Here is a 56,529-nt window from a genome sequence, read left to right as displayed (position 1 = left end):
TCCTCGTGCAGGACGCCGACCGCTTCGACGGCTTCGACCAGTCCACGTGGACGCTGGTGTCCGGCGAACCCGCCGACGAGCAGACCCTGGCCGACCTGGCGTTCGCGTGGAAGGCGTGCCGCGCGGTGAAGTCGAACGCGATCCTGCTGGCGAACGCCGGCGCGAGCGTCGGTGTCGGCATGGGCCAGGTCAACCGCGTCGACTCGTGCCACCTGGCCGTCGACCGGGCCGGGGACCGCGCTGCCGGATCGGTCGCCGCGTCGGACGCGTTCTTCCCGTTCGCGGACGGCCTGCAGGTCCTGCTCGACGCCGGGGTCCGGGCGGTCGCCCAGCCCGGCGGGAGCATGCGCGACGACGAGGTCATCGCCGCGGCGAAGGCCGCCGGGGTCACGATGTACCTGACGGGTGAGCGCCACTTCTTCCACTGAGTCGAACAACCGGCAACTCCGGAAAACGCTTGCGCTCCATGATCGACTGTGAATAGTCTGTAAGGCTCCGCGACAGGCAGCCGACGACCCCCAGCAGGAGACTGTGCGGGACCGGCGGCGCGGCGGACACAACGGTGACGAAGACGACGACTGGAGTGACGATGCACACGACGACCCGGACCACGGCCATGGCAGCCCGTGCGGACCTCGTGCGCACCGTGGGGACCGCTCCCGACGCACGACCGCGCATCGCACCCGCGGCCGTCGCGCCGTACCCGTTCGCGGGTACGCCCGTCGGCACGGCACCGCTGTCCGCGTAGGGCTGCTCCCACAGCCAGCGACGAGCCGCCGGGACCCCGGCGACGACGAGCACGCGACGAGCCGCCGGGACACCACCGGCGACGACGAGCACGGGCGCACGCGAGCCCACGCCTGCACCCGGGGACGACCACGTCGCCCCCGGCGCACTCCGACCGACCCGACGCCGCACGACCAGCGGCGGTGGGCGGCCCCGACGCGGCACACCGGACCCACCGACCAGGTGGGGGCGGCCCGCGACCCGGCCACCCGCTCGGCCGACGACCACCACGCAACGGACACCGGGCCTCCAGGCCGGCAGCTGCGACCGCAGCGACCGCCCGGGGACCGGCACGACGCACGAGGACGCAACGCATGTCCAAGACGCCAGACCAGGCGCGCCCGTCCACCGACCGACCCTCGACCGTCCGCGCGATCGCGCGGATCCTCCCCTACGTGCGGCCCTACCAGGGGCGGCTCATCGGCGGCATGTTCGCCGCCATGGGCGCCTCGCTGGTGGCGCTCGCCATCCCCTACGTCCTGCAGTGGCTCGTCGACGGCCCGCTGTCCTCGAAGGACGCCGCACAGATCTGGCCGGCGGGCCTGGGCGTCCTGGCGCTCGGCGCGCTCGAGGCGTTCTTCATCGCCTCCCGTCGCCGGCTCGTGATGCGCCCGTCGACGCGCATCGAGACGAGCATGCGCAACGCCCTGTACGCGAAGCTGCAGGACCTGCCCGTCGCGTTCCACGACCGCTGGGAGTCCGGCCAGCTGCTGTCCCGCTCGGTGTCCGACCTGTCGCTCATCCGCCGGTGGCTGGCGTTCGGCGTCGTCCTGCTCGTGGTGAACATCGTCACGATCATCGTCGGCTTCGTCGTGCTGTTCACCTTCGGGTGGCTGCTCGGGCTGGTGTTCCTCGTCGCATCGATCCCGCTCTGGGTCAACGGCCTGCTGTTCGAGCGGAAGTACTCGGTCGTCGCACGGCGCAGCCAGGACCAGGTCGGTGACCTCGCCACGAGCGTCGAGCAGTCCGTGCACGGCATCCGCGTGCTCAAGGCGTTCGGCCGCGGCCGCTCGAAGCTCGACGAGTTCAGCGAGCAGGCGGAGGCGCTGCGCGGCACCGAGATCGAGAAGGCGAAGGCGATCGCGGGCATCTGGCTCTGGCTGCTGCTCGTGCCGGACGTCGCGTTCGCGCTCTGCCTGCTGGCGGGCATCTACCTGGCGAGCCAGGGCCAGCTCACAGTGGGTCAGCTCTTCGCGTTCTTCGCGACGGCGACGGTGCTGCGGTTCCCGATCGAGTCGATCGGCTTCCTGCTCTCGATGACGTTCGACACCCGTACGGCGGTCGACCGGTTCTTCGAGGTCATGGACTCCGAGAACACCATCCAGGACCCGCAGGAGCCGGAGACCATCGCCGAGCCGCACGGTGCGCTGTCCTTCAACGCGGTGCACTTCCGCTACCAGGACTCGCCCGCGCAGTACCCGGACCTGCTGAACGGCGTCGAGCTGCAGCTCCGGCCGGGCGAGACGATGGCACTCGTCGGGCTCACCGGCTGCGGCAAGACCACCCTGCTGTCGCTCGTGCCGCGGCTCTACGACGTGACCGGCGGATCGGTGACGATCGACGGGGTGGACATCCGCGACCTCACCCGGCAGGAGCTCCGGCGCCACGTCGGCGTCGCGTTCGAGGACGCCACGCTCTTCTCGACGTCGGTACGCGACAACGTGCTGCTCGGCCGGCCCGACCTGTCCGGTGACGAGGCCGACCGCGTGATGCGCGAGGCGCTCGAGATCGCGCAGGCGTCGTTCGTGGACGACCTGCCCGACGGCGTCGACACCCGCGTCGGCGAGGAGGGCCTGTCGCTCTCCGGCGGGCAGCGTCAGCGGCTGGCGCTCGCCCGGGCGATCGCCGCGCGGCCGTCGGTGCTCGTCCTCGACGACCCGCTGTCCGCGCTCGACGTCGACACCGAGGCCCGGGTCGAGGCCGGACTGCGCCGCGTCCTCGCCGAGACGACCTCGCTGATCGTCGCCCACCGCCCGTCCACCGTGACGCTCGCCGACCGCGTGGCGCTCATGGAGAACGGCCGGATCACCGCCGTCGGCACCCACTCGGAGCTGATGGCCACCAACGAGCACTACCGCTACGTCATCTCGTCGCTCGACGAGGACGACACCACCGCACGGAAGGCGGCGATGGCATGAGCCAGCAGGAACAGCAGCTGCCTGTCGAGACGTCCGGGCAGCCGGGAGGCGCGGCGTCCGTCCCGCAGGACGCCCCGGAAGCGCAGGCTTCCGCACCGATCACCGCGTCGATCACCACCCTCGGTGTGCGCGGGGAGGAGCGCGACGACTTCACGAAGGCCGAGAGCAAGCGCCTGCGGCGCCGGTCCCTCGCCCTGCTCGGGTCGCTCGCGGCTCCGCTCAAGGCGCGGCTCGTGCTGCTCGGGATCGTCGTCGTGGTCTCCACCGCGGGCACGGTCGCGGGTCCGGCGCTCATCGCGTGGGGCATCGACAACGCCCTGCCGGCGGTGCTCGACCGGAACGACTGGGTGCCGGCGTTCGGGGTCGTCGCGACGTACATCGTCGTGGCGATCGCGGGTGCGGTCCTCACCGCCTGGTACACGGTCCTGGCGGCGCGGATCAGCCAGGCGATCCTGTTCGACCTCCGCAAACGGGTGTTCCTGCACACGCAGCGGCTCTCGCTCGAGTTCCACGAGACCTACACGTCCGGGCGGATCATCTCGCGCCAGACGAGCGACCTCGACTCCATCCGCGAGCTGCTCGACTCCGGGCTGAACCAGCTCATCCAGGGCGTGCTGTACATGGTGTTCACCGCGATCGCCCTCGTCGCGCTCGACCCGACGTCCGGACTCGTGCTCGCGGTGTCCCTCGTGCCGCTGTGGTTCCTGATCCGCTGGTTCCAGTCGAACTCGCAGACGCTGTTCCGGGCCACCCGCGTCACCTCGGCGCGGGTGATCGTGCACTTCGTCGAGACGATGACGGGGATCCGGGCCGTCCAGGCGTTCCGCAAGGAGTCCCGCAACCGGGACGAGTACGGCGGGTACGTCGAGGACTACCGGGTGGCGAACACGAAGGTGTTCAACCTGTTCGGGACCTTCGACCCGGTGCTCGTGCTCATCGGGAACGTCACGCTCGCCGCGGTCGTGGTCGTCGGCGGCTTCCGGATCGTCGGCGGGTCGCTCGAGGTCGGTGCGCTGCTCGCGGTCGCGCTGTACGCCAAGCGCTTCTTCGACCCGGCGCAGGAGCTCGCGATGTTCTACAACGGGTACCAGTCGGCCTCGGCCGCGATGGAGAAGATCTCCGGGGTGCTCGAGGAGCGGCCGAGCGTCCCGGACCCCGTGAAGCCCGTGCACCTGCCGGACGCGTCCGGGCGGATGGACTTCGACGACGTCGAGTTCGCGTACAACGCGGACAAGGTCGTGCTGCCGGAGTTCGACCTGCACATCCCGGCCGGCCAGACGATCGCCCTCGTCGGGTCGACCGGTGCGGGGAAGTCGACGCTCGCCAAGCTCATGGCGCGCTTCTACGACCCGTCGCGGGGGTCCGTGCGGCTCGACGGTGTGGACCTGCGGGACCTCGACCCGAAGGACATGCGCCGCGCCATCGTCATGGTCACGCAGGAGGCGTACCTGTTCTCCGGGTCCGTCGCCGACAACATCGCGCTCGGGAAGCCCGGGGCATCGCGCGAGGAGGTCGAACGGGCGGCCCGGGCGGTCGGTGCGCACGAGTTCATCATGGCGCTGCCGGACGGGTACGACACCGACGTGAACAAGCGCGGCGGCCGGGTGAGTGCTGGGCAGCGTCAGCTGCTCTCCTTCGCACGGGCGTTCCTCGCCGACCCGAAGGTGCTCATCCTCGACGAGGCGACGGCGTCGCTCGACATCCCGTCGGAGCGGCTCGTGCAGGAGGGCCTCGAGACCCTGCTCGCCGACCGCACCGCGGTGATCATCGCGCACCGGTTGTCGACCGTGGCGATCGCCCACCGGGTGCTCGTGATGGAGCACGGACGGATCGTCGAGGACGGCACCCCGGCGGACCTCATCGCCGGCACCGGACGGTTCGCCCAGCTCCACGCGGCCTGGCGCGACTCGCTCGTGTGAGGGGCGGCCGGGTTGTACGTCGTGGTTGGCTTGCAGGATGAGCGACGACAGCGTGCAGCCCGGCGGCATCGCCCTGCGCGACCCCTTCCCGGGCGCACCGTTCCCCGAGGCGGTCCGACGGTTCTGGCGGAAGTACACGGTGTTCACCGGCCGTGCCTCGCGGTCCGAGTTCTGGTGGTGGTGGCTGACCTCGTTCGCGATCGGGCTCGTGCTGCAGCTCGTCCCGCAGGTCTTCACGCCCGACGCCCCGCTGTTCGAGAACCCGGTCGGCGCGTACCTGTTCATGATCTGGACGCTCGGTACACTCGTCGGCTCGCTCGCCCTCGGTGCGCGGCGGTTGCACGACGCGAACCTGTCCGGCTTCTGGCAGTTCCTGCACCTCGCGTTCGGCATCGGGTCGCTCGTGCTCTTCGTCCTGTTCCTGCTGCCGTCGCACCCGAAGGGCGTGCGGTTCGACGTCTGAGCACCGCCGGCGTCGTCGGCGTCCGAGTGTGCGCTCCCACAGAGAGTGGTGAAGCCGCAAGAGTGCGCCCCACGCGTTCCGCGGCGAACCCGACCGGCTCTACGATCCGGGCGTGACCCCACCCAGCAGCGGTACGGCGGCCCGGCTCGGCGAGGACCTCGCGACCGGCACGGAACACGTCCTGTTCAGCACCCTCCTCGGTTCCGCACTCGTCCCCCGCGTGCTCCGGCGCGCGGTGCTCAACGCGGCCGGCGCGCGCGTCGGGTCCGGTCCCGGAACCGGGTTCTCGCTGACCGGGTCGCCGCGGAACCTGACGATCGGCCACGGCGTGTTCTGCAACAAGCACGTCTCGATCGAGGCCGTCGCCCCCGTGTCGATCGGGGACGGTACGGCGATCGGCATGCAGACGCTCATCGTCACGAGTCACCACGGGATCGACGACGCGGGCGACTGGGAACGCGAGGCCGGCGGGCGCCCGGTGGCCATCGGGGCCGGCGTCTGGATCGGAGCGCGCACCACGGTGCTGCCCGGCGCCGTCGTCGAGGACGGGGTCATCGTCGCGGCCGGGGCGGTCGTCGCCGGTCGGCTCGCCTCCGGCGGCCTGTACGGCGGGGTGCCCGCGCGTCGGCTCCGCGACCTCGGCGGTCGGGTCCCGGATCAGAACGGGTCGCGCGGGAACCCGGGGTCGGTGGGGTCGTAGCCGTCGGCGTCGCCGACGTCGCCCGCTGTCGGACGGGAGGCGCGACCCGCCTCCGCCACGCCCGTCGCGTCGGCCTGCCGGTCGCCCGTCGCGTCGGCCTGCCGGTCACCCGGTACCTCGCCCTGCCGGTCGCCCGGCGGGGGCGACCAGCGCGCCCGACGCAAGTCGAGCCTCCAGGCCGACGCGCCCTGCACGAGCGGCGTGCCCTCCGCGCGGTAGTGCTCCAGCGCCCGTGCCTCGTGGCGGATCGGAGGGTGCCCGCCGGACCGGACCACGCGCCACCACGGCAGGTCGGCGCCCTCGTGCGCCATCACCTTGCCGACGGCGCGCGACGCGCGGGAACCGAGCGCCGCGGCGACGTCGCCGTAGGTCATCACGTGCCCCGGCGGGATCGACCGCACCACGTCGGCGACGGCTGCCCCGAAGTCGAACGGCGGGGACGGCTCCGCGGTCACCCGAGGTTCAGGACGGCGAAGTGGTCGCCGTACTGCGTCTCCCGCAGGACCTCGAACCCGATCGCGCGGAAGAACGCCTCCGGGCTGTCGTCGCCGCCGGGCTCGTAGACGACCGTGAGGCGCTCGAACCCGCGGTTCCTGGCTTCCTCGGCGAGACCGTGCACGGCGAAGCGGCCGACGCCGCGGCCCTGGGCGCTCGCCGCGACGTTCACCCGCCAGATGGCGCTGCGGAGCTCCTCCTCCGAGTTGTCGGCGTCGAACGTCCCGATGATCATGCCGACGACCTCGTCGCCGTCGAGGACCACGCGGGTCCAGGCCGAGCTCGGCTTGACGTCCGACTCCGCCTGCGCGTACGTGGACGGCTGCACGAACTGTTCCTGCCCCGGCTTCAGGGTCAGGGAGTTCGCCGCAGCGGCGGTCGTCGCGGAGAGCTCTTCGAGTCGCAGATCGGCCATGCTGCTCAGGGTATCCGTGCTCCCCGTGCGGGGGCCAGCGCGTGCGGGAGACCGATACCGCACCGTTGTCGCCCGGTGCGCCTTGGCGACGGACGGCATCGTCGGCGTGCCGGGCGGGCGGCGTGCGGTGTGGTCGCCGTGCCGGGCGGGCGGCGTGCGGTGTGGTCACCGTGCCGGGCGGGCGGCGTGCGGTGTGGTCACCGTGCCGGGCGGGCGATCCGCGCACGGTATGGTCACCGCATGGCAGAGCACCGGCGTGGAGCGAACCTCCCGTCGATCGGGGGGTTCAACCGTACGGTGGTGCTCGACGCCGTCCGCCGCTCGCCGGAGGGCCTCAGCCGGGTCGAGCTCGCCGGACGGACCGGCCTGAGCGCCCAGACCGTGTCGAACGTCACGCGGTTCCTGATCGAGGCCGGCATGATCGTCGAGTCGGGCACCGTGGTGTCGGGACGCGGCAAGCCCCGGACGATCCTGCGGCTCGAGCCGGGCAGCCGGTACGCCGTGGGGGTGCACGTCGACCCCGCCGTGGTCACGTACGTGCTGCTCGACCTCGCCGGCACCGTCGTCGCCCAGAGCACGACGTCGACCCCCACCGCCGACGACCCCGACCAGGTGGTGCGCACGATCGCGGGGGCGGTGGACGCCCTCGTCACCGGTGCCGGCATCGACGACACCACGGTGCTCGGCGTCGGCATCGCGACCCCCGGACCGATCGACGCCGACGCCGGGGTCGTGCTCGACCCGCCGTTCCTGCCGCGCTGGCGGGACGTGCCGCTCCGTGACGCGGTCGCCGAGGCCACCGGCTCCCCGGTGCTGCTCGAGAAGGACGTCACGGCCGCCGCCGTCGGCGAGATGTTCCTCGCGGGGGAGTCCTCCGCCCGGAACTTCGCGTTCGTGTACTTCGGCACCGGCTTCGGCGTCGGACTCGTCCTCGACCACGAGCCCGTCCGAGGTGTGGGCGCCAACGCCGGCGACGCCGGGCACATCATGGTCGACCAGGGGCCGCTCGCGGGGACCCCGGACGGCGCCGGTTCGCGGGGAGAGGTCGGCGCCGCCGTCGCACCGGACCGCCTGGTGCGGGTGGCGCAGGAGCGCGGTCTGCAGCTCGGCGAGGTGCACGACGCCGCCGCGGTCGACCGGGCCTGGGACGCGCTGGCGGCCGCGATCGACGCCGGTGACCCCGACGCGCACGCCCTCGCGGCGGACGCCGGACGGGTCATGGGCAACGCCGCGGTGCTCATCGTGAACCTGCTCGACCTTGACCGGGTGGTGTTCGGTGGGCCGTTCTGGTCGCGGATCGCGGCGGCGGCGCTGCCCGCGGCGCGCACCGCCATCGTCGACTCGCCGATCCTCGTGCCGAAGCACCCGATCGCCGTCGTGGAGAGCGACCGCGGTGCCGAGGTGGCCGCGGTGGGAGCGGCGTGCCTGGTGCTCGACGCCGCGCTGTCGCCGCGGGCGAGCACGTTGCTGATCCGGCACTGACGGGCCGCCCCGTGGCGCAGAGCGTCCGGCGGTAGCGTCGTGGGGTGACCTCCGAGATCCTCCGGTACACCGCGTTCGCCGACGGGCCGGGTGGGGGCAACCCCGCCGGGATCGTGCTCGACGCCGCGTCGATGACCGGTGACGAGATGCTCGCCACAGCCCGCCGGGTCGGCTACCCCGAGACGGTGTTCGTCGTCGGCGGGACCACCGACCGCCCCCGGGTGCGGTACTTCTCGCCCGGCGCCGAGGTGCCGTTCTGCGGACACGCGACGATCGCGCTCGGGGTGGTCCTCGCCGAGCGGCACGGGGTGGCCGACCGGGTGTTCGAGACGGCCGTCGGCCCGGTGGCGGTCCGCGCCTCGACGGACGACCACGGCGCGGTGGTGGTCGCGATGACGAGTGTCGAGCCCTCGACGGGCGAGGTCGACCGGGAGCACCTCGAGCGGCTCTACGCCGTCACCGGACTCCGGCCGTCGGACATCGCCGAGGGGTACCCCGTGCTCGAGGCCGCGGCCGGCAACCGGCACCCCGTCCTCGTCCTGCACGACGCCGAGGTGTTCCACCAGTTCCGGTTCGACCCTGCGACGCTCCTCGCCCTGAAGCAGGAGGCCGGGTGGGAGGGCACCGTGGTCGTGCTGCACCGCACCGGTGCCCTCGAGTACGAGGCGCGGAACCTGTTCCCTGCGGGGCGCATCACCGAGGACCCGGCGACGGGATCGGCAGCGGCGGCCACGGGGGCGTACCTCCGCGCGGTCGGGAAGGTGTCCGCCGGGGACCGCGTCGTGATCCGGCAGGGGCGGCACGTGGGTCGGCCGAGTGTCCTGCTCGTCGACGTCCCGGCGTCCGGGGGCATCACGGTGTCGGGCGGGGCCACCCCGATCTGAGGTCGTGCCTTCCCATCGCGTCCGACCTGGGAAGCCGGATCGCTCGTCGGGTGCCGGAAGTTCCGGGCTCCTACGAGCGATCTGGTCACCGACGAGCGATCCGGCCTCCTACGAGCGATTCCGCTCCCCACGAGCGATTCCGCCGCCTACGAGCGATCCGGCACCTGCCCCCGCGACCGTTCCGGAGCGGTACCGGAATACCCCTTGACATGGATAAGTAAATACGGTGGAGTAATCCCACGCGGGTGACGGCACCCGCGACATCCCGTGCAAAGGAGCACCGATGAAACGCCGCACCCGAATCATCGCCGGTCTCGCCGCAGCAGCAGTCGCCGCGGTCGGTCTGGCGGGTTGTTCCACCTCCGGATCCGCTTCGAGCGACACGATCAAGATCGCGTACCAGAAGTTCGGCGCCTTCCAGCAGCTCGACGCTCAGATGAAGGAAGTCAAGAAGGAGTACGAGAAGGAGTACCCCGGCCGGAAGGTCACCCTCGTGCCGATCCAGGCGCAGGGCAACGACTACTACACGAAGCTCGCGCTCATGAACAAGGCGGCCGCCACCGCGCCGGACGTCATGTACGAGGACACCTTCCTCATCAAGGCCGACGCCCAGGCCGGCTACCTCCTGCCGCTGGACAAGTACACGGCGAAGTGGAAGGACTGGGACCAGTTCTACGACAACGCCAAGCAGGCCGGTGAGGGCGTCGACGGCAAGACCTACGGCGTCTCGATGGGCACCGACACCCGGGCCCTCTGGTACAACAAGGACATCTTCAAGAAGGTCGGCCTGCCCGTCCCGTGGGAGCCGAAGACGTGGGACGACGTCCTCGCGGCGGCGAAGACCATCAAGGAGAAGGACTCCGGCGTCATCCCGTTCAACATCTACTCGGGCAAGGCGCAGGGCGAGGCCTCGACCATGCAGGGCTTCGAGATGCTCCTCTACGGCGCGGACGGCTCCGGCAACACCCTCTACAAGGACAAGAAGTGGGTCACCGGCTCGAAGCAGTTCGAGGACTCGCTGAAGTTCGTCAAGGAGGTCTACCAGGGCGGCCTCGGCCCGACCCCGCAGCAGGCGCTCGACACCAACGTCGGCACCACGATCGCCCAGACGTGGCTGCCGCAGGGCAAGCTCGCGATCGACCTCGACGGCTCGTGGCAGTCCGGCACCTGGCTGAAGTCGGGCACCGCGCCGTGGAGCGACTGGTCGTCCGTGATGGGCCAGGCGCCGTTCCCGACGCAGAACGGCCAGGAGCCCGGCTACAACTCGATGTCCGGTGGCTGGACGCTCGCGGTCGGCAAGAACTCGAAGGCCCCGCAGGCCGCGTTCGACTTCATCGCGAAGTTCCTCGACAAGGACGGCTCGCTGAAGTACGACACCGAGAACAGCCAGATCGCCGTGCGCAAGGACGTGGCCGAGGACAGCGCCTACACGGACGCCAACCCGACCTTCAAGTTCTTCTCGTCGCTGGTGGAGCACACCAACTTCCGCCCGGCGACGAGTGACTACTCGCAGGTGTCCAACGCCATCCAGGTCGCGATGGAGTCGGTGATGACCGGCCAGCAGACGCCCAAGCAGGCGGCGGCCGCGTACGACTCCGCGGTCGAGCAGGCCGTCGGCAAGGACAACACCGTCTCCGCCGGCTGACGGTCGTCACCACCTGACGGACTGGAGGCGCGGCTCGCGTCGCGCACCGCGCCTCCCGTCCGTCCCCTCCCCACCTTCGGAACCCTCTCCGCACCCGGAAGGCAACCAACCGTGTCCAGCACCCCCCTCGCGCCGACCCTGTCGGCGCCCGGTGCGCCGAAGCGCACCGACGGACCGACGCAGCGCAGGCGGAAGCCGCTCCGCAGCGTCGGCCGCGCCGTCCCGCTCCTGCCCGCCGTCGTCCTCCTCGTCATCTTCCTGCTCGGCCCCGTCATCTCGTCGTTCTCCGGCTCGTTCACGAACTCCGCGCTCACCGGCGCCGGAGCCGCGGACCAGCAGTTCGTCGGGCTGAAGAACTACGTCGAGCTGTTCCAGGACCCGGACTTCCCGAAGTCCGTCGTCCTGACCATCGTGTTCCTGCTCGCGTCCGCCGTCGTCGGGCAGAACGTCCTCGGACTCGCGCTCGCCTTCCTCATGCGGAACGCGAACAAGGTGGTCCGCGCGATCGTCGGCACCTTCGTCGTCGCCGCGTGGGTCCTGCCCGAGATCGTCGCCTCGTTCGCCGCCTACGCGTTCTTCAACGACCAGGGCACGCTCAACGAGTTCCTGAAGACCATCGGGATCACCGGGCCGAACTGGCTCTACACGTACCCGATGCTGTCCGTGATCCTGGCGAACATCTGGCGCGGCACCGCGTTCTCGATGCTCGTCTACTCCGCCGCCGTGCAGGAGGTGCCGGAGGAGATCGTCGAGTCCGCCGAGGTCGACGGCGCCACCGGCTGGCAGCGCCTGGTCTACATCACGCTGCCGGTGATCCGTCGCTCGATCTCCACCAACCTGATGCTCACCACGCTGCAGACCCTGTCGGTGTTCACCCTCATCTTCGTGATGACCGGCGGCGGCCCCGGCACGAACTCGTCGACGCTGCCGATCCTGGCGTACCAGGAGGCGTTCAAGTTCTCGCAGCTCGGATTCGGCACCGCCATCGCGACGATCCTGCTCGTGGTCGGCGCCGTCTTCTCGATCATCTACATCAAGGCACTGAAGCCGGAGGTGGACTGACATGGCGATCACCGCCGCTCGTCCCGACACGACCACCACCCGGGCCGTCACCGCCCCCGGCGCGCTGCACATGACCTCGCCGCGCGGCCGCACGATGCGCTGGGTCTCGAACGTCGTCCTGCTCGCCATCGCCGTCTGCTTCGCGGTGCCGCTGCTCTGGCTCGTGCTCGCGTCGCTCGACACCCAGGCGTCGCTCTCCGTGAAGGTGCCGTCGCAGTTCACGCTCGACAACTTCGCGAAGGTGCTCACGCCCGACCTGTCGTTCATCCCGCTCGCGAACAGCCTGCTGCTCTCCGGCGGCACCGCGGTGGTCACGGTCGTCGTCGCGATCCTCGCCGCGTACCCGCTGTCGCGCTACCGGATGCGGATCAACAAGCCGTTCCTGTACAGCATCCTGTTCGGCACCGGTCTGCCCATCACGGCCATGATGGTGCCCGTCTACGCGTTGTTCGTGTCGCTCAACCTGATCGACAACGTGTGGGGCTGCATCTTCTTCCTCGCCGCGACCAGCCTGCCGATGGCCATCTGGATGTCGAAGAACTTCATGGACTCGGTGCCGATCGTCCTCGAGGAGGCGGCGTGGACCGACGGCGCCTCGATGCTGACGACGCTCTGGCGGGTCGTGATCCCGCTCATGCGCCCGGGGATCGCGGTCGTCTTCATCTTCGTGTTCATCCAGGCGTGGGGGAACTTCTTCGTCCCCTTCGTGCTGCTCCTGTCGCCCGACAAGCAGCCCGCTGCCGTGAGCATCTTCAACTTCTTCGGGCAGAACGGCGCCGTCGCCTACGGGCAGCTCGCCGCGTTCTCCATCGTCTACTCCGTGCCCGTCATCGCCCTCTACGTGATCGTGTCCAGGGGCCTCGGCGGCGGCAGCGCCCTCGCCGGCGGCATCAAGGGCTGATCGGGCCCACGGAAGAACCAGGAAAGGCACTCCCATGCACCACGACGAACCCCTCGTCGAAGCCCGGATCGCCCGGCTCGTCCGCGACCGCATCGACCCGGCGGTCCTGCGCCGCTCGGCACCGGTCGAGATCGCCGCGTGGACGGTCCCCGACGAACCCGTCCCGTTCGCGGTCGCCGCGGCCGCCGAGTACGCCCCGTTCGCGGTCGGCGACGAGTGGGGCGACCGGCCCTGGGGCACCACCTGGTTCCGGGTCCGCGGGACCGTCCCCGCCGACTTCGGCACCGCGCCCGGCACCACCGCGGAGCTGCGGGTCGACCTCGGCTTCTCGAAGCGCCAGCCCGGGTTCCAGGCCGAGGGGCTCGCCTGGCGCCCGGACGGCACCACCATCAAGGGCATCGAGCCGCTCAACGACACGATCCCGCTCGAGGTCGGACCCGGGGAGTCGTTCGAGGTCTACGTCGAGGCCGCGGCCAACCCGGACATCGGCGGCGACTCGTTCCAGGGCGCCACCCCGCTCGGGTCCCGCTCCACCGCCGGCACCGAACCGATCTACCGCCTGCGCGCCCTCGAGCTCGTCGAACGCGACGACACCGTCTGGGAACTGCAGCAGGACGTCTGGGTGCTCCGCGGCCTGATGGCGGAGTTGCCCACCGACGGCACCCGCGGCGCCGACATCCTCCGTGGCCTCGAGCGTGCCGCCGACGCCCTCGACCCCGACGACGTCGCCGGCACCGCAGCCGACGCCCGCGCGGTCCTCGCGCCGCTCCTCGCCGTCGGGGCCGCCGGGTCCGCGCAGCGCGCCGTCGCCGTCGGGCACGCCCACATCGACTCCGCCTGGCTCTGGCCCGTCCGCGAGACGATCCGGAAGTGCGCCCGCACCTTCTCGAACGTCCTCGACCTGATGGACCGCGACCCCGAGTTCACCTTCGCCTGCTCGTCCGCCCAGCAGTACGCCTGGATCCGCGACGGCTACCCGTCCATCTGGGAACGCATCAAGCAGCGGGTCGCCGAGGGGCGCTGGATCCCCGTCGGCGGCATGTGGGTCGAGTCCGACACGAACCTGCCCGGCGGCGAGGCGCTCGCCCGGCAGTTCGTCGCGGGCAAGCGGCTGTTCCTCGAGGAGTTCGGCATCGACACCCCGGAGGCCTGGCTGCCGGACTCGTTCGGCTACTCGGGTGCGCTCCCGCAGATCGTCCGCGCCGCGGGCTCGAAGTGGTTCGTCACGCAGAAGCCCTCGTGGAACGAGACGAACGTCATCCCGCACACCTCCTTCCACTGGGAGGGCATCGACGGCTCCCGGGTCCTCACGCACCTGCCCCCGGCCGACACCTACAACTCGGACGTCTCCGCCGCCGACCTGCACCGCGGGGAACGGCAGAACAAGGAGCGCGGCGTCGCCAACACCGCGATGCTCCTGTACGGCTTCGGCGACGGCGGCGGCGGACCCACCCGCGAGATGGTCGCCGCCGCACGACGCCAGCACGACCTCGACGGTTCGCCGCGCGTCACGCTCGGCACCCCGGCCGACGTGTTCGAGGAGCTCGAGCGCGTGCTGCCCGAACCCGCCGTGTGGTCGGGGGAGATGTACCTCGAGTTCCACCGCGGCACGTACACGTCGCAGATCCGCACCAAGCAGGGCAACCGCCGCTCGGAGCACCTGCTCCGCGAGGCCGAGCTCTGGGCGGCGACGGCGGCCGTCCGGCTCGGTGCCGAGTACCCGTACGACGCGCTCGAGGAGGCCTGGCACACCGTCCTCCTGCAGCAGTTCCACGACATCCTGCCGGGCTCCTCGATCGCCTGGGTCTACGAGGTCGCCGAGGAGAACTACGCCCGCGTCGCCGCGGTCCTCGAGGAGCTCATCGGCACCGCCACGACCGCGCTCGCGAACGGCGGCGCTGAGGCCCTCGCCGGGGTCGGTGCGAGGACCGCCGCGCACGGGGATGCCCGCGGCAGCGGAGTGGTCGACGCCCCCGCGACCGAGGGGACGCCGTCCGGCGGAGCCGGGCGTGCCGGCGGCGACGGCGGGACGGTGCGCTTCAACGCCTCGCCCGTCGCCGTCGGATCGGTGACCGCCCTGGGTGGTTCCCCTGACGACGCGCCGCGAGCCGTGCCTCCCGTCCGGGACGGCGACCACCTGGTGTTCGACACCGGCGTCGTGACCGCGACCATCGACGGCGAGGGGCACGTCGTGTCCCTCGTCGAGCACGCGACCGGCCGCGACGCCGTCGCGCCGGACGGGGCCGCCGCGCAGTACACCGTGTTCCGGGACACCCCGAACCAGTGGGAGGCGTGGGACATCGACCGCGCGTACCAGCGCAACGGCACCGTGCTGACGGCGACCTCGGTGGACGTCGACGGCGACGAGGTCGTCGTGACCCGTGCCTTCGGGTCGTCGACCGTCACGACGCGGTTCTCCGCCGTCGCCGGCAGCGCCGAGCTCCTCGTCGAGACCGCGGTCGACTGGCACGAGCGGCAGAAGCTCCTCAAGCTCGCGTTCCCGCTCGACGTCCGGGCGTCGGTCGCCTCCAGCGAGATCCAGTTCGGCCACATCGACCGACCCACGCACCAGAACACCTCGTGGGACTCGGCGCGGTTCGAGACCTCCGCCCACCGCTGGGTGCACGTCGCGGAGCCGGGCTTCGGCGCCGCCGTCGCGAACGACTCCACCTACGGACACGACATCACCCGGTGGACCCGTCCGGACGGTGGGACGACGACGCTCGTGCGGGAGTCGCTGCTGCGGGCGCCGACGTTCCCCGACCCGTCCGCCGACCAGGGGCACCACGTGTTCCGGACGGTGCTGCGCGTGGGCGCCTCGGTGCTCGACGCCGCTGACTCCGGCTACCGGCTCAACCTGCCGGTGCGTTCGGTGCCGGGTTCCGCGTCGGTCGAGCCGCTCGTGACGGTGTCGTCGCCGCAGGTGTTCGTCGAGGCCGTCAAGCTCGCCGAGGACCGCACCGGGGACGTCGTCGTGCGGCTGTACGAGGCGTCGGGTGGTCGGGCGACCGACGTCGGGGTGTCGTTCGGGTTCGACGTGTCGTCCGTCACCGCGGTCGACCTGCTCGAACGGCCCGTCGAGTCGTCGTCGTGGGGTGCCGGGGAGCCGGTCGTGCTCACCCTGCGCCCGTTCGAGATCGTCACGCTGCGGGTACAGCGGGCGTAGCGGGGGCTCGCCGGGTCCGAGGCAGCGGACCCGGCGGAGAGGCTGCGGCGTCGGGGGAGCTCGGGTGCGTTCCCCCGGCGCCGCTTGCCGTTCCGCTCGTGGGCTGCCGTTCCGCTCGTAGGTTGCTGGTTGCGGTTTCGCTCGTGGTTGGCCGTTCCGCTCGTGGGTGCTGGTTGCGGTTTCGCTCGTGGTTGGCCGTTCCGCTCGTGGGTTGCCGTACCGCTCGTAGGAGGTCGGAACTTCCGACCACCTACGAGCGGAACGGCTTTCCATTGCGGGCGTGATGGGTCGTTTGCTCATTCCTCCACAGGCGCTGCAGCCGGGAGGCTCATCAACAGTTCTCCGTCGAGGTCGCGACCGCGCATGGTCGGTTGGGCACCCTTGCCGGCATGGAACTCCCACTCGACATCTACCGCGCGAGCACGCTGCGGGAAGCCGGTCGCACCGGGGCATCGCTCCGCCGGCTCGCGGCCTCGGAAGGACCGGACCGCCTCGTGCGGGTGGCGCCGAACGCCTTCGTCCGCGGGACGGACTGGGACGCCGCTGGGCCGAGACAGCGGTACGTCACCCGGGTGTTCGGACGACTCGGTCGACGGAGCGTCGCGGCGGTCGGCTCGCACGCATCGGCGGCCGCCGTCCACGGGCTGCCGTGGCTCGGTGGATGGCCGGAGCCCGTCCACGCGACGGTCCCGAAGAGGCAGTACCGCTCGAGTTCCGACAGTCTCGTGCTCCACACGAGGCCGATCCGGGCGGAGCACGTCGTGTCGCACGGCGGACTCCGGTTCACGACCATCGCGAGGACCGTGGCCGACGTCGCGCTCGCCGGGGACGTGCGGCAGGCGGTCGTCCTCGCCGACGCCGCCCTGCGGCTGGGTGTCCGACACGGGTCGATGACGGAGGCGCTCGACGGGTTGCCGCACCACCGTGGCCGTGCGCAGGCGCTGATCGCCCTCGAACTCGCCGACCGCAGGTCCGGGTCGGTCGCGGAGTCGCTGGCGCGGGTCGTCTTCCGGGAACTCGGGCTCCCCGCGCCCGTGCTCCAGCAGCCGTTCGTGGTGGGCGGCCACCGGTTCGACGTCGACTTCTGGTTCCCCGAGCAGGGAGTCGTGATCGAGATCGACGGACGGGCGAAGTACACGCAGGACCGCTACCTCGCTGGCCGCGCACCCCACGAGGTGTTCGTCCACGAGAAGCGGAGACACGAGTCGCTCCTGACGGTGCCCGCGGTCCGCACCATCATCCGCCTCGAGTGGCGCGACCTGTGGGACCTGCCCGCGCTCGCGCACCGGCTCCGACTCGCGGGGCTCCCGTGCCTCCTCCGACCGCTCCGCAGCGCACGGGGCGTCGTCCGGTGAGGTGACCCAGCCACGCATCGTTAGCGTGGCGCCATGGCTGTCAGGGAGATCTGGCTCGTCCGCCACGGGGAGTCGGAAGCGAACGTCGCTGCCGCCCGCGCCGAGGCCGACGGAGCGGACGTCATCGACGCCGGGCACCGGGACGCGGACGTCCCGCTGAGTCCGCTCGGTGAGGAGCAATCGCGGGCACTCGGACGAGAGCTCGCCCGACGCCGGGTCGACGCCGTCCCGGTCGAGCTCTGGGAATCGCCGTACCTCCGCGCCCAGCAGACGATCCGGATCGCCCTGGACCGAGCGGGCTCGGAGGAGCCGCCTCGCCGGATCGACGAGCGGCTCCGGGACCGCGAACTCGGAGTCCTCGACCTCCTCACCCGGCAGGGCGTGCGCAACCGGTACCCGGACGAGGAACGCCGTCGGCAGTGGCTCGGGAAGTACTACCACCGGCCCGCGGGCGGAGAATCGTGGGTGGACGTCATGCTCCGGCTCCGGTCGGTGCTCGCCGACGTCGACCGCCTCCACGGCCCCGAACGCCTGGTCGTCGCCGCCCACGACGCGGTCGTCATGCTGACGGTGGCCGTCTGCCTCGACCTCGACGAGCGGGCGCTCATGGAGTTCGCCGAGACGCACACGGTCGCGAACGCGTCGCTCACCCGCCTCCGCCGCGACGGGATCGGCGAGCCGTGGTCGCTGGAGGAGTTCTCGGCCGTCGAGCACCTCGACGACCGCCAGGTGACCGAACACAGCGGTCGGAAGGACGACGCCCGTGTCCGCTGAACCCGTCACCCCGAACTTCCTCCGCGACTGGCAGCTCCCGGAACCAGGGGCCGGCAAGTACGGCCGCGGGCAGGTGCTCGTCGTCGGCGGAGCGGCACGCACCCCCGGAGCCGCGATGCTCTCCGCCCTCGCGGCACTGCGCGTCGGGGCCGGTCGGCTGACCCTGGCGGTCACACGCAGCATCGCACCGCACATCTCGGTGGCCGTTCCCGAATCCGGTGTCGAGCCGCTCGACGAGGACGCCGATGGGCACGTGGCCGTCGGTGCGGTCGAGGGCATCGCCGCCGAACTCGAGCTCGCGGACGCCGTGCTCGTCGGACCGGGACTCGACGAACCCGACGGCACCAGGGACCTCGTGGCGAACCTCGCGCGCACGGTCGGGCCGGAGACCGTGGTCGTGCTCGACGCGTTCGCCCTCGGTGTCGCGGCGGACGTCCGCGACCAGCTCGGACCGCTGCGGAACCGGCTCGTGATGACGCCGAACAGCGGCGAGGCCGAGCGCCTGCTCGGACGGGAGTGCGGTGACGACGACGTGGCCGACGCGGTCGCGATCGCCGAGCGCTTCGGGGCGGTGGTCGCACTCGGGGACGCCATCGCCACGCCCCGGGGACGCACGTGGCGCAAGGGCACCGGCTCCGGCGGCCTCGGCACGAGCGGCAGCGGCGACGTGCTGTCGGGAGCGGTCGTCGGGTTGCTCGCCCGTGGGGCCGACCCGGCGCAGGCGGTGGCGTGGGCCTCGTACGTGCACGCCGCAGCGGGGGACCGGCTCGCCGTGCAGGTGGGTCCGCTCGGGTACCTGGCGAGCGAGTTGGTCGGGGAGATCCCGCGCGTGCTGGTCGAACTCGGGGCCTGAGGTCGGTCGAGCCCGTGCGTTCCAGCCCATCACACGTGCAATAGGAAGCTGAATCGCTCGTGGTCAGTCGGAAGATCGGGCCTCCTACGAGCGATTCGGCAACCCACGAGCGATTCGGCCACCTACGAGCGATTCGGCAACCGGGCAACCAGCGCCCGCCGAACCCCGCGCCGGCACCCGGCACCCGCGCCGGCACCCGGCACCCGCGCCGGCACCCGGCACCCGCGCCGGCACCCGGCAACCCGCGCCGCTACGCGCGGAGCGACTCCACGGCCTTCTCGACACGCCGCGCCCGCGTCTCGGGGGCCTTGGCGGCGAGCACCGGGTCGACGAGCGCCCGCTGCCGCGACGCCGAGAGCGCCTCGAACGCGGCCCGCACCCCGGCGGCGGCGTCGAGCGCGGCACCGAGATCGTCCGGCACGTCGACGGTTCGGGGCTCCGCGTCCACCTCGAGCGTGACCTCGACCGTGTCACCCGCGCTGATCCCGGACGCCTCCCGGTGCGCGGCCGACAACGGGACGAGCGACTGCGCTCCCATGACGCCGACGGTGGACCGGTAGCGGTACCCGTCGTTCAGCGTGACGACCACCGCGGGACGCTTCCCGGCACCGAGCGCCTCGATGACCTCCGGCGGCACCGGCAACCCGGTGGCTGTCTTCCTCGCCTGCAGGACCGTCGTCGTGAACCGCATGCGTGCCTCCAGTCCGTTCGGGCGCCGCAGCGCCCCGGTGCGGTGAGCAAAGCACGTCCGACCGCCGCGCCACAAGACCCGGCCACCTGAACGACCGACCGGGAACTGTTCGATCCCCGTTCACCCTGCCGCTGTGGGCCGGATACCGATCGCGACCATCCTCGTGACCGACCGAGTCGCACAGTCGTGCGGGACGGATCCGTCATCCCGAAAGGCACCCCCTTGCACCAGCGCAGCACCCACCAGCGCAGCACCCACCAGCGCAGCACCCACCAGCGCAGCACTCTCCAGCGCAGCACCCAGCAGCGCGCGCTCGCGGGCCTCGCCCTCGCCGCCGCGGCGATCGTCACCCTCGCCGGCTGCTCCGCCACGAGCAGCGCCTCCACCACCGACGACGCCGCCTGGAAGACCGCCACCAGCGCCCAGTCCGCCGGCGGCATGGACGCCCTCGTGAAGGCCGCCAAGGCCGAGGGACAGCTCAACGTCATCGCGCTGCCGCCGTCGTGGGCCAACTACGGCAAGATCATCGACGGCTTCTCGAAGAAGTACGGCATCAAGGTCAACTCCGCCAACCCGAACGGCTCCTCCGCCGACGAGGTCGCCGCGGTGAAGTCGCAGAAGGGCCAGTCGACGGCACCGGACGTGCTGGACCTCGGCAACGCGGTCCTGCAGCAGAACCTCGGGCTGCTCACCGACTACAAGGTCGCGAACTGGTCCGACATCCCGGAGACCCTCAAGGACGCCGACGGCAAGTGGACGCGTGACTACACCGGCCTGATGTCGATCGGCTACGACTCCTCGAAGATCGCGGACGCGCCGAAGGACCTCAACGACCTCCTCGGCTCCGAGTACAAGGGCAAGGTCTCGATCGCGGGCGACCCGACGCAGGCGAACCAGGCCGCGAGCGCGGTGTACCTGGCCGCCCTCGAGAACGGCGGTTCGGCCGACGACATCACCAAGGGCGTCGAGTACTTCGGCAAGCTCAAGCAGGCCGGCAACTTCCAGAACGTGCTGCCCACCCAGGCCACCGTCGCCTCGGGCGAGACCCCCGTGGTCATCCAGTGGTCGTACAACAACCTCGCCTGGGGTCCCGCCGCCGGATCCAGCGGGAACAAGAACTGGAAGACCGTCGTCCCCGAGGGGCAGGCGCTCGGCTCGTACTACTCGCAGGCCATCAACAAGGACGCCCCGCACCCCGCCGCGGCGCGCCTCTGGCAGGAGTACATCGCGAGCCCGACCGTGCAGAACCTGTACCTGCAGGCCGGAGCGTTCCCGTCGACCCTCGCCGCGCTGGAGCAGTCGGGCAAGGTCGACAAGGACGCCCTCGAGGCCGCCGGCGGCATGCCGAAGGACTACGTCGAGCTCACGGACGACCAGGCCACGGCGGCTGCGAAGGTCCTGTCGGCCAAGTGGGCCTCCACGATGGGCTCCTGACCCGCATGAGCACCACACCGGCATCCGGGACGGCCCGCACAGCCGCCGTGACCGCAGGCCCCGCGGCCACGAGCGCGGCGGTGACGCCCGCGCCGACCACGGTCGCCGCCCCGGCCGCCACCACCCGACCCGGCGCCGGACCCCGTGTCCGGCGCCGGGTCGGCGTCGCCTGGCTCGGCCTCACCCCGTTCGCCGCCTACGTCCTGCTGTTCCTCGCCGTCCCGGCGGTCATCGCCGTCGGCAGCGGCTTCTTCGACGGTTCCGGCGCGTTCACCGTCGCGAACCTCGCGGCGTTCGCCGACCCGTCCGTCCTCCGCGCCTTCGCCGGTTCCTTCGGCGTCTCCGCGGTCTCGGCCGTGGTCGGTTCGGTACTCGGCGCCGTCGTCTGCTGGGCGCTCGCCGCGCTCCGTCCGGACGGACTCGTCCGTTCGATGGTCGACGCCGCCTCGAGTGTGCTGGCGCAGTTCGGCGGCGTCATGCTCGCGTTCGCCTTCATCGCCACGATCGGCGTGCAAGGGCTGGTGACGAGCTGGCTCGTCGCCGCCTTCCACGTCGACCTCAACGCCGGTGGCACGTTCCTCTACACCGTGCCCGGCCTCGTGCTCCCGTACGTCTACTTCCAGGTGCCCCTCATGGTCCTCACGTTCATGCCCGCCGTCGAGGGCGTGAAGGCCCAGTGGGGCGAGGCGGCCGCCACCCTCGGCGCCTCGCGTGCGACCTACTGGCGTCGCATCGCACTCCCCGTCCTCGCGCCGGCGTTCTGGGGGTCGCTGCTGCTCCTCTTCGCGAACGCGTTCTCGTCGTTCGCCACGGCCGCCGCACTCATCTCGCAGGGCGGCATCGTCCCGCTGACGATCCGTGCGCAGCTCACGAGCGAGACGATCATCGGCCTGCAGAACGTCGCCGGGGTCCTCGCCTTCGGCATGGTCGTCGTCATGGCGGTCGTGATGGGCGCCTACTCGCTCCTGCAGCGTCGAGCAGCGCGGTGGCAGCGATGAGCGCGATCAGCGGGAAGGCAGCCGTCGACGCGGCGGTCACCGCCCGACGGCGAACGGCCGGCACACTGCCGGGAGGCACGGCTCACCCCCGCGGGTTCGGCCCGGCCCCGTCTCGGGTCACCGCCGCGATCGTGCTGGGCGTGGTCGGCCTCGTGTTCGCCGTCCCCCTCCTCGCGCTCCTGCAGTTCACGTTCCGGCAGGGGACCGACGGGGCGCTGACCCTGGACCACTACACGGCCCTCGCCGACCCGGTGAACGCCGCGACGTACCAGCCGGTGTTCGACGGCCTGGGCGCCTCGCTCGTCATCGCCGTGATCACGGTGGGCATCGTGCTCCTGGTGCTCCTGCCCGCGCAGATCATCACCGCCCTGCGCTACCCGAGGCTGCAGCGGGTCCTCGAGTTCGTGTGCCTCGTGCCGATCACCGTCCCCGTGGTGGTCCTCGTCGTCGGGTTCATCCCCGTGTACCAGGTCGTGGCGCAGGTCTTCGGCTCGGGCGCGTGGACGCTCGCGTTCGCCATCGGCATCGTGTCGCTGCCGTTCGCGTTCCGCCCGATCACCGCCGCCATCACGGCGGTGGACCTGACGGTGCTGTCCGAGGCGGCCCGTTCCCTCGGCGCCTCGTGGTGGACCGTCACGTGGCGGATCCTCCTGCCGAACCTCCGACGCGGCATCGTCGCCGCGTGCTTCCTGACGATCACGGTCGTCCTCGGCGAGTACACGCTCGCCTCGTTCCTGTCCCGCACCACGTTCCAGACCGCACTCGTGCTCGTGCAGCAGACGGACCCCTACGTCGCGGCGATCTTCTCGCTCGCCGCGCTCCTGTTCGGGTTCCTGCTGCTCGTCGTCATCGGCCGGGTCGGCGTCCGCCGCCGGCGCAGCCCCGAGGAGTCCGCATGACCACCACCGCCCCCGCCGCCCCGGCCACGCTCGCGAGCACCGGCGCCACCGTCGAGCTCGTCGGCGTCGAGAAGCGCTACGGCGCGCACCGCGCCCTCGCCGGCCTGTCGCTCCGGATCGAGCCGGGCGAGTTCGTCTCGCTCCTCGGCCCGTCGGGCTGCGGCAAGACCACCGCGCTCCGTGCGCTCGCCGGTCTCGAGGCGATCGACGCCGGCACGATCAGCATCGACGGCTCGGACGTCAGCACGGTGCCGGTCGAGAAGCGCGACATCGGCATGGTGTTCCAGCAGTACTCGCTGTTCCCGCACATGACCGTCCGTCAGAACGTGGCGTTCGGGCTCGAGATGCGCCGCGTCCCCGCCGCCGCACGACGCGAACGTGTGGTCGAGGCGCTCGACATGGTGCACCTCGGCGAGTTCGCCGACCGGTTCCCCCACCAGCTCTCCGGCGGCCAGCAGCAGCGGGTCGCGCTCGCCCGCGCGCTCGTCACCCGGCCGCGCGTGCTCCTGCTCGACGAGCCGCTCTCCGCGCTCGACGCCAAGGTCCGCGTCTCGCTGCGCGACGAGATCCGCCGCATCCAGAGCGACCTCGGCATCACGACGGTCTTCGTCACCCACGACCAGGAGGAAGCGCTCGCCGTCTCCGACCGCATCGCCGTGATGCACGCGGGCGGCATCGAGCAGATCGGCACGCCCGAGGAGCTCTACAGCGCCCCCGTCTCGGCGTTCACGGCGGACTTCATCGGCCAGTCGAACCGGCTCCGGGGCGACCTCCGTGGCGGCGACGTCTTCGTGTACGGCTTCACGGTGCCGGCGCTCGACCGCTCGGCAGCCGACGGTCCGGTCCTGGCCTACGTCCGGCCCGAGGACATCGCGTTCGCGGCGGAGGGCGTCACCGGCACGGTCGTGTCGTCGAGCTTCCTCGGGTCGATCCGGCGGACCACCGTGCGGCTCGACGACGACACGATCGTCAGCGTGCAGCACGAGGTCGGCGACCGCCGTGCCGTCGGGGAGCCCGTCGCCCTGCGCCTGCTCGGCGCGCCCGTCGCGGTCGCGCCGCTCGCGTAGCGGAGCGCCGCCCACGTCGGACGGGAGGCGCGGTGCGGGCCCGCACCGCGCCTCCCGTCCGACGATGCGCGGCCGTCGCAGCTGCGAAAGCGACAGATGCGTCCTGCACGGCCGCACGGGACTGTCGCTCTGGCGGAAGCGACGCCGCGCGCGCCCGCCCCGCCCGCGACCGCCAGGCTCGCGTCAGCGCTGGAAGCGCGTCGCGACCTCGTCGGACAGGCCGGCCTCGACCCGTGCCCGCATGTCGGCGGACATCGGCGGCAGCGCGGCGACCGGTGCCCAGAACGCCTCGGTGTTCTCCCCGTCGGCCGGGAACGGCGTCCCCGACTCGTACCGGCACGCGAACACGAGGTCGAGGTACTGCGCCCGGTCGCCGTTCGGGTACGTCATCTCCGGGAGCACCTGCACCCACGCGAGGCGTTCGGGCACCGCGACGACGTCGGCTTCCTCGAGGACCTCCCGCGCGGCGGCGACGGCCGGCTCCTCCCCGGGGTCGACGATCCCCGTCACCGGCGTGTAGGCGCCGGAATCGGACCGTCGGACGACCAACAGCTCGCGGTCGTCGCCCGACCCGCGGGTCACGACGGCGGTCACCCCGGTCAGCCAGAGCGGATCGGTACCGATCTTCGAGCGGAGCGACAGGACGAAGTCAGGCGTGGGCATGTCCCCACGCTACCGACCCCTGTCGCGGACTGGTCATGACCAGTAGGCTCGTGATCGTGGAGATCATCATCCTGCCCACGCCGGCGGAGGTCGGTCGCGTCGCCGCGGCCAAGATCGCGTCGGTCGTCGCGAAGAAGCCGACGGCGGTCGTCGGCCTCGCCACCGGATCGAGCCCGCAGGGCATCTACGCCGACCTGCGACAACGGGTCGAGGCGGGGGAGGTGTCGTTCGCCCAGGCCCGTGGTTTCGCGCTCGACGAGTACGTCGGCATCCCGCTCGACCACCCCGAGTCCTACGCGTCCGTCATCGCGCGGGACGTCGTGGAGCCGCTCGGCTTCGACCCGTCGCGGGTGCGGGTGCCGGACGGCCGTGCCGCCGACCTGGAGTTCGCCGCGAAGGAGTACGACGCGGCGATCCGTGCGGCCGGCGGCGTCGACGTGCAGATCCTCGGCATCGGGGCGAACGGGCACATCGGGTTCAACGAGCCGACCTCGTCGTTCGCGTCCCGCACGCGGATCAAGACCCTCGCGCCCTCGACGCGGGAGGCGAACGCCCGGTTCTTCGACGCGCTCGACCAGGTCCCGACGCACTGCATGACCCAGGGACTCGGCACGATCCTCGAAGCCCGCGAGCTCGTCCTCGTCGCCCAGGGTTCCGCCAAGGCCGACGCGGTCGCCGCAGCGGTCGAGGGGCCGCTGTCGTCGTTCGTGCCGGGCTCGGCCCTGCAGCTGCACGAGCACGCGACGGTCGTCGTCGACGAGGAGGCGGCCGCCGGCCTCCGCCTGGCCGACTACTACCGCCACACCTACGCGAACAAGCCGGAGTGGCAGCGCTTCGAGTGACCGCCGGCAGGGGGTCCCGCGTCCGCAGCGTCGCTGCGGTCAGCGGGCGGCCGCCAGGCGCGCGAGTCCCTCGCGCAGGGTCTCCTCCGAACACCCGAAGTTGAGTCGCGCGAACCCGGTGCCCTGCCGGCCGAAGTCCGGCCCGCTCGACAGGGCGACCCGGGCCCGGTCGACGAGCACCGCCGCGGGATCGTCACCCCACGGGAGCGCCCGCAGGTCCAGCCACGCCAGGTACGACGCCTGCGGCTGCCGGTAGCCCGCCCCGGGCAGCGCACGACCGAGCTCCTCGGCGAGCACCCGGCGGTTGCCGACCAGCTCGGCGAGGAGCGTCGCCAACCAGGGCTCGCCGTCGCGGAAGGCGGCCACGCTCGCGGTGTAGCCGAGGATGCCCGTGCGCTCGACCACCTCGACCGGCAGCCCCTCGAACCAGCCCCGGGCGCGGTCCGAAGCGCCGACCATCAGCGCACACTTCGTGCCGGCGAGGTTCCAGGCCTTGCTCGCGCTCGTCAGGGTGACGCCCACCGCCGCCGCCTCGTCGCAGCACGCGAGGAAGGGCGTGAACACCGCGTCGGCGTGGGTGAGCGGGGCGTGGATCTCGTCCGACACGACGACCGCGTCCCACTCCGCGGCCAGGCGGGCGAGCGCCACCAGGTCGTCGGCAGCGTGCACGAGCCCGAGCGGGTTGTGCGGGTTGCAGAGGAGCACCGTCCGGGCGCCGTCCGCGAACGCCCTTGCGAGTCCGTCGAGGTCGATCCGCCAGCCCGCCGTCGTGTCGGACGGAGCTGTGCTGTCGGGGGCCGTGTCCTCCGCCGGCGGCAGGAGCGGGACCTCGCGGACGGCGCCGCCGGCCTCGCGGACGTACTCCCGGAACGGCGGGTACACGGGCGGCATGACGACGACCTCGTCTCCGGGCGCGATGACGCGCCGGAGCACCTCCACCGCTGCCACGGACACGTCGGTCGTGGTGCGCACGAGGTCGGGGTCGACGTCCCACGACCACCGTCGACGCGCGAAGTCGGCGAAGACCTCGGGCAGGACCCGCGTGTGGCCCACGTAGCCGGTGTCCCCGTCCGTCACCGCCCGGACGAGTGCGTCGCGCACCGGTTCCGCGAGCACGCAGTCCATCTCGGCGACGAACATCGGCAGGACGTCGGCGGGGTACGCGGTGTACTTCTCGCTCGTGCGGGAGCGGCGTGCATCGAACGGCGAGACCATGACGCTCATGCGCCCATCCTGACACTGCGGACAGGACCCTTCGCGTTCCCGCAGACTGGAGGGGTCGCACGCGGGCGGCGGCCAACCCCGGCCGAACCCGTCCCCATCCCCGGAAGGTCCTCGATGCCCGAACTCCCGCTCGTCTTCGAGGTCGGATCGCTGGTCGCCATCGTGGCCGTCCTGCTCGCCGACCTCCTCATCGTCGCGCGTCGGCCGCACGTGCCGTCCCTGCGCGAGTCCGGGGCGTGGGTGGGGGTGTACGTCGGGCTCGCGCTCGTGTTCGCGGCGCTCATGCTCGTGTTCGCCGGCGGCGACGCTGCGGGCCAGTTCGTCGCCGGGTGGTTGACCGAGTACAGCCTGAGCATCGACAACCTGTTCGTGTTCTTCATCCTGATGGCGCGGTTCTCGGTGCCGAAGCAGATCCAGCAGGAGGTCCTGATGCTCGGCATCGTGATCGCCCTCGTGCTGCGCGGCGTGTTCATCCTGGTCGGCGCTCAGCTGATCGAGGACTTCTCGTGGATCTTCTACCTGTTCGGCGCCTGGCTCGTCTGGACCGCGGTGCAGCAGCTCCGCGAGGACGACGACGCCGACCAGGAGGACGGTTTCGTGGTCCGGCTGCTGCGCCGGCGGGTGCGGTTCACGGACGAGTTCGACGGCATGAAGCTCCGGACGACCCACGACGGGGTCCGGCACTTCACGCCGCTGCTCGTCGTGCTCATCGCCATCGGGACGACGGACCTGCTGTTCGCGCTCGACTCGATCCCCGCCATCTTCGGCATCACCGAGAGCGCGTTCATCGTGTTCACCGCCAACGTGTTCGCGCTGATGGGGCTCCGCCAGCTGTACTTCCTGCTCGGCGGGCTGCTGGAACGGCTCGTCTACCTGAAGTACGGGATCGCGTTGATCCTGGCGTTCATCGGCGTGAAGCTCGTCCTGCACGCGCTGCACGAGAACGAGTTGCCGTTCCTGAACGGCGGGGAGCACATCGCGTGGGCGCCCGAGATCCCGACGTGGGTGTCGCTCGTGGTGATCCTCGTGGCGATGGTCGGCGCGACCGTGGCGAGCCTGGTGCGGCTGCGCCGTGACGAGCCCGTCCGGACCGGGGCGGCGCGCGGGTCGGAGTGACGCCGCTGTCCGGGTCCGCAGGGATCGGGGTACGCCACGGCGTGGTCCTCCCCGGGTTCCCGGACCACCCGAGGCCTACCGTGGCCCCGGTCATGGCAGCCGAACACCGCAAACCCGTCGAGCCCGACCAGGCACCCGCCGTCGAGCACCACGCCGCACACCACGCGGCGACCGTCGAGGCACCCGCCACACCCGCCTCGCCGTCGTCTGACCGAGACGCCCGCACCGACCAGTCGAGCCCCGACCAGTCGAGCCCCGACCAGTCGGGGCGCGACCAGCCCGCGCAGGCCGACCAGCCCGACCCGAACCGGTGGAAGGCCCTCGTCATCTGCCTGCTCGGCGGTGGCATCGTGCTGCTCGACGTCTCGATCGTCAACGTCGCACTCGAGTCGATCTCGAAGGGGCTGCCGGGCGCGTCCCCCGAGGCCGTGCAGTGGATCCTCTCCGGGTACGCCCTGTCGTTCGGACTCCTCCTCGTCCCCGGCGGCCGGCTCGGCGACGCATCCGGACGTCGCCGCATGTTCGTCGTCGGTGTCGGCCTGTTCACGGTCGCGAGCGCCCTCTGCGGCTTCGCACCGAACGGGCTCTTCCTGGTCATCGCGCGGCTCGTGCAGGGCCTCGCGGGCGGTCTGCTGACCCCGCAGGTGACGGCCCTCATCCAGCAGCTGTTCCGCGGCAAGGAGCGCGGCACCGCCTTCGGCCTGTTCGGCGCGACGGTCGGCATCGCCACCGCGATCGGCCCGCTCGTCGGCGGCCTGCTCATCACGGCGTTCGGTACCGAGAACGGTTGGCGCTTCGTCTTCTTCGTGAACCTGCCCGTCGGACTGATCACGGTCCTCCTGGCCTTCCGCTACCTGCCGGCGACGAGCCGTGCCGACCGCGGCCGGAAGCACGACTTCGACCCCGTCGGGATCGTCCTCCTCGGTGCCGCCGTCGTGGCTCTGCTGCTGCCGTTCGTGCAGTCGGAGGAGTGGAAGAGCCCCGCCAAGTGGTGGCTCGTCGTCGTCGCGGTCGTCCTCGCCGTCCTCTTCGTGCTGTGGGAGCGCCGCTACCAGCGGTCGAAGGAGCCGGTGATCGACCTCGGGCTGTTCCGCCGGCGGTCGTTCTCGCTCGGAGTCGGGCTCGCCACCGTGTACTTCGCGGGCTTCACGCCGCTGTTCTTCGTCCTCACGCTCGCCCTCCAATCGGGGCTGCACTACTCGGCACTCCTGGCCGGCCTGTCCTCGGTGCCCTTCGCGATCGGTTCCGGGATCGCCTCGACCGTCGGCGGCCGGATCGTCCACCGGTTCGGTCGGCAGCTGATCGTGGTCGGCACGATCCTCGTGCTGCTCGGGCTCGGTGGGGTCATCTGGGTCGTCGCGAACCACTACCGGTCGGACCTCGGGTGGTGGCTCGTCGCGCCGCTGCTCGTGGCCGGCATCGGCTCGGGCCTGACGATCTCGCCGAACCAGACGCTGACGCTCTCCGAGGTGCCGGTCGAGCAGGGCGGGTCCGCGGGTGGCCTCATCCAGGTCGGCGCCCGGGTCGGGTCCGCGATCGGGATCGCCGCCGTCGGCAGCGTGTTCTACTCGGCACTCGCCAGCTCGCAGGGCGACTACGCGAAGGGGCTGCCGCTCGGCCTCGGCGTCGCGCTCGGCTTCGTCGCCGCGGCCCTGGTCGCCGGCATCGTGGACGTCGTCGTCGGACGGGTCCGCGGCACGGAGGCGTCCGTCTGAGCCCGGTGCCGGGTTCGGCACCGGTGCCGTCGGCGCTCCGCGGTCAGTCCCGGTAGGGCTCGGACCACCCGGTCCGCAGCCGGACGGCCGCGCGGACGAACGTCGCCGCCATGTCGGGCTCCGGGTCGAACAGGTTCTGGATCCGGAGCCCGTCGAACAGTGCGAGCAGCTGCTGCGCACCCTTCTGCGGGTCCATCGTGTCGGGTTCGCGTCCGGCGAGCACGTCCTGCTCGAGCGCGGCCCGGATGCTCGCCCGGAACGCGCGGTAGGTGGTCAGGAAGTCCTCGCCGGCGGCCTCCCCGGGATCGGCGGCCGGTGCGAGCGACGACACGATGAGCCGGTCGAGGGCCGGGTCCTCGGCGAAGGCCACGACGAGCGCACGGAGCCAGGCGATCGTCCCCTCCGACGCGGCGATCGGCGCGAGCGGGGCGATCACCTGCTCCAGCCAGGAGGCGAGGGTCGCGGCGAGGAGGAGCGGCAGCGTCGGGAAGTGCGACGTCACCTCGTCGACGGTGAGGCCGGCGCGCTCCGCGACCGCGGTGAGGGACGCGCGGCTGGGTCCGACGTCGCGGAGCACGTCGATCGACGCCTGCAGGACACGCTCGCGCACCGGGGTGGCGCTCCGGCGGGTGGACAGCTGCTCGGGCGGTGTCCGACGGAACCACTCCAGGAGCGCTGCGGACCGGGAGGCGTTCGCGTCGGGGTCCGGTGCCCGCTCGGGGTCGAACAGGTCGACGAAGCCGGGCAGCGCGCGGATCGCCGGGTCCTCCGTGCGGAACGCGATCGACCAGTCCGCGTACGCGCGTTCCTCGATCGGGTCGTCGACGACGATCTGCACGTCGACGTTGCCCGGGTCGGCAGCGACCTCGCGGACGCGGGCGTGCACCACGTCGGCGGGGCCCTCGGTGACACCGATGACGTTCGCGTCGTCGAGCGCGAGGATACCGGTGATGCCGAGTTCGGCGTTCCTGGCCCGTTCGACGGCGAGGAGCTGCACGAGCCCGGCTTCGGTGTAGCGGCCGGTCCGCGCGGCCGTGAAGACGAGGGATACGAGGGTCATCGGTCGTGCTTCCCGTCGGTGGGCGGTGCGGTGTCGACCCGGACGGTGCGTTCCCGTCGGACCGCCACCAGGGTCAGGTCGTCGTCGATGGTGTCCGGGACGGAGTCCATGAAGGCGGCGAGCCCCGCCGCGAGCGACCCGGCCGCGGCGAGCCCGGCTGCGAGACCGGTCAGGGTGTCGAAGGTGGCGTCCGGGAGCTCGAGGATGCCGTCCGAGGCGATGAGGAGCACGTCGCCGGGGTCGAGGTCGAGGCGCCGGGGCAGCCGCGCGAACCCGCGGGGCTGCAGCCCGATCGGGAGGTCCACCGAGGGGATCCGTCGTGCGCTGCCGTCCGCGTGCCCGACCGCGGCGAACCCGTGCCCGGCGTCGACGTACTCGAGCGACCCGTCGGCGAACCGGAGCCGGGCGTGGAACAGGGTCGCGAACGCCGACGCGCGTTCGAGCCGGGGACGGACGGCGGTCTCGGCCCCCTCGACCGCCACGCCGGGTGCCTCGCGCGCGAGGGCGTCGAGGGCGCCGAGCAGGTGGGCGGCGAGGAGGCCCGCAGGGACGCCCTTGCCCATGACGTCGCCGAGCGTGACGGTCGCCGACCGGGCGTCCGGCGCGACGGCGAACTCGGCGAGGTCGCCGGACACGTCCGCCGCGGCACGCCACGCGTGGGCGACGGACCAGCCCACCGGACCGACGCTGCCGAGGGCGTCCGGCGTCGGCAGCAACGCGGACTGGACGACCCGGAGCCGGGCGTCCCGGTCGAGGCCGGCGTCCTCGTCGTCGTAGACGTCCTGGAGGGATGGCACGGTGCGAAAACTACCGTGGTCGTCGCGGGATTGCGCGGAACGGACAGACCCCAGTCCGGGCGACGGCGGTCAGCGGAGCGGGCGGCCGGCACCCCAGACGTGCGTCACCACGAGGTCGGGCGTCAGGGCGACGAGGTCCGCCGAGCACCCCGGCGCGATCCGTCCGAACCGGTCGCCGAGGCCCAGCGCCCGGGCCGGCACCGCGGTGAGCGCCGCGACCGCCTCCGGCAGCGTCCGACCGGCGGCCGCCACGGCGGTGCGGAGCGCGGCGTCCTGCGTCAGGGTCGACCCCGCGATGGTCTCGGTGCCGGCGACGAGGGCGACGCCGTCCGCGACCGTCACGGCGAGCGAGCCGAGGGTGTACGAGCCGTCCGCCGACCCGGCTGCCCCCATCGCGTCGGTGATGAGCGCGACGCGCCCCGGAGCGGCCCCGAGCAGCATCGACGCCACGGACGGGTGCACGTGCACGCCGTCGAGGATCAGCTCGAGCGTGACCCGTTCGTCGGCGACCGCGGCGGAGATCGGTCCGGGTGCTCGGTGGTGGATGCCGGGCATGGCGTTGAACGCGTGCGTGAGCAGGGTCGCGCCGGCGTCGAACGCGGCGCGTGCCTGGTCGGCGGTGCAGACCGTGTGGCCGACGGCGACCGTGACCCCGGCCGACACGAACTGCCCGATCGCGTCGATCGCGCCCGGGAGCTCCGGCGCGATCGTGACCTGTCGCACCACGCCCGAGCCGGCCTCGAGGAGGGTGTCCACCGCCTCGCGCGTCGGAGCGGTGAGGAAGTCGGCGTTGTGCGCCCCCTTGTTCCCCGGCGACAGGAAGGGGCCCTCCAGGTGCACACCGAGCACCAGGGGATCGGTGGCCATCACCGCGCGGACGCGGTCGAGCGAGGCGACGAGCGACGGCAGCGGGTTCGCGACGAGCGACAGGACCGACCGTGTCGTGCCGTGCCGCCGGTGCACGTCGAGGGCCGCGTCGAACGACTCGTCCTCGTACGCGGCGCCACCGCCTCCGTGTCCGTGCAGGTCCACGAACCCGGGCGTCAGGACCGCGTCCCCCAGGTCGACGACCTCGTCGGCCGCCGGGGCCTCGCGGCCCGAGCCGACCGCGTGGACCGTGTCGCCGACGACGAGCACCCAGCCGTCGGCCGTGGTGCCGGCCGCGTCGACGACGCGGGCCGACCGGACCAGCGTGCGCCGGGCCTCCCGACCGACCGCGCCGGACCCGACGCCCCCCGTCACGGCGTCTCCCGGCGGAACTGCACCACTCCGGACACCGCGGCGACCACGATGAACACGAGTCCGATGACCGGGTGCCCGATCGACACCCAGGAGGCACCGGCGGCGATGACGAGGGCGACCTCGACGATGGTCTTGCCCACGATGTCGGTCTCGATCGGGGAACGCGGTGAGCGGAAGAGGAACCACACGACGGCCGCGAAGAGCGGCGCGCCGATCACGAAGAGGAGCCCGGGCATCGGGAACGGCCACGCGATGTAGCCCCAGTACGCGAGCGAGAGCAGGCCGAACGCGCAGACGAGCACCCGGAGCACCGTCCAGGCGTCGAGGCGCCGCGGACGGACGGCGTGCGGGTCGGGGGTGTCGGACCAGTCGTCGGACCGGTCGACGGGGCTCTGCGGTGCGGACACGGTTCCTACCTGAAGATGATGGTGCGGGCACCGTCGAGGAGCACACGGTCCTCGGCGATCCACCGGACGGCCTGGGTGAGCGTGCGGGACTCCTCGTCCTGCCCGATCGACACGAGCTCGGCGGGGTCCTTCGTGTGGTCGACCCGGACGACGTTCTGCTCGATGATCGGTCCCTCGTCGAGGTCGCTCGTGACGAAGTGCGCCGTCGCACCGATGAGCTTCACCCCGCGGGCGTGCGCCTGCCGGTAGGGGTTCGCGCCCTTGAACCCGGGCAGGAACGAGTGGTGGATGTTCACGGCTCGCCCCTCGAGCGCCGCGCAGAGCCCCGGCGACAGGATCTGCATGTACCGGGCGAGGACGACGAGCTCGATGTCGTGCTCGTCGACGGCCTCGAGGATGCGCTGCTCCATGTCGTGCTTGCTCGCGGCGTCGGTGACCGGCCGGTGCTCGAACGGCACGGAGTAGAACGACGCGAGCTCCTGCAGGTCGGCGTGGTTCGACAGCACGAGCGGCACCTCGATCGGGAGCTGTCCGCCGCGCTGCCGGTAGAGCAGGTCGTTCAGGCAGTGCCCCGCCTTCGACACGAGCACCAGCGTGCGCAGGGGTCGGCCGACGACGTCGAGCTGGACGCGGGCGTCGTAGCGCTCGACGACCGGGGCGAGGGCCTGCTCGAACGCCTCGCGGTCGACCGGCGCCATGACCTGCAGGCGCATGAAGAACGTGTTCGTGTCCGCGCTCGAGAACTGCTGCGACTCGGTGATGTTGCCGTTCGCGGCGACGACGGCTCCGGACACGGCGTGCACGATCCCCGGGCGGTCGTCGCAGACCAGCGTGAGGGTCCAGTGCGTGGGCGTCGTCGCGGTGGGCGCGGGCGTCGGGTCGGTCACCGGATCAGGGTACCGGGCGCGCTCCGGAGCGCTGCTCGCGCTGCTCGCGCTGTCGCTGCGTCGTACCGGTCTGGAGGCGCGGCGCACCTCCGTCCGTCGGCTCGCCCTGGTGCTGCAGCCGACGGACACGACCGCATCACACCGTGGCCGATCCGGTTCGCGGAACCGCGCATCTGCGAACCCGATCGGTCATCGGCCGGGACGAGGACCGTGCCCGGCGCCGGTCGTGCCGGTGGGGTGGCCGGCCGGAACGGCGGAGTGGCCTGTCGGGCCGACGGGGTCGGCGGGGTGGCCGGTCGGGTCGGGCGGCGACCGGTCGGGTCCGTGGTCAACCGTCAGGTGGTGCCCGGTCAGGCCGATGGTGTCCGGTCCGTGACGGCGCGAGCGAGCGCGCGGTCGGCGACCGTCAGGACGCTCGCCGCCACCGCGACGCCGACGATCACCCACGCGAGCACGTGCAGGTCCGGCGTCGTCGGGGCCGTCCCGAACACGCCGCCGATGAGCGACGACGCCCCGATCGCCCCGATGTAGACGCTCGTCCGCGACAGCCCGGCGGCGGTGCCGATGTACTCGGCCGGCACGACCCGGTACAGCGCCGCCTGGTTCGACACCGACGCGAACGCCTGCGGGACACCGAACAGCGCCGGCGCGAGGACCAGCAGCGCCACGGGCGACCCGGTGTGCAGCAGCAGGAGGAGCAGGCCGCCCGCGATCGGCACGACCGCCGCGGCGATGAGCGGCCCCCGGACGGCCGTCCTCCGCGCGACGAGGAAGGACGCGACCCCGGCGACGACCGCGGCGGGCAGCTGGATGTACCCGGCCGCGTCGCTCGAGTAGCCGGCCACGTCCTGCACCCACTGCGAGAAGCCGTACGTCATCGTGTACGCCAGCAGGTACACGAGGAACAGCCGGACGTAGGTCCGCGAGAGTGCGCCGTTCCGGGCGAGCAGCCGCACGTCGACGAACGGCTTCGTCGCCCGCAGTTCCCAGAGGACCAGGGCGACGAGCAGCACGACGGCGGTGCCGAGCAGCCACCAGAGCCCCGCCGACAGGTCGAGCAGGAACACCAGCAGGGCCGACACGGCGCCGGTCATCAGCAGCATGCCGACCGGGTCGAGCGCCTGGAGCACGGGCAGGTCGTCGTCGTTCCGGGGCCGGAGCCGGTCCGACGGCAGCCAGAGCGCCGACACCACGATGCCGAAGACCGCGAGCGGCACGTTGACCAGGAAGATCGAGTGCCAGCCGAAGGCCGCGATCAGCGCACCGCCGAGGGGTGGCCCGGCGGCCGCCGACACGAGCGAGGTGATCGAGAGCGCACCGAGGACCAGCGGCGGCGTGGGCTTGCCGATCCGCGCCGAGTGCTGCCGGAGCGTCGTCAGTGCGGCCGGGTACGCGGACGAGGTGCCGATGCCGATCAGCACCCGCGCCGTGACCGCCCCGCCGAACCCGGTGAGGAACTCGGGCACCACCCCGGCGACGCCCACGATGACGAGCCCGGTGAGGAACACCTTCTTCGGGCCGAACCGGTCGGCGAGCTTGCCCATCGTCGGCTGGGCGACGGCGCTCGCCAGGTAGAGCGCGGCGACGAGCCAGATCGCCTGCGCCGCGCCGATGCCGAGGTCGCGGGAGATCGGCGCGAGCGCGACCGACACCATCGTGGTGTTGATCGGGTTGAGCAGTGGTCCGACGAGGACCGGGACGAGGAGCTTCGGACCGAAGCCGCTCCCGCCGCTCCCGGACGTCGCGTCGAGGTCGGGTGACGAGGTGGTGCTGCTGGACGTGGTGGCCTGCCTTGCGGGGTGGTCGCGACGCGACGGACTGGAGGCGCGACCCGCGTCGTGCAACGCGGGTCGTGCCTCCAGGCGGTCACGGCTCGACGAGTGGTTCGAGGATGCGGAGGGAGCGGGCGACCGTCTCGCGGTCGTCCGGTCCGAGCGCCGCGAGGCGCTCGGCGAGGACGCGGCTCCGTGCGCTCCAGGCGTCCTCGCGGGCGGCGGCTCCGGCGGCGGTCGCACGGACGAGCGTCCGGCGGCCGTCGGAGGGGTCCTGCCGACGTTCGACGAAGCCGAGGTCGACGAGTGCCTGGACGGTCGCGCCCATGGACTGCGGACGGACGCCCTCGGCGCGCGCGAGGTCCGCGACGGTGCTCTCGCCGTGTCGGAGGAGTCGACCGAGCGCGGCGGTCTGGGACGCGGTGACCTCGTCGGACTTGCCCGTGAGCAGGGTCCGACGGATGCGCCCGTGGATCGTCAGCAGGTCGCTGGCGAGGTCGGTCGCGGTCCTGGTCGTCATTGCACCATTGTAGGCCTCGACAGGCAGACTTGCAAGGTTGCCTGTCGATCAGGGCACGTCGGCGACGGCGGTGCTGGTCTCGCCCAGCAGGGGGTGCAGTGCGGCGTTCACGACACCGGCGTCCTCGCGGAACCAGGCGTTGCTGCTCTGCACGATCGGCCAGGCCCGGGCGAGGAGCGCGCGCCCCTCGGCCGTGAGCGCGATGCGGGACGGCCGCCCCCGGCCACGGGTCGCCCCACGGTCGAGCAGTCCCCGCTCGTCGAGTGCCGTGACGAGCGTCGTGATGCTCTGCGGTCGGACGCCGACGGCCCGCGCGAGCTCCGCCTGGGTCGGGTGGTCGCCGACGGCGAGCTGTACGAGGATGCCGAACTCCACCGGTGTCAGGTCCAGCGGCTCGAGCGCGCTGCCCAACCGTCTCGCCAGTTCCCGGGCTGCCCGGATCACGGTCCACGCGGCGATCGCGTCGACCTCGTCGTGCGTTGCTGGGAACTCGCGGGACACCGGTCCAGGCTACCGGCGTACCGTCACGTATCAGGAAACTGATACTCGGGAGGGGCCATGACACAGCACAGCGACGGCGTCATCGCGGTCACGGGAGCCACCGGCGACGTCGGCGGTCAGACGGTGGAACGGCTCCGCGCGGCCGGAGCCCCGGTCCGCGCGATCGTGCGACGCCCGGACCAGGTGGACGCCTTCGCCGCCCGCGGCATCGAGGCGCGTCTGGCCGACCTCGGCGACCCAGCGGCGCTCACCGACGCGCTCGCCGGGGTCGACCAGCTCTTCCTCGTCACCGCGGCGTCACCACGCCAGGCCGGCCACGGGCGGACCGCGGTCGATGCGGCCCGTTCCGCCGGGGTGCGGGCGATCGTGCACCTCTCCGGCGGCGACGCAGCCGAGCACTCCCCGATGCCGTGGGCGGCCGCGATCTGGCAGGTCGACCGCGCCGTGCGGGCCAGCGGGCTGGAGTGGACGATCCTGCACCCGTCGGGGTTCATGACCAACCTGGTGTCCTCGGCCCCGGTGATCCGTCGTGGTGTCTTCCCGCAGACGATGGGTCGTGGGGTGATCGGGTGGATCGACACCGCCGACATCGCCACGGTCGCCGCCACGGTCCTGCTCCGCGGCGAGCACACCGGGGCGGAGCCCGTGCTCACCGGACCGGAGCTGCTCGACGGTCACGGTGTCGCCCGTGGCCTCAGCGAGGGGCTCGACCGACGCGTGCGGTACCTGCACCTGCCGAGCCGCGTGTTCCGTGCCCTGCTGCGGGTGGGCGGCGTGGACGCCTGGCAGGCCGAGGGGCTCCGTCGGCAGTTCGGGCGGGTCGCCCGGAACGGGCTCGACGGCGTCGACGCGTCCACCGACGACGTCGAGCGGATCACCGGGACACCGCCGCGGTCGATCTCGGACTGGGCTCGGGCGCACCGTGCCGAGATGCTCGGCGAGGGCTGACCGTCAGGAGGTGCTGATCGTGTCCACCAGGTGCTCCTGCACGTACCCGATCCAGTCGTAGACGTCACGGAGCCCCACCGCACGGTCGGACCGGTCCGCGGCGGAGGCCTCCTCGCTGGCCGCGTCCGTGATCCCGAGTCGCTCCGCGATCGTCAGGCGGAGGTCCGTCAGGCACCGGAGCCAGGCCTGCTCGTCCGTCGGGGCCAGCGCGCCGTCACGGACCCCGGTCAGCCAGTCGTGCACGACCGAGGCGTTCGTGGTCTTCTGCGTGAGCAGGTCCGAGCGGGTCAGGCGGCCGAACTCCGCGCTCGCCGTCGCGTCGCCCGGGTAGGCGTCCGGGAACATCCGCGCCGCCACCGGGTCGGCGGACAGGTCACCCGCGAGCACCTGCTGCAGTTGCTCGGTGAGCGACGTGAGGACGCCGCGCTCGCCGGAGGACATGGCGAGGTGCACGCCGTCGGCACGTCGGACGAAGGGGATCACGGGGTCGGTGCCCGGTCGACGGTCGCCTGCAGGCCGTAGCCGTGCATCGCCTGCACGTGCGCCTCCATCACCTCGCGAGCGCCCGTCGCGACGATCGCCCGGCCCTCCTCGTCGACCTGGTGCATGAGCCGCTCGGCCTTCGGACGGGTGAAGCCGAAGTACGACTGGAACACGTAGGTGACGTACGACATCAGGTTGACCGGGTCGTCCCACACCACCGTGACCCAGGGCGTGTCGGACCGTGCGGCGGTGCGCTCGTCGACGTCCGGGTGCAGCAGGGTCATGCAACCAGGGTGACACGAACCGGACCGCTCGGTACGATCGTCACGTCGCGACTGGCGTTGGATGGGTCACCATCGGGGAGCGACACCTGACACGGTGCGCGGCCGTACGCCTGGGCCGCGCCCACCCGTCCACCTCGTCGTGCTCGTGCGCGACGGAACAGACAACGAGGAGTCCCGTGTCCATCACCGATCTGCCCGCTGTGACCGCGCAGTCCAGCTTCAACGCACCGCTCGCCGAGGTCGACCCCGAGATCGCGGCGGTGCTGCAGAACGAGCTCGGCCGTCAGCGCGACACCCTCGAGATGATCGCCTCCGAGAACTTCGTGCCGCGCGCCGTCCTCGAGTCGCAGGGCTCGGTCCTGACGAACAAGTACGCCGAGGGGTACCCCGGCAAGCGCTACTACGGCGGCTGCGAGTACGTCGACGTCGCCGAGCAGCTCGCCATCGACCGGGCGAAGGCCCTCTTCGGTGCCGCCTACGCGAACGTGCAGCCGCACTCCGGCGCCAGCGCGAACGCCGCCGTCCTGCACGCCATCGCGTCCGCGGGCGACACGATCCTCGGCCTCGAGCTCGCCCACGGCGGCCACCTGACCCACGGCATGAAGCTGAACTTCTCCGGCCGCCTCTACAACGCGGTGTCGTACGGCGTCGACCCGGAGACGTTCGAGGTGGACTACGACGACATCCGCGCGAAGGCGGTCGAGCACCAGCCCAAGGTCATCATCGCCGGCTGGTCGGCGTACCCGCGGCAGCTCGACTTCGCGAAGTTCCGCGAGATCGCCGACGAGGTCGGTGCGACCCTCTGGGTTGACATGGCGCACTTCGCGGGCCTCGTCGCCGCGGGCCTGCACCCGTCGCCGCTCCCGCACGCGCACGTCGTGTCCTCGACCGTGCACAAGACGCTCGCCGGTCCGCGCTCGGGCATCATCCTGTCCAACGACGAGTCGCTGTTCAAGAAGCTCAACTCCGCCGTGTTCCCGGGCCAGCAGGGCGGTCCGCTCATGCACGTGATCGCCGCGAAGGCGACCGCGTTCCTGCTCGCCGCGACGCCCGAGTTCAAGGACCGCCAGGAGCGCACGCTCCGCGGCGCCAAGCTGCTGGCCGAACGCCTCACCCAGGCCGACGCCCGCGGGGCGGGGATCGACGTGCTCACCGGCGGCACCGACGTGCACCTCGTCCTCGTCGACCTCCGCGAGTCCGAGGTCGACGGCAAGCAGGCCGAGGACCTCCTGCACCAGGTCGGCATCACCGTGAACCGCAACTCCGTGCCGTTCGACCCGCGCCCGCCGATGGTCACCTCCGGTGTCCGCATCGGCACCCCGGCGCTGGCGACCCGTGGCTTCGGCGACGCCGAGTTCACCGAGGTCGCCGACATCATCGCGCTGACGCTCATGCCGAACCCGGACATCGAGGCGCTCTCGGCCCGGGTGATGGCGCTGGCCGACGCGTTCCCGCTCTACGCGTGAGCGCTGTGACCCCGTCGCCCACGCCACTGCCGCGCGAGCTCTGGGCAGGCGAGGGCTCTGCCGTCCGCATCGACGGCACCGCCCTCGCCGCCCGCACGCTCGACGACCTGAAGCTCCGCATCGACCGCCTGCACGACCACGGGTTCCGCCCCGGACTCGGCACCATCATGGTCGGCCAGAACCCGGGCTCGGTGTCGTACGTCGCCGGCAAGCACAAGGACTCGGCGCAGATCGGGCTCGACTCGGTCCGCATCGACCTGCCGGAGACCGCGAGTGCCGCCGACATCCGGTCCGCGATCCTCCAGATGAACGACGACCCGCGGGTCACCGCGTTCATCGTGCAGCTCCCGCTGCCGCAGGGCATCGACCCGGTCCCGATGCTCGAGCTCATGAACCCGGCGAAGGACGCCGACGGTCTGCACCCGACCAACCTCGGTGAGCTCGTGCTCGCCGTCCCCGGTGGTGCCGGCACGATCGACGCTCCGCTCCCGTGCACCCCGCGCGGCATCGTCGCGATGCTCGAGGCGTACGAAGTCCCGATCCGTGGCAAGCACGTCACGATCATCGGCCAGGGCCTGACGGTCGGACGCCCGCTCGGCCTGCTCCTCACCCGGCTCGAGGCCACCGCCACGCTGACCCACTCCCTGACCGAGGACGTCGCTGCCGAGTGCCGCCGTGCCGACATCATCGTCGCCGCGGCCGGGGTCGCCGGACTCGTGCAGCCGGACTGGGTGCAGCCCGGCGCCGCGGTCATCGACGTCGGCATCACCCGTGTGGTCGACGAGGCCACCGGGAAGGCGAAGCTGCGCGGCGACGTCGACCCGGCGGTGGCCTCCGTGGCGGGGTTCCTCTCGCCGACCCCGGGCGGGGTCGGGCCGATGACCCGGGCGATGCTCATGAAGAACGTCGTCGAGGCGGCGGAGCGCCACCTGCGCTGACGGTCGCCCTCGCGAGAGCGACAGATCTCCTCGGCCCGCCCACGGGGATCTGTCGCTTCCGCGTTCCGGTCGCGTCTGGCCCGGACTGGAGGCACGGATCACCTCCGTCGGACCGCGCGCCGGGTGGTACGGTCGCCGCATGGGGGAGACCACAGCCGTCCAGACCGAGCCCGTGATGGCGCCGACCGGACGGCAGTTCCGGCTCCGAGCCTGGCCGCTCGTGCTCTTCGGTGTGGTCGCGCTGGCCGCGTCCCACGGAGCGGTGCTGTTCAGTGCATCGTCGGAGTACGGCGGGGTCGACGCGTCCGGTGGGTGGATCGACGCCGAGGGGAACCCGGTTGCGACGGCCCCGCCCACGGTGTCCGCCGTCGGCCACGTCGCTCCGGCCGCACTGGTTGTGTTGGTGTTGGTCCTCGCCCTCGGGGTCGTCCTGCCGCCGACGCTCGCGCGGTTCGGTCACGACCGGGTCGGTGCGGTGATCCGCCGGACCGCGTACATCGCGGCCCCGGTAGTGGTGGTGCTCGGCGTGCTCGTCTACTGGGTGTGGCAGGGACACGTCGTGATCGACCAGGTGGAGCACCAGGTCCTGCACCCCCACGGGTTCCCGTGGGGCGGGGTCACGGTGACGACGGGCCACATGACCCGCTGAACCGCCGGCACGCGTGGCTTCGCTGCGCGGCGGTGGTCCGCAGCGTCGCTCGCGTCAGTCGCGCCGGGCGCCCTGCGCGGCGTGCACGGTGAAGACGTTCGGCTCGCGGTACCCGGCCGCGGCGAAGGCGGACGTGACGGCGTCCGTGATCGTGCCACGGGCCTCCCGGTCGACCAGCGCGATCGCCGCGCCACCGAAGCCACCACCGGTCATCCGAGCGCCCACGGCACCGTGCTCGACCGCGGTCGAGACCGCCAGGTCGAGCTCCGGCACGGAGATCTCGAAGTCGTCGCGCATCGACTCGTGCGACGCGACGAGCAGCGAGCCGATCGCGCGCGGCCCGCTCTCGCGGAGAGTGCGGACCGTGTCGAGGACCCGCTGGTCCTCCGTCACGATGTGCCGGACGCGGCGGAAGGTCTCGTCGTCGAGGAGCTCCTGGGCGCGGGGCAGGTCCTCGACGGAGACGTCGCGGAGTGCCTCGACGCCCATCGCCGCCGCGCCGCGCTCGCACGACTCACGACGCGCCTTGTAGCCGCCGGTGGCGTGAGCGTGCTCGACGCGGGTGTCGATGACCAGGACCTCGAGCCCGTTCGCCTCGAGCGCCAGGTCGACCACGGCGGTGTCGAGCGTCCGGCAGTCGAGGAACACGACCGCGTCCTGCTCGCCGAGGAGCGACGCCGACTGGTCCATGATCCCGGTCGGTGCGCCGACGGCGTGGTTCTCGGAGTACTGACCGACCCGGGCGAGGGTCTTCCGGTCGAGGCCGAGCTCCCAGAGGTCGTTGAACGCCAGCGCCACGCCGCACTCGATCGCCGCACTCGACGACAGGCCCGCACCGACCGGCACGTCCGAGTCGATGAACACGTCGAACCCGGTCTTGTCGGCGAGGTCCGCTCCCGCCTGCTCGCGCAGTGCCCAGGCGATGCCGAAGACGTAGGCCGACCACCCGTCCATGCGCTCGGGCGACAGGTCGTCGAGCGACAGCTCGTGGACGGCGTCCGGCTCGAACGCCGAGGCCACACGCAGCAGCCGGTCGTCCCGCGCGCTGATCGACGCGACCGTCCGACGGTCGATCGCGAACGGCAGGACGTACCCGTCGTTGTAGTCGGTGTGCTCGCCGATCAGGTTGACGCGACCGGGGGCGGAGTACCGCACCGCCGGCTCGTACCCGTAGACCTGCTGGAACGTCATGCGCGTTCGATCCCTCCTCGGATGAACTCGGCCGCCTTCTCGGGCACGAGGTCCCCGATCCAGGCGCCCATGGCGGCTTCGCTGCCGGCCAGGAACTTGAGCTTGTCCGCCGCGCGCCGCGGGGACGTGATCTGCAGCATGAGCCGCACGGTGTCGCGGGCGGTGTGCACCGGGGCCTGGTGCCACGCCGCGATGTACGGCGTCGGGTCGCCGTAGAGCTCGTCGAGGCCGCGCGTCAGGCGCAGGTGCATGTGCGCCAGCTCGTCCTTCTCGGCGTCGGTCAGGCCCGCGAAGTCGGGCACGTGCCGGTGCGGAAGCATGTGCACCTCGATCGGCCAGCGCGCGGCGAACGGCACGAAGGCGGTGAAGTGCTCACCCGCGAGGACGACCCGCTCCGACGCCCGTTCGTTCTCGAGGTGCCGCTCGAACAGGTCCGGCCCGAAGCGCTCGATGCTCGCGAGCAGACGCTGGGTGCGCGGCGTGACGTAGGGGTAGGCGTAGATCTGCCCGTGCGGGTGGTGCAGGGTGACGCCGATCGCCTCACCCCGGTTCTCGAACGGGAACACCTGCTGGATGCCGGGCATGGCCGACAGTGCGGCCGTCCGGTCCGCCCAAGCCTCGACCACCGTGCGGGCGCGTGACTCGGAGATCGACGCGAACGATCCGCTCGTCTCCGGCGAGAAGCACACGACCTCGCACCGGCCGACGCTGCGGAACTGGCGGTTCAGCCCGACCTCGGACAGGGACCCGAGCGACGGGGGAGCGTCGTCGGCCTCGAGCTGGGGGCCGAAGGACGGCGACCGGTTCTCGAACACGGCCACGTCGTAGCGGCTCGGGATCTCCGAGGGGTTCGCGTCGGTCTGCGGGGCCAGCGGGTCCTGGTCGGCCGGCGGCAGGAACACCCGGTTCTGCCGGCTCGCCGCGATCGACACCCACTCGCCGGTCAGGACGTCCTGCCGCATGCGGGCGGTCTCCGGGCGGGGGTCGAGGACGCGCTGGTCGATGCTCCGCTCGGCGGGCAGCGTCGAGTCGGCGTCGTCGAAGTAGAACAGGTCGCGGCCGTCCGCGAGCTTCGTCGCGCGCTTGGTGATCACCGACACACCCTACCGCGGAACGAAGTCTTGCGAAAGCAGACGGAAGCGGACGAAACTGGGCGGGTGACGGACGCTGACCTCTTCCTCGACGGCGCGCTGCCGGCACCGCTCCGTCAGGAGCGCATCGTGACCATCGTCGACGGGGCACCCGGTCTCGTCCGCACGTCCGCGTTGGCCGCGGCGCTCGGGACGAGCGAGGTGACGGTCCGCCAGGACCTCGCCGCCCTCGACCTGGAGGCACGGATCCGGCGGGTGCACGGCGGTGCGGTCCGCCTGGTGGCCGGTTCCGGCGAACGACCGTTCGAGGAGACCGCGGTCGAGCACCAGGACGCCAAGGCCGCGATCGGCCGGGCAGCTGCGGCGCTCGTCCGGTCCGGGGAGTGCGTCGTGCTCGACGTGGGGACCACGCCGGCCGCGGTCGCCGCCGCCCTGGTCGCGCGGACGGACCTCGCGGACGTCACCGTCGTCACCAACTCGCTCACCACGGCACTCGCCCTGGAACCCGCGGTGCCCCGCTTCACCGTCATCGTCACGGGCGGGACGCTCCGACCGCTGCAGCACTCCCTCGTCGCTCCGTTCAACGGCACCGTGTTGCCGATGATCGCCGCCGACGTGGTGTTCCTCGGCGGGACCGGCCTCGACGTCGAGCACGGGCTGACGAACGTGAACCTGCCAGAGACCGAGACGAAGCGGATGCTCGCGGAGACCGCACGGCGTACCGTCGTGGTCGCGGACGGGTCGAAGTTCGGCCGGGCCCACGTCGGGGTCGTCCGTCCGCTGCACGACATCGACGTCGTCGTCACCGCCGAGGCTCCGACAGCCCTGGTCGACGCCGTCCGCGCGGCCGGGGTCGAGGTCGTCGTCGCCGACGGCCGGTGACGGCCGGTGACGGCCCCACCGAACCCGCACGCGCACCGAGGAAGGACCAGCCCGCCATGACCGCAGCCCCCACCGGAGCCCAGTACCGCCTCCGCCACGCCGGACCCGACGGGGTCGTCGAGGCCGTCGTCACCGAGGTCGCCGCTGGCATCCGCGAGCTCCGGGTCGCCGGCTTCGACCTCACCGAGCCGTTCGCGGTCGACCAGGCGCCGCCCGGGGCGGACGGGATCGTCCTCGTCCCGTGGCCGAACCGGGTCGCCGGCGGTCGGTGGGAGCTGGACGGCGCGGCGCAGCAGCTCGACGTCTCCGAGCCGAAGTACGGGAACGCCTCGCACGGTCTGCTCCGGTTCTCGCCGTACCGCACGGTGTCCCAGACGGAGTCGTCGATCGAGCAGGAGGCCACGATCCACCCCCAGCACGGTTGGCCGTTCACGCTCGAGACGCGGGTGCACCACGAACTCGTCGACGACGGCATCCGCGTGACCCACACGATCACGAACCGCTCGGGGAGCCGTGCACCGTTCGCCGTCGGGGCGCACCCGTACCTCCGCGCCGGCGACACCCCGCCCGAGGACCTCGTCGTCACGCTCGACGCAGCGACCGCGTTCTCGACGAACGAGCAGAAGGTGCCCGACGGGTCGTTCGACGTCACCGGGACCGACTCCGACCTCCGCGCCGGTCGTCGGGCGGGCGACTCGGACCTCGACACCGCGTACACGGACATCACCCCGGACGCGGAGGGCGTCCGCCGCACGACGGTGCACGGGCCGGAGGGCGACGGTGTCGAGCTCTGGCAGGACGAGTCGTTCCGGTACGTGCAGGTGTTCACGTCGCGGACCTTCCCGAGGGGCGAGGGCACCGGGCTCGCCGTGGCGGTCGAGCCGATGACCGCTCCCGCGAACGCGCTCAACTCGGGCGAGGGTCTGCGGTGGCTCGAGCCCGACGAGACCTGGACCGGGACCTGGGGCATCCGGCGCGTCTGGTCCTGACGCCCGGGCGCAGCGCTCCGACCGCGTCACGGGCCCGAGCCTCGCGGAGACGACGCAGCGCGATGGCCACCGCACACGACGAAGGCCGCCCCGGTCGGGGCGGCCTTCGTCGTGTGCGAGCGTGTCCGGTGGAGCGGTCAGCCGCGGCGCATGCGCAGTGCCTCGACCGCGAGTGCCTCGGTGCCGTAGCGGCCGACCTCGTGCGCCCACGCCGGGTCGTCGCCGCGCAGGGCGATGTACTCCGACCGCTGCCGGCAGACGTAGCCGAGGACGGTGGTGGCGGTCGCGATCTCGAGGAAGTCCTCGCGGATGTGGCGCGTGGTCACCTGTGCGTTGCGGCGCAGGGTGTCGAGCAGGAGCTGGTCGCTCATGGTGGTCCCGGTGGCCGTCGCGAGCTCGACGATGCGGCGCGCGCCGTCGGCGCTGGTGTGCGTGGCTTCGATGGGCTCGATCACGGTGTACCCCGTTCGTGTTGCAGTGGTGCTGTCTCGCAGGAGCCGTCGTTCGGATCCGCGAGCGACTCTATCGGCGGCAACCCAACAACCTGCTGAACGCGCACTGAACTGTGCAGTGCAACGCCCAAGAGTCAGCCGAGGAGGACTTGTACCCCGTCCGGACCGTCGCGCCCGCTCAGGCGCACTGCTGCCCGGCCGGCGCCGCCGCCATCGTGTCGAGCGCAGCGCCGATCCGGTCCGCGAGGTAGGCGTAGCCGGCGTCGTTGAGGTGCTCGCCGTCCTCCGCCGCGTAGCCCGGGCTGTTCGCCGACGTGAACCACCGGTCACCGAGGGCGTCGAGGTAGGGCACCCCCGCTGCTCGGGCGCCGGCGGAGACCATGTCGGAGATGCTGGCCGTGCTCTCGGCGCGGGGTTCCGGTGCGGACGGACCCACGGCGACCACCACGGCGTCCGGCCACTGCTCCTTCGCGAGGGTGAGGGTCGTCGTCACGGCCGACCGGAGCGTCGACGGAGCGGCGTCCCAGTCGTTCTGGCTGCCCTGCACGATGACGAGGTCCGGGTGCAGGGCGTGCTGCTTCGCGACCCGGGCCTCGTACGCGTACCGCGAGGTCCGCGGGCGGCCCGTGTTGACGTACCCGGTGCCCGGGATGCCGTCGATCTTCGCGTCCCAACCGCGGTCGGCCACGAGGTCCTGCGCCCAGCCGTGCTCGCCGTCCGACGACCCGCGGCCCGCCGTGTACGAGTCGCCGATGATCAGCACGTCCGAACCCGGCTCGATCGCTCGCGCGACGGCCGAGGGGGACGCCGACGGCCGGGCGACGGGCTGGCAGGCGTCGGACACCGACGGGAGCATCACCAGGAACCCGGAGACGCCGAGCGCCATCGCGCCGAACGCCAGCGCGGGCAGGGTTCGGCGGCGTCGTCTCGCGGGAGTCGGACCTGATCCGTCCGGCCATCCGCCGTCGGTTCGTCGGGCCACGACCGGAATTGTACCGGGGACGTGTCACCGGACCCTGGTCGCAGCGTTCAGGCGCGGGACGACCAGGCGGCGTGGTCGGCGCGCGTCGCCTCCGACACCCGCGTCGCCACGCGCTTCGCGAGCCGGTGCGCCGGGAGCTCGACGAGGCGGGAGAACACCATCGCCACGCCGAAGGCCACCGGCGGTCCGAGCACGACGACGATCCACCAGCCACCGCGCGGCACGACGTTGGCGATCGACACGAGGATCGGCTCGTGCACGAGGTACAGGCTGAAGGACAGCCGGCCGAGCCACCGCGGGACCGGGCCGAGCAGCAGGCGCTCGGCGGGGACCCACTTGCCCGCGAGGAGGACGAGCGTTCCGGCGCAGGCCAGCGTCACCGCTTGGTGCACACCGCCGTTCGGGATCCAGCCCGGGAACCACCACGAGCACGTCACGCCGAGGAGTGCGGCGACCAGGAGCACCCAGCCCCAGCCCTTCGGGACCTCGCGGATCTGCTCCCAGCCGGACGCCATCGCGGAGCCGAGCAGGAACATCGGCAGGTAGACCAACCACTCGACGTGGACGCGGTCACCGTAGGCGGAGAGGACGATCGCGATCAAGGCGACCGCCCACCACCAGCGGCGCGTGACGGCGGCGACGGAGACGTACAGCGGAAGGAGGATCGAGAACGCGACCTCCCACGTGAGCGACCAGAGCGGACTGTTCAGGAAGTTCGGGTCGACCACCGTGACGTCACCGAGCAGCCCGCGGAGGGTCAGGGGCTCGGCGTGCGCGTTCACCCACAGGGCCTGGTCGCCCTCCGACGTCCGTGGCACGAGGAGGAACAGGGCGAGCGCGAGCAGCACCGACGCGACGACCGGGAGGTACAGGCGGACGAGCCGGCTCGGGTAGTACCCGTTCCAGTCCTGCGTCCGCCGGAGGGACGGCAGGGTGAGCACGAAGCCGCTCAGCACGAAGAAGACGAAGACCGCCTCGGTGCCGGCCCATACGAGGTGCGCCGGGGAGTGGACGAGCCAGTCGACCCCGGACGGGACCGCGAGACCGTAGTTGCCCCGGGAGAACGCCGGGATCGTGAGGAACACGTGGTGGACGAGGACGACCGCTGCCGCGATCCCCCGGAGACCGTCGAGCGAGCCGATCCGACCCGCGGGACGATCGCGCATGGTCCGATCCTACGTCGATGCTGTACGGACGCCGAACCGAAGGTCTGTGGGCCGATCGGCGCTTGACATCTGGGGAGGCCCCGTGGGGCTCGTACCCACGACCCTCAGATGAAAGGGCGGAGTTCGGGACTGGTAGGCCCCGTGGGGCTCGAACCCACGACCCTCGGATTAAAAGTCCGGTGCTCTACCAACTGAGCTAGAGGCCCTCACCCGCAAGGCTAGCGGGTGAGGGCCTCCGGGGAGAACGAGCGGTGTCTAGCTGCGTCGTCCGGTCAGCATGCGCAGGAGCCACATGATCACCGCGACGACGAGCAGCACGATGCCGACCCACAGCAGGAACTTCAGGCTCGCGGCGAAACCGCCGACGAACAGCAGGATGACCGCGATCACGGCCAGGATGATCAGCAGGGCGTTCATGAGGTCCTCTCCTCGACGTCCGGGAGGGGTACCTCCCTGCCGCCAGAAGGTACGCCGCAGCGCGTGGTTGCGTTCTCGGCGAACGGGGGACGCCCGGCGTCGGTGGCCGCGCCTACACTGTCGCGGTGCCTCGCGATCACCATCGTCCCGTCCACTTCACCGATGCCGAGTTCGCTGCCATCCAGGGCGGTGAGGACCCGGCCGTGGTGAACCGTGTCGCGCACGAGACCGCGAACGCGCTGCTGCACCGGGTGCGCCAGGACCCGGACCCCGCCGTGGTCGAACGGCTCGTGACCTACACGGACGTGCACGGCATCGACGCGATCGCCGAGCTGTGGGCACGGGTCGGCGCGCACACCCTTCCCGGGGCGCTGTGGCGGATCTACCTCGTGCGCACCGTCATCCGGCAGTCCCCGGAGGAGGTCTCCTACCTCTTCGCGCGCGGGACGGAACGCATCGGCACGATCGACCAGGCCGTCGCCGGGGCCGAGCAGCCGACCGGACCGGCGGAGATCCTGACGCTCGCCGACCGCATCCTGCACGGGCTGTACACGGGTGACCTCGCGGTGGCCCTCGACCGTGGTGCGGCGTTCTGCCGGCTGACGGCGGCTGGTGCCACGGCGGTCGCGGACGAGTCGGACCTCACGGCGGATGCGCGCGCGAGCGAGCTGACCCGGCGGGCGCTGCGCCTCTCCGAGCTGGCTGCCGACCTGACGGAGGCGGCGGCGCTCTGGCGCCGCGACAGCCTCGACTGACGGCGCAGCCGACGCAGACGAAGCGCCGACGCAGACGACGCAGACGAAGCGCCGACGCAGACGAATCGCCGAACGGCGTGCGTCCCGCGCCCGACGCCCGCACCCTGGGCGACGCGACCGCCCACCGGACGCACGGCCTGGTACCCACCGGTGCCGCGCCTCCCGTCCGGATGTGGCGGACCCACAGACCACAGGTGAGCGGAACCGCCCCCGGACAGCGAAGAACCGGGCCGCAGAAGCGCCTCTCGGCGCGAGGCCGCTCGAAGCGGCGAATTTTGGAGCCCGGGGCTTGCTGCGGCCCGGCGACTCCGAGTCTACGAGACGACCCTGTGCGCCGACGACCGTGTTCTCGCTCGGAGGACACGCACGGACCCGGGCGTGCCCGATCCGGCTCGGTCGAGATTCCCTCCAATCCAGCAGGAGCAGGACACCGAATCATCACCGTGGCGAGATCCTCTTCCCGCCACGGCGAGGGTCGGTGCGACCCGGTCCGGTCCCTGCCGGTCAATTCCCTGCGGGTCACGCCGCCCTCGCCACAAAACGAAACACCGAACCTGACCTGCTGCACGACTCCTGGACGACTGCAGCTCCCCGTGCACCGAGAGGGGGAAACCTGCAATGCTGTCCATCGTGGAACGCGATACCGAGCGCTGGAGCGCTGCCGAAGCGGCTCGCCCATCGCCCGACGAGCTCCTCTCACGGGTGGCCGGCGGCGACCAGGCAGCCTTCTCCGACCTGTACGACGAACTGTCCGGCCGTGTGCTCGGCCTCGTGACCCGGCTCCTCAAGGACCGGGCGCAGTCCGAGGAGGTCACGCAGGAGGTCTTCCTCGAGGTCTGGCAGCAGGCCGCACGCTTCGACCGCGGTCGAGGCTCGGCCGCCAGCTGGGTCCTCACCATGGCGCACCGCCGAGCGGTCGACCGGGTCCGGGCATCGCAGTCGTCGCACGACCGTGACACCCGCATCGGGATCCGCGACTTCGAGGCTGGTTTCGACCAGGTCTCCGAGTCCGTGGAGATCCGCATCGAGCACGAGCGGGTCAGCCGAGCGCTGGCCAAGCTCACCGAGTTCCAACGCCAGGCGGTGCAGCTCGCGTACTACGGCGGCTACTCGCACAGCGAGATGGCCGCACACCTGGGGGTGCCGATCGGCACCGTCAAGACCCGTCTGCGTGACGGGATGATCCGACTCCGAGACGAGATGGGGGTGACCTCATGACCGAACGACACGACGACCCCTCTTCGCTGACCGGCTCGTACGCGCTGAACGCGCTGTCCGACGACGAGCGTGCCCTGGTGGAGGCTGCCCTCACGGCATCGCCCGAACTCCAGGCCGAGACCGACTCGCTGCGCGAGACCGCGCTCCAGCTGGCGTACTCGACCGACCCGATCGAGCCTCCGGCGTCGCTCAAGGCGTCGCTGCTGGCGCAGATCCAGACCACACCGCAGGCTGCGCCGCTGCGCTCGGCCTCCCCTGCCGTCCCCGACGCCGGCCTGGAGGCACGACCCGCCTCCGCCCCGTCCCCCGCCTCCGTCGCGGGGCCGGGTCCGGCCGAGACCGCGGCTCGCCGCCGCTGGTTCCAGCGTCCGGCAGCAGCGCTGTCCGCCGCGGCTGCCGTCGCGGTGGTGTTCCTCGGCGTCGGGCTCGGGATCGGCAACGGTTTCGTCCCCGGCGACCAGCCCGGCCCGGAGACGTCGCAGAGTTCGGGCGTGCTCGACAGCATCTACGCCGCGTCGGACTTCAAGCGGAGCACCACCCCGGTGCAGGGCGGCGGGACGGCCACGGTCGTCTGGTCGGCCGAGCTCGGCAAGTCCGCCGTGATCCTCGACGGGGTGGACCAGGCGCCGAAGGGCAAGGTCTACGAGCTCTGGTACATCGAGCCGAAGAACTCCGGCGGCGCGATCACGGCCGCCGGTCTCATGGAGCGCTCGTCGGACGGGGTGCACTCCGCCGTCCTCGAGGGCCGGTACAGCTCGGGCGTCACCGTGGGCATCACCGTCGAGCCCGAGGGCGGGTCGGAGCAGCCGACCACGACCCCGATCGCCGCGGTCTCCACGGAGGCGTAGCCGGGCGGGTTCGTCCGCGTCCTCGTCGCGACGCACTCGCGTCCCGCCGTCCCTGCCGCTGTCCGGCGACGCCGCCGCTGTCGTCCGACGACCACGCTGTCGTCCGACGACCACGCTGTCGTCCGACGACCACGCTGTCGTTGTCGTGGGCGTCCTCCGGTGACGGGCACACGCGACGCCGCCGCTGTCGTCCGACGACCGCACTGTCGTCCCCACACGACCGACCGGCCTGGCCCAGCACCGTCCCGCCCCGCCACCTGCCGGGCCGCCGGCCGCAGTGCGGGGGTGGGCCGCGCCTCCCGGCCGTCGCGCGATGCCCGCGACGCACGGAGACGGCCCCGCCGGACCGGAGTCCGACGGGGCCGTCGTGAGCACGTCAGTGGATCATCCGAAGCGGCCGGAGACGTAGTCCTCGGTGGCCTGCACCGACGGGTTCGAGAAGATCGTCGCGGTGTCGTCGTACTCGATGAGCTTGCCCGGGTGCCCCGTGCCGGCGATGTTGAAGAACGCCGTCCGGTCGCTCACCCGCGAGGCCTGCTGCATGTTGTGGGTCACGATGACGATCGTGTACTCCTTCTTCAGCTCCTCGATGAGGTCCTCGATCGCGAGCGTCGAGATCGGGTCGAGCGCCGAGCAAGGCTCGTCCATCAGGAGCACGTCGGGCTGCACGGCGATCGCACGCGCGATGCACAGGCGCTGCTGCTGACCGCCGGAGAGGCCCATGCCCGGCTTGTCGAGGCGGTCCTTGACCTCGTTCCACAGGTTGGCGCCCTGCAGTGAACGCTCGACGATGTCGTCCGACTCGGACTTCGAGATGCGCTTGTTGTTGAGCTTCACGCCCGCGAGCACGTTGTCCTTGATCGACATCGTGGGGAACGGGTTCGGCCGCTGGAACACCATGCCGACCTGACGGCGGACGAGCACCGGGTCGACGCCCGCGCCGTAGAGGTCGTCGCCGTCGACCTTGACCGAGCCCTCGACCCAGGCACCGGGGATGACCTCGTGCATGCGGTTGAGGGTGCGGAGGAAGGTCGACTTGCCGCAGCCGGACGGGCCGATGAAGGCGGTGACGGTGCGGGGCTCGATCGTCATGTCGACGCCCTCGACCGCCTTGAACTTCGAGTAGTAGACGTTGAGGCCGTCGACCTCGATGCGCTTGGACACAGTGGATTCCTTCGGGGCTTGCGGGGGAGTCGGTGCTCGCGGCTAGCGCGGGAGCTTGGGGGCGAAGAGGCGGGTGACGAAGCGCGCGAGCAGGTTGAGCGCCATCACGATGAGGATGAGCAGGAGTGCCGCCGTCCAGGCACGGTCGACGAACGGTACCGGGTTCGAACCCTGCTGCGAGTACTGCGTGTACGCGAACACCGGCAGCGTCATCATCGGGTTCTTGAAGAGGTCGTAGTTCATCGAGGCGGTGAAGCCGGCCGTGACGAGCAGCGGGGCCGTCTCGCCGATCACGCGGGCGATCGAGAGCATGACGCCCGTCGTGATGCCGGCGAGGGAGGTCGGCAGCACCACCTTGACGATGGTCAGCCACTTCGGGACGCCGAGTGCGTAGGAGGCCTCGCGGAGCTCCATCGGGACGATCTTCAGCACCTCTTCGGTGGAGCGCACGACGATCGGGATCATCAGCACGCTGAGCGCGATCGAGCCGACGAGACCGAAGCGGGCGCCCGGGCCGAGGAAGAGCGCGAACAGCGAGTACGCGAAGAGACCGGCCACGATCGACGGGATCCCCGTCATGACGTCCACGAAGAACGTGATGCCCTTCGCGAGCGCCCCCTTGCCGTACTCGACGAGGTAGATCGAGGTGAGCAGGCCGATCGGCACCGAGATGAGTGCCGCGAAGAGCGTGATCTCGAGCGTGCCGACGAGGGCGTGGACCGCGCCGCCGCCCTCCGAGATCACGCCGCGCATCGAGTACGAGAAGAACTGCGCGTCGAACCGGGCGAGCCCGTCGGCGATCACGGTCCAGAGGAGTGAGACCAGCGGCAGCACGGCGATCACGAACGCGGTCACCACGAGCGAGGTGACGAGCCGGTCGACGGCCTTGCGCCCGCCCTCGACGATGCGCGAGACGACGACGATCAGGACGTCGAACAGGACCGTGCCGAGGAACAGGGCCGCGACGACGTTGAAGTCCTTGACGGCACCGCCCGCGTTGAGCAGGGCGAAGACCGCGATCAGGGCGACCCAGGAGCCGATGAGCAGGAGCCACGGCACGGACTTGTGCAGCTTGCCGTTGGCGTACACGTTGCCGGCCATGCCGGTCTGACGGAGCGCGAGGGACATCGGGCGTTGCACCTCTCAGCTGACCCGCGCGCGGACGATGTAGCGCGCGAGCATGTTGATGACCAGGGTGATGACGAAGAGGATCAGGCCCGACGCGATGAGCGCGTTCAGGGCGGTGCCGGACGCCTCGGCGAACTGCAGGGCGATGTTCGCGGCGATGGTCGACGGGTTCAGCGAGGTCAGCATCTGGAACGTGACGTTCGTCGACACCGAGAGCACGAGGGCGATCGCCATCGTCTCACCGAGCGCGCGGCCGAGCCCGAGCATGATCGCGGAGACGATGCCCGACTTGGCGAACGGCAGGACCGACAGGCGGATCATCTCCCAGCGGGTCGCGCCGAGGGCCAACGCCGCCTCCTCGTTCAGCCGCGGGGCCTGCAGGAAGATCTCCCGCATGACGGCGGTCATGATCGGGATCGCCATCACCGCGAGCACGATCGACGCGGTGAGGATCGTGCGACCGGTGCCGGAGACCTGACCGGAGAACAGCGGGAACCAGCCGAGGTACTCGTTGAGGAAGCGGTAGAACGGCTTCACGAAGGGTGCCAGGACGACGATGCCCCAGAGGCCGTAGACCACCGACGGCACCGCGGCGAGCAGGTCGATGACGTACCCGAGCACCGGCGCGATGCGGCGCGGTGCGTAGTGCGAGATGAAGAGCGCGATCCCGAGCGAGAGCGGCACGGCGATCACGAGCGCGATGAGCGCGGACCAGACGGTGCCGAAGACGAGGGGCCCGACGTAGTCCCAGAAGTTGGTGGCGTCGTTCGGCAGCTCGCCGACCTTCGCGCTGAACGCCGGGATGCTCTGCCAGACGAGGAACGCCGCCACGAGGGCCAGCACGAGCAGGATGATGCCGCCGGCCACGACCGAGGCGGCGGAGAAGACCCGGTCGCCGACACGGACGACGGCCTTCGGCTTCGGGATCACGGTGGCCCCTTCACGGGCCGGTGCGGTCGTCATGGGACTCCTGTCGGAGAGGCATCCGAGCCGGGCTGCGGGCGCGGGCACGGGTGCGGGATCGGGGGAGGGAGGGGTGTCACGGACGTCGCCGTGACGGGCGAGTGCCCGGACGCCGGTCAGGTGTGGGTGGGACCGGCGTCCGGGCGCTCAGGGGCGTTACTTGATGGAGGCGACGGCCTTCGCAGCCTTCTCCGACAGGTCGCTCGAGAGGGCGGCCGACTTGGCCTCCTTCGCGGCGGCCTGCTGCGCGTCCTGCGACACGACGTAGTCGAGGTAGCCCTTCACGAGCTCGCCCTTGGACGAGTCCTTGTACTCCTGGCACGCGATGGCGTAGGAGACGAGCACCAGCGGCCAGGCGTTCTCGGCGGTGTCCTTGCGGTCGATGTCGATCGCGAGGTCGTTGTCCGAGCGGCCCGAGACCTGCTTCGAGTCGGCCACGACCTGCGCGGCACCGTCAGCCGAGATCTCGGTGGCCTTGTCGCCGACCATGAGCTTCGCCTTGTCGAGCGAGCCCGCGCCCGAGTCGTCGATGTAGGTGATCGCGTTCGAGGCGCTGGCCATCGCGGACGCGACGCCCGAGGTGCCCTTGGCCGAGTCGCCGACCTGGAACGGGTAGGTCTGGCTCGGCTCCTTGCCCCACACGTCGCCGGCGTTCGCGTCGACGTACTGCGAGAAGTTGAACGTGGTGCCCGAGTCGTCCGAGCGGTGGATCACCGTGATGTTGGCGTCCGGCAGGTCGACACCGCTGTTGAGCGACTTGATCTCCGAGTCGTTCCACTTGGTGATCTTGCCGGAGAAGATGCCCGCGATGGTCTTCGCGTCGAGGGTGAGGTCCGAGACCCCGTTGACCTTGTACGCGATCGCGATCGGGGAGATGTAGACCGGGATGTCGATGGCCTTCGAGTCCGCGGCGCAGTTCGCGAACGAGCCCGAGAGCTCCTCGTCGGAGAGCGCGGCGTCGGAGCCGGCGAAGTCCGCGGCGCCCGAGATGAAGTTCTTGCGGCCTGCGCCCGAGCCGTCGGGCGAGTAGTTGACCGTGACGCCGGAGGCCTTGTCCTGGAAGCCGGCGGCCCACGCGGCCTCGGCGGTGGCCTGGGCGGACGAGCCCGAACCGGTGAGCGTGCCCGAGAGCTTCGAGTAGTCCGTGCCCGAGGCAGACGTCGCGGACGCGCTGGAGCCGTTGCCCGCGTCCTCGTTCGCTGCGCAGGAGGAGAGCACGACCGCGCCGGCGATCGCGATCGCCGCGACCGTGCCGATTCGCTTGATGTTCACAGGGGTCCCTTCGGGATGTTCGGTGCAGTTCGGGATGTCAGTGCAGGTTGGGGCCGCTGCTGGTCCCGCGGGCCGGTGCTGACCCGGGAGCGACTGTAGGGACGCGAGGTGACCCGGGAGGTGCCCTCGGGTGAACGGGAGGTGAACGAGGACTTGCCCCGGCCGCGGCGCGCGGACACGCGGCCGGCGCAGGTGCAGGATCGGGTCGTCGTGCGTCGCGGGATGGATGCGCCCGCATCGGTCTGGAGGCGCGGATCACCGCCGCCACGGTGCGCACGGCTCCGGGTGGTCGCCACGCGGGGCACGCCGCCGGCGGCGCTGCGGCGCGCGGTGCGCGCGGGACGCCTCCGACTGCGCGGAGCGCGGGGCG

The 56,529-nt window shown here is 71.8% G+C and carries 56 protein-coding genes, 1 tRNA gene and 1 riboswitch (1 of these 58 only partly in view); of the genes, 31 read left to right on the top strand and 26 right to left on the bottom strand.

What is annotated here, in order from left to right; genetic code table 11:
- The 6 genes from purH to Csp2054_RS06705 form a co-directional block, all read left to right on the top strand.
- Positions 1–428, top strand: partial view of a bifunctional phosphoribosylaminoimidazolecarboxamide formyltransferase/IMP cyclohydrolase gene (gene purH, locus Csp2054_RS06725; RefSeq protein WP_096898543.1) — the end only. The gene continues 1,192 nt to the left of window position 1, outside the view; the window shows 428 of its 1,620 coding nt (coding positions 1,193–1,620); its start codon lies off the left edge, out of view; the stop codon is at positions 426–428.
- Positions 429–589: 161 nt separating this feature from the next.
- On the top strand, positions 590–748 hold the full coding sequence (locus Csp2054_RS18040; protein WP_176491596.1) for a hypothetical protein: 159 nt from the start codon (positions 590–592) through the stop codon (positions 746–748).
- 352 nt (positions 749–1,100) lie between these two features.
- A complete protein-coding gene (locus Csp2054_RS06720; protein WP_096898542.1) occupies positions 1,101–2,924 on the top strand; it encodes an ABC transporter ATP-binding protein in 1,824 nt (607 codons plus the stop codon).
- 110 nt (positions 2,925–3,034) lie between these two features.
- Positions 3,035–4,843 (top strand): ABC transporter ATP-binding protein, encoded by a 1,809-nt coding sequence (locus Csp2054_RS06715; RefSeq protein WP_096898647.1) that lies wholly within the window; start codon positions 3,035–3,037, stop codon positions 4,841–4,843.
- A gap of 37 nt (positions 4,844–4,880) precedes the next feature.
- Complete coding sequence (locus Csp2054_RS06710) at positions 4,881–5,306, top strand: DUF805 domain-containing protein (protein ID WP_096898541.1); 426 nt, start codon at positions 4,881–4,883, stop codon at positions 5,304–5,306.
- Between the two features lie 112 nt (positions 5,307–5,418).
- Entirely contained in the window at positions 5,419–6,006 is a 588-nt protein-coding gene (locus Csp2054_RS06705) for an acyltransferase (RefSeq protein ID WP_096898540.1), read from the top strand.
- Here Csp2054_RS06705 and Csp2054_RS18520 read toward each other — a convergent pair.
- Both Csp2054_RS18520 and Csp2054_RS06695 read right to left on the bottom strand, forming a co-directional pair.
- Complete coding sequence (locus Csp2054_RS18520) at positions 5,964–6,461, bottom strand: MGMT family protein (protein WP_255252643.1); 498 nt, start codon at positions 6,459–6,461, stop codon at positions 5,964–5,966. The genes Csp2054_RS06705 and Csp2054_RS18520 overlap by 43 nt on opposite strands.
- Complete coding sequence (locus Csp2054_RS06695; RefSeq protein ID WP_096898539.1) at positions 6,458–6,916, bottom strand: GNAT family N-acetyltransferase; 459 nt, start codon at positions 6,914–6,916, stop codon at positions 6,458–6,460. Before Csp2054_RS06695 ends, Csp2054_RS18520 begins: the two co-directional genes overlap by 4 nt.
- A gap of 240 nt (positions 6,917–7,156) precedes the next feature.
- On the opposite strand from Csp2054_RS06695, the gene Csp2054_RS06690 reads away from it, so the two are divergent.
- The 9 genes from Csp2054_RS06690 (at position 7,157) to Csp2054_RS06650 (ending at position 19,038) form a co-directional block, all read left to right on the top strand.
- Positions 7,157–8,398: an ROK family transcriptional regulator gene (locus Csp2054_RS06690; RefSeq protein WP_096898538.1), complete on the top strand. Its 1,242-nt coding sequence runs from the start codon at positions 7,157–7,159 to the stop codon at positions 8,396–8,398.
- Between the two features lie 44 nt (positions 8,399–8,442).
- A complete protein-coding gene (locus tag Csp2054_RS06685) occupies positions 8,443–9,282 on the top strand; it encodes a PhzF family phenazine biosynthesis protein (RefSeq protein ID WP_096898537.1) in 840 nt (279 codons plus the stop codon).
- Positions 9,283–9,565: 283 nt separating this feature from the next.
- Entirely contained in the window at positions 9,566–10,927 is a 1,362-nt protein-coding gene (locus Csp2054_RS06680) for an extracellular solute-binding protein (protein ID WP_096898536.1), read from the top strand.
- A gap of 111 nt (positions 10,928–11,038) precedes the next feature.
- Positions 11,039–11,989 (top strand): carbohydrate ABC transporter permease, encoded by a 951-nt coding sequence (locus Csp2054_RS06675; protein WP_096898535.1) that lies wholly within the window; start codon positions 11,039–11,041, stop codon positions 11,987–11,989.
- Between the two features lies 1 nt (position 11,990).
- Positions 11,991–12,890, top strand: a complete 900-nt coding sequence (locus tag Csp2054_RS06670; protein ID WP_411897140.1) for a carbohydrate ABC transporter permease — start codon at positions 11,991–11,993, stop codon at positions 12,888–12,890.
- Positions 12,891–12,924: 34 nt separating this feature from the next.
- Positions 12,925–16,056, top strand: coding sequence for an alpha-mannosidase (locus Csp2054_RS06665; protein WP_096898534.1), 3,132 nt, complete (start codon positions 12,925–12,927; stop codon positions 16,054–16,056).
- A 389-nt stretch (positions 16,057–16,445) separates the two neighbouring features.
- A complete protein-coding gene (locus Csp2054_RS06660) occupies positions 16,446–17,411 on the top strand; it encodes a hypothetical protein (protein WP_096898533.1) in 966 nt (321 codons plus the stop codon).
- Between the two features lie 33 nt (positions 17,412–17,444).
- Positions 17,445–18,185: a histidine phosphatase family protein gene (locus tag Csp2054_RS06655; RefSeq protein WP_096898532.1), complete on the top strand. Its 741-nt coding sequence runs from the start codon at positions 17,445–17,447 to the stop codon at positions 18,183–18,185.
- Positions 18,175–19,038, top strand: coding sequence for an NAD(P)H-hydrate dehydratase (locus Csp2054_RS06650; RefSeq protein ID WP_096898531.1), 864 nt, complete (start codon positions 18,175–18,177; stop codon positions 19,036–19,038). Before Csp2054_RS06655 ends, Csp2054_RS06650 begins: the two co-directional genes overlap by 11 nt.
- Before the next feature lie 250 nt (positions 19,039–19,288).
- On the opposite strand, the gene Csp2054_RS06645 is transcribed toward Csp2054_RS06650, so the two are convergent.
- Positions 19,289–19,729: a YdeI/OmpD-associated family protein gene (locus Csp2054_RS06645; protein ID WP_096898530.1), complete on the bottom strand. Its 441-nt coding sequence runs from the start codon at positions 19,727–19,729 to the stop codon at positions 19,289–19,291.
- Between the two features lie 222 nt (positions 19,730–19,951).
- Here Csp2054_RS06645 and Csp2054_RS06640 point away from each other — a divergent pair, with 222 nt between their 5' ends.
- Genes Csp2054_RS06640 through Csp2054_RS06625 form a run of 4 tightly spaced genes read left to right on the top strand, consistent with a single transcriptional unit; the run spans position 19,952 to position 24,127 of the window.
- Positions 19,952–21,163 carry an ABC transporter substrate-binding protein gene (locus tag Csp2054_RS06640; protein WP_176491595.1) on the top strand — a complete coding sequence of 404 codons (1,212 nt, stop codon included), beginning with the start codon at positions 19,952–19,954 and terminating at the stop codon, positions 21,161–21,163.
- A 5-nt stretch (positions 21,164–21,168) separates the two neighbouring features.
- Positions 21,169–22,161, top strand: a complete 993-nt coding sequence (locus Csp2054_RS06635) for an ABC transporter permease (protein WP_255252642.1) — start codon at positions 21,169–21,171, stop codon at positions 22,159–22,161.
- Positions 22,158–23,060 carry an ABC transporter permease gene (locus tag Csp2054_RS06630; protein ID WP_096898643.1) on the top strand — a complete coding sequence of 301 codons (903 nt, stop codon included), beginning with the start codon at positions 22,158–22,160 and terminating at the stop codon, positions 23,058–23,060. Before Csp2054_RS06635 ends, Csp2054_RS06630 begins: the two co-directional genes overlap by 4 nt.
- Positions 23,057–24,127 (top strand): ABC transporter ATP-binding protein, encoded by a 1,071-nt coding sequence (locus Csp2054_RS06625; RefSeq protein WP_096898529.1) that lies wholly within the window; start codon positions 23,057–23,059, stop codon positions 24,125–24,127. The genes Csp2054_RS06630 and Csp2054_RS06625 overlap by 4 nt, the downstream gene beginning before the upstream one ends.
- A gap of 183 nt (positions 24,128–24,310) precedes the next feature.
- On the opposite strand, the gene Csp2054_RS06620 is transcribed toward Csp2054_RS06625, so the two are convergent.
- Positions 24,311–24,790: an NUDIX hydrolase gene (locus tag Csp2054_RS06620; protein WP_096898528.1), complete on the bottom strand. Its 480-nt coding sequence runs from the start codon at positions 24,788–24,790 to the stop codon at positions 24,311–24,313.
- A gap of 53 nt (positions 24,791–24,843) precedes the next feature.
- Here Csp2054_RS06620 and nagB point away from each other — a divergent pair, with 53 nt between their 5' ends.
- Positions 24,844–25,632, top strand: coding sequence for a glucosamine-6-phosphate deaminase (nagB, locus tag Csp2054_RS06615; RefSeq protein WP_411897144.1), 789 nt, complete (start codon positions 24,844–24,846; stop codon positions 25,630–25,632).
- A gap of 39 nt (positions 25,633–25,671) precedes the next feature.
- On the opposite strand, the gene Csp2054_RS06610 is transcribed toward nagB, so the two are convergent.
- A complete protein-coding gene (locus Csp2054_RS06610) occupies positions 25,672–26,856 on the bottom strand; it encodes a MalY/PatB family protein (protein WP_096898526.1) in 1,185 nt (394 codons plus the stop codon).
- 114 nt (positions 26,857–26,970) lie between these two features.
- Here Csp2054_RS06610 and Csp2054_RS06605 point away from each other — a divergent pair, with 114 nt between their 5' ends.
- Together Csp2054_RS06605 and Csp2054_RS06600 are read left to right on the top strand one after the other, a co-directional pair.
- A complete protein-coding gene (locus Csp2054_RS06605; RefSeq protein ID WP_096898525.1) occupies positions 26,971–27,972 on the top strand; it encodes a TerC family protein in 1,002 nt (333 codons plus the stop codon).
- A 92-nt stretch (positions 27,973–28,064) separates the two neighbouring features.
- Positions 28,065–29,687 carry an MFS transporter gene (locus Csp2054_RS06600; RefSeq protein WP_096898524.1) on the top strand — a complete coding sequence of 541 codons (1,623 nt, stop codon included), beginning with the start codon at positions 28,065–28,067 and terminating at the stop codon, positions 29,685–29,687.
- 43 nt (positions 29,688–29,730) lie between these two features.
- Here the strand turns inward: Csp2054_RS06600 and Csp2054_RS06595 are convergent, their stop codons facing one another.
- The 8 genes from Csp2054_RS06595 to Csp2054_RS06560 all read right to left on the bottom strand — a co-directional run bounded on the left by Csp2054_RS06595 (position 29,731) and on the right by Csp2054_RS06560 (position 36,873).
- Positions 29,731–30,747, bottom strand: coding sequence for a BLUF domain-containing protein (locus Csp2054_RS06595; protein WP_096898523.1), 1,017 nt, complete (start codon positions 30,745–30,747; stop codon positions 29,731–29,733).
- Positions 30,744–31,544 (bottom strand): PP2C family protein-serine/threonine phosphatase, encoded by an 801-nt coding sequence (locus Csp2054_RS06590; RefSeq protein ID WP_096898522.1) that lies wholly within the window; start codon positions 31,542–31,544, stop codon positions 30,744–30,746. Before Csp2054_RS06590 ends, Csp2054_RS06595 begins: the two co-directional genes overlap by 4 nt.
- Positions 31,545–31,613: 69 nt before the next feature.
- On the bottom strand, positions 31,614–32,786 hold the full coding sequence (gene nagA, locus Csp2054_RS06585) for an N-acetylglucosamine-6-phosphate deacetylase (protein WP_176491594.1): 1,173 nt from the start codon (positions 32,784–32,786) through the stop codon (positions 31,614–31,616).
- Entirely contained in the window at positions 32,783–33,193 is a 411-nt protein-coding gene (locus tag Csp2054_RS06580) for a YrdB family protein (RefSeq protein WP_176491593.1), read from the bottom strand. Before Csp2054_RS06580 ends, nagA begins: the two co-directional genes overlap by 4 nt.
- 5 nt (positions 33,194–33,198) lie before the next feature.
- The gene (gene purU, locus Csp2054_RS06575) at positions 33,199–34,080 is read right to left on the bottom strand and encodes a formyltetrahydrofolate deformylase (protein ID WP_176491592.1); all 882 of its coding nucleotides are present in this window, start codon (positions 34,078–34,080) and stop codon (positions 33,199–33,201) included.
- 350 nt (positions 34,081–34,430) lie between these two features.
- Entirely contained in the window at positions 34,431–35,924 is a 1,494-nt protein-coding gene (locus tag Csp2054_RS06570) for an MFS transporter (protein WP_217990879.1), read from the bottom strand.
- A 22-nt stretch (positions 35,925–35,946) separates the two neighbouring features.
- A complete protein-coding gene (locus Csp2054_RS06565; RefSeq protein ID WP_096898520.1) occupies positions 35,947–36,372 on the bottom strand; it encodes a MarR family winged helix-turn-helix transcriptional regulator in 426 nt (141 codons plus the stop codon).
- Between the two features lie 48 nt (positions 36,373–36,420).
- A complete protein-coding gene (locus Csp2054_RS06560; protein WP_096898519.1) occupies positions 36,421–36,873 on the bottom strand; it encodes a MarR family winged helix-turn-helix transcriptional regulator in 453 nt (150 codons plus the stop codon).
- 57 nt (positions 36,874–36,930) lie between these two features.
- Between Csp2054_RS06560 and Csp2054_RS06555 the strand changes: the two genes are divergently transcribed.
- Positions 36,931–37,821 carry an SDR family oxidoreductase gene (locus tag Csp2054_RS06555; RefSeq protein WP_096898518.1) on the top strand — a complete coding sequence of 297 codons (891 nt, stop codon included), beginning with the start codon at positions 36,931–36,933 and terminating at the stop codon, positions 37,819–37,821.
- A gap of 3 nt (positions 37,822–37,824) precedes the next feature.
- Here Csp2054_RS06555 and Csp2054_RS06550 read toward each other — a convergent pair whose 3' ends face one another.
- Positions 37,825–38,304, bottom strand: a complete 480-nt coding sequence (locus tag Csp2054_RS06550; protein WP_096898517.1) for a DUF2017 family protein — start codon at positions 38,302–38,304, stop codon at positions 37,825–37,827.
- Positions 38,301–38,588 (bottom strand): ATP-dependent Clp protease adapter ClpS, encoded by a 288-nt coding sequence (gene clpS / locus Csp2054_RS06545; protein WP_096898516.1) that lies wholly within the window; start codon positions 38,586–38,588, stop codon positions 38,301–38,303. The genes Csp2054_RS06550 and clpS overlap by 4 nt, the downstream gene beginning before the upstream one ends.
- Before the next feature lie 37 nt (positions 38,589–38,625).
- Positions 38,626–38,711: riboswitch (ZMP/ZTP riboswitch) on the top strand.
- Between the two features lie 59 nt (positions 38,712–38,770).
- On the opposite strand from clpS, the gene glyA reads away from it, so the two are divergent.
- The 3 genes from glyA to Csp2054_RS06530 all read left to right on the top strand — a co-directional run bounded on the left by glyA (position 38,771) and on the right by Csp2054_RS06530 (position 41,641).
- On the top strand, positions 38,771–40,054 hold the full coding sequence (glyA, locus tag Csp2054_RS06540) for a serine hydroxymethyltransferase (protein ID WP_411897143.1): 1,284 nt from the start codon (positions 38,771–38,773) through the stop codon (positions 40,052–40,054).
- 26 nt (positions 40,055–40,080) lie between these two features.
- The gene (locus Csp2054_RS06535; protein ID WP_096898638.1) at positions 40,081–40,992 is read left to right on the top strand and encodes a tetrahydrofolate dehydrogenase/cyclohydrolase catalytic domain-containing protein; all 912 of its coding nucleotides are present in this window, start codon (positions 40,081–40,083) and stop codon (positions 40,990–40,992) included.
- Positions 40,993–41,131: 139 nt separating this feature from the next.
- Positions 41,132–41,641: a hypothetical protein gene (locus Csp2054_RS06530; RefSeq protein ID WP_096898515.1), complete on the top strand. Its 510-nt coding sequence runs from the start codon at positions 41,132–41,134 to the stop codon at positions 41,639–41,641.
- Between the two features lie 54 nt (positions 41,642–41,695).
- Here Csp2054_RS06530 and galK read toward each other — a convergent pair whose 3' ends face one another.
- Both galK and galT read right to left on the bottom strand, forming a co-directional pair.
- Positions 41,696–42,832 (bottom strand): galactokinase, encoded by a 1,137-nt coding sequence (gene galK / locus Csp2054_RS06525; protein WP_096898514.1) that lies wholly within the window; start codon positions 42,830–42,832, stop codon positions 41,696–41,698.
- Entirely contained in the window at positions 42,829–43,932 is a 1,104-nt protein-coding gene (galT, locus tag Csp2054_RS06520; protein WP_096898513.1) for a galactose-1-phosphate uridylyltransferase, read from the bottom strand. The genes galK and galT overlap by 4 nt, the downstream gene beginning before the upstream one ends.
- A gap of 57 nt (positions 43,933–43,989) precedes the next feature.
- Between galT and Csp2054_RS06515 the strand changes: the two genes are divergently transcribed.
- Together Csp2054_RS06515 and Csp2054_RS06510 are read left to right on the top strand one after the other, a co-directional pair.
- Positions 43,990–44,805, top strand: a complete 816-nt coding sequence (locus Csp2054_RS06515; RefSeq protein WP_096898512.1) for a DeoR/GlpR family DNA-binding transcription regulator — start codon at positions 43,990–43,992, stop codon at positions 44,803–44,805.
- A gap of 56 nt (positions 44,806–44,861) precedes the next feature.
- Complete coding sequence (locus Csp2054_RS06510; RefSeq protein ID WP_096898511.1) at positions 44,862–45,794, top strand: aldose 1-epimerase family protein; 933 nt, start codon at positions 44,862–44,864, stop codon at positions 45,792–45,794.
- A gap of 137 nt (positions 45,795–45,931) precedes the next feature.
- Here Csp2054_RS06510 and Csp2054_RS06505 read toward each other — a convergent pair whose 3' ends face one another.
- From Csp2054_RS06505 to Csp2054_RS18035, 5 genes are all read right to left on the bottom strand, one after another.
- A complete protein-coding gene (locus tag Csp2054_RS06505) occupies positions 45,932–46,249 on the bottom strand; it encodes a hypothetical protein (protein ID WP_096898510.1) in 318 nt (105 codons plus the stop codon).
- Between the two features lie 175 nt (positions 46,250–46,424).
- Positions 46,425–47,228 (bottom strand): SGNH/GDSL hydrolase family protein, encoded by an 804-nt coding sequence (locus tag Csp2054_RS06500; protein WP_141399159.1) that lies wholly within the window; start codon positions 47,226–47,228, stop codon positions 46,425–46,427.
- Between the two features lie 47 nt (positions 47,229–47,275).
- A complete protein-coding gene (locus Csp2054_RS06495; protein ID WP_096898508.1) occupies positions 47,276–48,394 on the bottom strand; it encodes an acyltransferase family protein in 1,119 nt (372 codons plus the stop codon).
- A 130-nt stretch (positions 48,395–48,524) separates the two neighbouring features.
- Positions 48,525–48,600: transfer RNA gene (locus Csp2054_RS06490), tRNA-Lys, on the bottom strand.
- 49 nt (positions 48,601–48,649) lie between these two features.
- On the bottom strand, positions 48,650–48,811 hold the full coding sequence (locus Csp2054_RS18035) for a hypothetical protein (protein ID WP_176491591.1): 162 nt from the start codon (positions 48,809–48,811) through the stop codon (positions 48,650–48,652).
- Between the two features lie 125 nt (positions 48,812–48,936).
- On the opposite strand from Csp2054_RS18035, the gene Csp2054_RS06485 reads away from it, so the two are divergent.
- From Csp2054_RS06485 to Csp2054_RS06475, 3 genes are all read left to right on the top strand, one after another.
- A complete protein-coding gene (locus Csp2054_RS06485; RefSeq protein WP_096898507.1) occupies positions 48,937–49,566 on the top strand; it encodes a DNA-directed RNA polymerase subunit beta in 630 nt (209 codons plus the stop codon).
- A gap of 618 nt (positions 49,567–50,184) precedes the next feature.
- Positions 50,185–50,784, top strand: coding sequence for an ECF RNA polymerase sigma factor SigK (gene sigK, locus Csp2054_RS06480; RefSeq protein WP_096898506.1), 600 nt, complete (start codon positions 50,185–50,187; stop codon positions 50,782–50,784).
- Entirely contained in the window at positions 50,781–51,632 is an 852-nt protein-coding gene (locus tag Csp2054_RS06475; RefSeq protein ID WP_096898505.1) for an anti-sigma factor domain-containing protein, read from the top strand. The genes sigK and Csp2054_RS06475 overlap by 4 nt, the downstream gene beginning before the upstream one ends.
- A gap of 384 nt (positions 51,633–52,016) precedes the next feature.
- Here the strand turns inward: Csp2054_RS06475 and pstB are convergent, their stop codons facing one another.
- The 4 genes from pstB to Csp2054_RS06455 all read right to left on the bottom strand — a co-directional run bounded on the left by pstB (position 52,017) and on the right by Csp2054_RS06455 (position 56,159).
- The gene (pstB, locus tag Csp2054_RS06470; RefSeq protein WP_096898504.1) at positions 52,017–52,796 is read right to left on the bottom strand and encodes a phosphate ABC transporter ATP-binding protein PstB; all 780 of its coding nucleotides are present in this window, start codon (positions 52,794–52,796) and stop codon (positions 52,017–52,019) included.
- 42 nt (positions 52,797–52,838) lie between these two features.
- The gene (gene pstA, locus Csp2054_RS06465) at positions 52,839–53,924 is read right to left on the bottom strand and encodes a phosphate ABC transporter permease PstA (protein ID WP_096898503.1); all 1,086 of its coding nucleotides are present in this window, start codon (positions 53,922–53,924) and stop codon (positions 52,839–52,841) included.
- Between the two features lie 15 nt (positions 53,925–53,939).
- A complete protein-coding gene (pstC, locus tag Csp2054_RS06460; RefSeq protein WP_096898502.1) occupies positions 53,940–54,887 on the bottom strand; it encodes a phosphate ABC transporter permease subunit PstC in 948 nt (315 codons plus the stop codon).
- Between the two features lie 156 nt (positions 54,888–55,043).
- Positions 55,044–56,159, bottom strand: a complete 1,116-nt coding sequence (locus Csp2054_RS06455; RefSeq protein ID WP_096898501.1) for a phosphate ABC transporter substrate-binding protein PstS — start codon at positions 56,157–56,159, stop codon at positions 55,044–55,046.
- Between the last annotated feature and the right edge of the window lie 370 nt (positions 56,160–56,529).

Origin of the sequence: Curtobacterium sp. 'Ferrero' (assembly GCF_002412165.1) — a bacterium.
Taxonomy (GTDB): Bacteria; Actinomycetota; Actinomycetes; order Actinomycetales; family Microbacteriaceae; genus Curtobacterium.
The sequence above is the reverse complement of the archived record's forward strand: the minus strand, read 5'-3'. Positions and strand labels throughout refer to the sequence as shown.

Excerpts from the sequence above, each read along its gene's own strand:
- Csp2054_RS18040 (WP_176491596.1), top strand. The coding sequence starts at position 590 with ATGCACACGACGACCCGGACCACGGCCATGGCAGCCCGTGCGGACCTC.
- Csp2054_RS06720 (WP_096898542.1), top strand. The coding sequence starts at position 1,101 with ATGTCCAAGACGCCAGACCAGGCGCGCCCGTCCACCGACCGACCCTCG.
- Csp2054_RS06710 (WP_096898541.1), top strand. The coding sequence starts at position 4,881 with ATGAGCGACGACAGCGTGCAGCCCGGCGGCATCGCCCTGCGCGACCCC.
- Csp2054_RS06695 (WP_096898539.1), bottom strand. The coding sequence starts at position 6,916 with ATGGCCGATCTGCGACTCGAAGAGCTCTCCGCGACGACCGCCGCTGCG.
- Csp2054_RS06690 (WP_096898538.1), top strand. The coding sequence starts at position 7,157 with ATGGCAGAGCACCGGCGTGGAGCGAACCTCCCGTCGATCGGGGGGTTC.
- Csp2054_RS06680 (WP_096898536.1), top strand. The coding sequence starts at position 9,566 with ATGAAACGCCGCACCCGAATCATCGCCGGTCTCGCCGCAGCAGCAGTC.
- Csp2054_RS06670 (WP_411897140.1), top strand. The coding sequence starts at position 11,991 with ATGGCGATCACCGCCGCTCGTCCCGACACGACCACCACCCGGGCCGTC.
- Csp2054_RS06665 (WP_096898534.1), top strand. The coding sequence starts at position 12,925 with ATGCACCACGACGAACCCCTCGTCGAAGCCCGGATCGCCCGGCTCGTC.
- Csp2054_RS06660 (WP_096898533.1), top strand. The coding sequence starts at position 16,446 with ATGGAACTCCCACTCGACATCTACCGCGCGAGCACGCTGCGGGAAGCC.
- Csp2054_RS06655 (WP_096898532.1), top strand. The coding sequence starts at position 17,445 with ATGGCTGTCAGGGAGATCTGGCTCGTCCGCCACGGGGAGTCGGAAGCG.
- Csp2054_RS06645 (WP_096898530.1), bottom strand. The coding sequence starts at position 19,729 with ATGCGGTTCACGACGACGGTCCTGCAGGCGAGGAAGACAGCCACCGGG.
- Csp2054_RS06635 (WP_255252642.1), top strand. The coding sequence starts at position 21,169 with ATGAGCACCACACCGGCATCCGGGACGGCCCGCACAGCCGCCGTGACC.
- Csp2054_RS06630 (WP_096898643.1), top strand. The coding sequence starts at position 22,158 with ATGAGCGCGATCAGCGGGAAGGCAGCCGTCGACGCGGCGGTCACCGCC.
- Csp2054_RS06625 (WP_096898529.1), top strand. The coding sequence starts at position 23,057 with ATGACCACCACCGCCCCCGCCGCCCCGGCCACGCTCGCGAGCACCGGC.
- Csp2054_RS06620 (WP_096898528.1), bottom strand. The coding sequence starts at position 24,790 with ATGCCCACGCCTGACTTCGTCCTGTCGCTCCGCTCGAAGATCGGTACC.
- Csp2054_RS06610 (WP_096898526.1), bottom strand. The coding sequence starts at position 26,856 with ATGAGCGTCATGGTCTCGCCGTTCGATGCACGCCGCTCCCGCACGAGC.
- Csp2054_RS06605 (WP_096898525.1), top strand. The coding sequence starts at position 26,971 with ATGCCCGAACTCCCGCTCGTCTTCGAGGTCGGATCGCTGGTCGCCATC.
- Csp2054_RS06600 (WP_096898524.1), top strand. The coding sequence starts at position 28,065 with ATGGCAGCCGAACACCGCAAACCCGTCGAGCCCGACCAGGCACCCGCC.
- Csp2054_RS06595 (WP_096898523.1), bottom strand. The coding sequence starts at position 30,747 with ATGACCCTCGTATCCCTCGTCTTCACGGCCGCGCGGACCGGCCGCTAC.
- Csp2054_RS06565 (WP_096898520.1), bottom strand. The coding sequence starts at position 36,372 with ATGACGACCAGGACCGCGACCGACCTCGCCAGCGACCTGCTGACGATC.
- Csp2054_RS06555 (WP_096898518.1), top strand. The coding sequence starts at position 36,931 with ATGACACAGCACAGCGACGGCGTCATCGCGGTCACGGGAGCCACCGGC.
- clpS (WP_096898516.1), bottom strand. The coding sequence starts at position 38,588 with ATGACCCTGCTGCACCCGGACGTCGACGAGCGCACCGCCGCACGGTCC.
- Csp2054_RS06530 (WP_096898515.1), top strand. The coding sequence starts at position 41,132 with ATGGGGGAGACCACAGCCGTCCAGACCGAGCCCGTGATGGCGCCGACC.
- galK (WP_096898514.1), bottom strand. The coding sequence starts at position 42,832 with ATGACGTTCCAGCAGGTCTACGGGTACGAGCCGGCGGTGCGGTACTCC.
- Csp2054_RS06510 (WP_096898511.1), top strand. The coding sequence starts at position 44,862 with ATGACCGCAGCCCCCACCGGAGCCCAGTACCGCCTCCGCCACGCCGGA.
- Csp2054_RS06495 (WP_096898508.1), bottom strand. The coding sequence starts at position 48,394 with ATGCGCGATCGTCCCGCGGGTCGGATCGGCTCGCTCGACGGTCTCCGG.
- Csp2054_RS18035 (WP_176491591.1), bottom strand. The coding sequence starts at position 48,811 with ATGAACGCCCTGCTGATCATCCTGGCCGTGATCGCGGTCATCCTGCTG.
- sigK (WP_096898506.1), top strand. The coding sequence starts at position 50,185 with ATGCTGTCCATCGTGGAACGCGATACCGAGCGCTGGAGCGCTGCCGAA.
- Csp2054_RS06475 (WP_096898505.1), top strand. The coding sequence starts at position 50,781 with ATGACCGAACGACACGACGACCCCTCTTCGCTGACCGGCTCGTACGCG.
- pstA (WP_096898503.1), bottom strand. The coding sequence starts at position 53,924 with ATGTCCCTCGCGCTCCGTCAGACCGGCATGGCCGGCAACGTGTACGCC.
- pstC (WP_096898502.1), bottom strand. The coding sequence starts at position 54,887 with ATGACGACCGCACCGGCCCGTGAAGGGGCCACCGTGATCCCGAAGCCG.